This is a genomic window from Vagococcus elongatus, assembly GCF_003987645.1.
GTDB classification, from domain to species: Bacteria; Bacillota; Bacilli; order Lactobacillales; family Vagococcaceae; genus Vagococcus_A; species Vagococcus_A elongatus.
Window position 1 is genome coordinate 1 of record NZ_NGKA01000004.1, and the last position, 57,671, is coordinate 57,671.

At 39.0% G+C, this 57,671-nt stretch carries 41 protein-coding genes, 3 pseudogenes and 1 riboswitch (1 of these 45 running past the window's edge); of the genes and pseudogenes, 16 read left to right on the forward strand and 28 right to left on the reverse strand.

All coding sequences use genetic code 11. The features are described from left to right. Positions 1-154: 154 nt before the first annotated feature. Both CBF29_RS03610 and lepB read right to left on the reverse strand, forming a co-directional pair. Positions 155-2,896 carry a leucine-rich repeat domain-containing protein gene (locus CBF29_RS03610; RefSeq protein WP_126807437.1) on the reverse strand — a complete coding sequence of 914 codons (2,742 nt, stop codon included), beginning with the start codon at positions 2,894-2,896 and terminating at the stop codon, positions 155-157. Between the two features lie 33 nt (positions 2,897-2,929). Next, positions 2,930-3,481, reverse strand: coding sequence for a signal peptidase I (gene lepB, locus CBF29_RS03615; protein WP_126807439.1), 552 nt, complete (start codon positions 3,479-3,481; stop codon positions 2,930-2,932). Between the two features lie 480 nt (positions 3,482-3,961). Between lepB and CBF29_RS13850 the strand changes: the two genes are divergently transcribed. Next, entirely contained in the window at positions 3,962-4,900 is a 939-nt protein-coding gene (locus CBF29_RS13850; RefSeq protein WP_126807441.1) for a hypothetical protein, read from the forward strand. A 240-nt stretch (positions 4,901-5,140) separates the two neighbouring features. Here CBF29_RS13850 and CBF29_RS13940 read toward each other — a convergent pair. Beyond that, a pseudogene (locus tag CBF29_RS13940) lies at positions 5,141-5,284 on the reverse strand (ISL3 family transposase); the annotation flags it as partial. A 691-nt stretch (positions 5,285-5,975) separates the two neighbouring features. Between CBF29_RS13940 and CBF29_RS03630 the strand changes: the two are divergent. Both CBF29_RS03630 and CBF29_RS03635 read left to right on the forward strand, forming a co-directional pair. Next, entirely contained in the window at positions 5,976-6,965 is a 990-nt protein-coding gene (locus CBF29_RS03630) for a hypothetical protein (protein ID WP_126807445.1), read from the forward strand. 72 nt (positions 6,966-7,037) lie between these two features. Beyond that, entirely contained in the window at positions 7,038-7,256 is a 219-nt protein-coding gene (locus CBF29_RS03635) for a hypothetical protein (RefSeq protein WP_126807447.1), read from the forward strand. 352 nt (positions 7,257-7,608) lie between these two features. Here CBF29_RS03635 and CBF29_RS03640 read toward each other — a convergent pair whose 3' ends face one another. Continuing rightward, positions 7,609-8,733 carry a YcjF family protein gene (locus CBF29_RS03640; protein WP_126807450.1) on the reverse strand — a complete coding sequence of 375 codons (1,125 nt, stop codon included), beginning with the start codon at positions 8,731-8,733 and terminating at the stop codon, positions 7,609-7,611. A gap of 309 nt (positions 8,734-9,042) precedes the next feature. Then, on the reverse strand, positions 9,043-9,522 hold the full coding sequence (rlmH, locus tag CBF29_RS03645) for a 23S rRNA (pseudouridine(1915)-N(3))-methyltransferase RlmH (protein ID WP_170169983.1): 480 nt from the start codon (positions 9,520-9,522) through the stop codon (positions 9,043-9,045). 349 nt (positions 9,523-9,871) lie between these two features. Here rlmH and CBF29_RS03650 point away from each other — a divergent pair, with 349 nt between their 5' ends. Further along, complete coding sequence (locus tag CBF29_RS03650; RefSeq protein ID WP_126807454.1) at positions 9,872-11,131, forward strand: S1C family serine protease; 1,260 nt, start codon at positions 9,872-9,874, stop codon at positions 11,129-11,131. A 36-nt stretch (positions 11,132-11,167) separates the two neighbouring features. Here the strand turns inward: CBF29_RS03650 and CBF29_RS03655 are convergent, their stop codons facing one another. Continuing rightward, positions 11,168-12,016 (reverse strand): YitT family protein, encoded by an 849-nt coding sequence (locus CBF29_RS03655; RefSeq protein WP_245987251.1) that lies wholly within the window; start codon positions 12,014-12,016, stop codon positions 11,168-11,170. A gap of 510 nt (positions 12,017-12,526) precedes the next feature. Between CBF29_RS03655 and CBF29_RS03660 the strand changes: the two genes are divergently transcribed. Beyond that, on the forward strand, positions 12,527-12,715 hold the full coding sequence (locus CBF29_RS03660; RefSeq protein ID WP_126807457.1) for a hypothetical protein: 189 nt from the start codon (positions 12,527-12,529) through the stop codon (positions 12,713-12,715). Between the two features lie 189 nt (positions 12,716-12,904). Here the strand turns inward: CBF29_RS03660 and CBF29_RS03665 are convergent, their stop codons facing one another. From CBF29_RS03665 to CBF29_RS03695, 6 genes and pseudogenes are all read right to left on the reverse strand, one after another. Continuing rightward, positions 12,905-13,723 carry a ZIP family metal transporter gene (locus tag CBF29_RS03665; protein WP_126807459.1) on the reverse strand — a complete coding sequence of 273 codons (819 nt, stop codon included), beginning with the start codon at positions 13,721-13,723 and terminating at the stop codon, positions 12,905-12,907. 176 nt (positions 13,724-13,899) lie between these two features. After that, positions 13,900-14,490: an energy-coupled thiamine transporter ThiT gene (gene thiT / locus CBF29_RS03670; RefSeq protein WP_126807461.1), complete on the reverse strand. Its 591-nt coding sequence runs from the start codon at positions 14,488-14,490 to the stop codon at positions 13,900-13,902. A 72-nt stretch (positions 14,491-14,562) separates the two neighbouring features. Further along, a riboswitch (TPP riboswitch) is annotated at positions 14,563-14,653 on the reverse strand. A gap of 216 nt (positions 14,654-14,869) precedes the next feature. Next, the gene (holA, locus tag CBF29_RS03675; protein WP_126807464.1) at positions 14,870-15,895 is read right to left on the reverse strand and encodes a DNA polymerase III subunit delta; all 1,026 of its coding nucleotides are present in this window, start codon (positions 15,893-15,895) and stop codon (positions 14,870-14,872) included. Between the two features lie 91 nt (positions 15,896-15,986). Further along, a pseudogene (locus tag CBF29_RS14230) lies at positions 15,987-18,358 on the reverse strand (DNA internalization-related competence protein ComEC/Rec2). Continuing rightward, the gene (locus CBF29_RS03690) at positions 18,300-18,821 is read right to left on the reverse strand and encodes a ComE operon protein 2 (RefSeq protein WP_126807471.1); all 522 of its coding nucleotides are present in this window, start codon (positions 18,819-18,821) and stop codon (positions 18,300-18,302) included. Before CBF29_RS03690 ends, CBF29_RS14230 begins: the two are co-directional and overlap by 59 nt. Before the next feature lie 26 nt (positions 18,822-18,847). After that, positions 18,848-19,480, reverse strand: coding sequence for a helix-hairpin-helix domain-containing protein (locus CBF29_RS03695; RefSeq protein ID WP_245987253.1), 633 nt, complete (start codon positions 19,478-19,480; stop codon positions 18,848-18,850). Positions 19,481-19,592: 112 nt separating this feature from the next. Here CBF29_RS03695 and CBF29_RS03700 point away from each other — a divergent pair, with 112 nt between their 5' ends. Beyond that, the gene (locus CBF29_RS03700) at positions 19,593-20,291 is read left to right on the forward strand and encodes a beta/alpha barrel domain-containing protein (protein ID WP_126807475.1); all 699 of its coding nucleotides are present in this window, start codon (positions 19,593-19,595) and stop codon (positions 20,289-20,291) included. A 244-nt stretch (positions 20,292-20,535) separates the two neighbouring features. Here CBF29_RS03700 and CBF29_RS03705 read toward each other — a convergent pair whose 3' ends face one another. From CBF29_RS03705 to CBF29_RS03725, 5 genes are all read right to left on the reverse strand, one after another. Continuing rightward, the gene (locus CBF29_RS03705) at positions 20,536-27,501 is read right to left on the reverse strand and encodes a Cna B-type domain-containing protein (RefSeq protein WP_170169986.1); all 6,966 of its coding nucleotides are present in this window, start codon (positions 27,499-27,501) and stop codon (positions 20,536-20,538) included. A 591-nt stretch (positions 27,502-28,092) separates the two neighbouring features. Next, positions 28,093-29,607 carry a DUF1846 domain-containing protein gene (locus tag CBF29_RS03710; protein ID WP_126807480.1) on the reverse strand — a complete coding sequence of 505 codons (1,515 nt, stop codon included), beginning with the start codon at positions 29,605-29,607 and terminating at the stop codon, positions 28,093-28,095. 217 nt (positions 29,608-29,824) lie between these two features. Then, positions 29,825-30,817: a UDP-glucose 4-epimerase GalE gene (gene galE / locus CBF29_RS03715; protein ID WP_126807482.1), complete on the reverse strand. Its 993-nt coding sequence runs from the start codon at positions 30,815-30,817 to the stop codon at positions 29,825-29,827. 158 nt (positions 30,818-30,975) lie between these two features. Beyond that, on the reverse strand, positions 30,976-32,742 hold the full coding sequence (locus CBF29_RS03720; protein WP_211334246.1) for a glycoside hydrolase family 2 protein: 1,767 nt from the start codon (positions 32,740-32,742) through the stop codon (positions 30,976-30,978). Then, positions 32,739-34,031 (reverse strand): MFS transporter, encoded by a 1,293-nt coding sequence (locus CBF29_RS03725; RefSeq protein ID WP_126807484.1) that lies wholly within the window; start codon positions 34,029-34,031, stop codon positions 32,739-32,741. The genes CBF29_RS03720 and CBF29_RS03725 overlap by 4 nt, the downstream gene beginning before the upstream one ends. Positions 34,032-34,537: 506 nt before the next feature. Between CBF29_RS03725 and CBF29_RS03730 the strand changes: the two genes are divergently transcribed. The 7 genes from CBF29_RS03730 to CBF29_RS03760 are packed head-to-tail and all read left to right on the forward strand — an operon-like array spanning position 34,538 to position 41,145. Next, positions 34,538-36,535, forward strand: coding sequence for a BglG family transcription antiterminator (locus CBF29_RS03730; RefSeq protein WP_170169987.1), 1,998 nt, complete (start codon positions 34,538-34,540; stop codon positions 36,533-36,535). A gap of 10 nt (positions 36,536-36,545) precedes the next feature. After that, positions 36,546-37,130 (forward strand): D-sedoheptulose-7-phosphate isomerase, encoded by a 585-nt coding sequence (locus tag CBF29_RS03735; RefSeq protein ID WP_126807488.1) that lies wholly within the window; start codon positions 36,546-36,548, stop codon positions 37,128-37,130. 2 nt (positions 37,131-37,132) lie between these two features. After that, on the forward strand, positions 37,133-37,402 hold the full coding sequence (locus CBF29_RS03740; RefSeq protein WP_126807490.1) for a PTS sugar transporter subunit IIB: 270 nt from the start codon (positions 37,133-37,135) through the stop codon (positions 37,400-37,402). Between the two features lie 44 nt (positions 37,403-37,446). After that, positions 37,447-38,823, forward strand: a complete 1,377-nt coding sequence (locus tag CBF29_RS03745; protein ID WP_126807492.1) for a PTS ascorbate transporter subunit IIC — start codon at positions 37,447-37,449, stop codon at positions 38,821-38,823. After that, entirely contained in the window at positions 38,816-39,376 is a 561-nt protein-coding gene (locus CBF29_RS03750) for an SIS domain-containing protein (protein WP_126807495.1), read from the forward strand. The genes CBF29_RS03745 and CBF29_RS03750 overlap by 8 nt, the downstream gene beginning before the upstream one ends. Before the next feature lie 15 nt (positions 39,377-39,391). Next, a complete protein-coding gene (locus CBF29_RS03755; RefSeq protein WP_126807497.1) occupies positions 39,392-40,231 on the forward strand; it encodes a transketolase in 840 nt (279 codons plus the stop codon). Further along, entirely contained in the window at positions 40,228-41,145 is a 918-nt protein-coding gene (locus CBF29_RS03760) for a transketolase family protein (RefSeq protein WP_342775184.1), read from the forward strand. Before CBF29_RS03755 ends, CBF29_RS03760 begins: the two co-directional genes overlap by 4 nt. Before the next feature lie 131 nt (positions 41,146-41,276). On the opposite strand, the gene treC is transcribed toward CBF29_RS03760, so the two are convergent. From treC to CBF29_RS03780, 4 genes and pseudogenes are all read right to left on the reverse strand, one after another. Next, positions 41,277-42,941, reverse strand: a complete 1,665-nt coding sequence (gene treC, locus CBF29_RS03765) for an alpha,alpha-phosphotrehalase (protein ID WP_126807501.1) — start codon at positions 42,939-42,941, stop codon at positions 41,277-41,279. A 13-nt stretch (positions 42,942-42,954) separates the two neighbouring features. Further along, positions 42,955-44,389 (reverse strand): annotated as a pseudogene (treP, locus tag CBF29_RS03770) (PTS system trehalose-specific EIIBC component). Positions 44,390-44,715: 326 nt separating this feature from the next. Further along, complete coding sequence (locus CBF29_RS03775; RefSeq protein ID WP_126807503.1) at positions 44,716-44,925, reverse strand: hypothetical protein; 210 nt, start codon at positions 44,923-44,925, stop codon at positions 44,716-44,718. A 193-nt stretch (positions 44,926-45,118) separates the two neighbouring features. Next, positions 45,119-46,543 carry an AcpB/EbpR/MafR family transcriptional regulator gene (locus tag CBF29_RS03780; RefSeq protein WP_126807506.1) on the reverse strand — a complete coding sequence of 475 codons (1,425 nt, stop codon included), beginning with the start codon at positions 46,541-46,543 and terminating at the stop codon, positions 45,119-45,121. Between the two features lie 197 nt (positions 46,544-46,740). On the opposite strand from CBF29_RS03780, the gene CBF29_RS03785 reads away from it, so the two are divergent. The 3 genes from CBF29_RS03785 to CBF29_RS03795 are packed head-to-tail and all read left to right on the forward strand — an operon-like array spanning position 46,741 to position 49,936. Further along, positions 46,741-47,865, forward strand: coding sequence for a M20/M25/M40 family metallo-hydrolase (locus CBF29_RS03785; protein WP_126807508.1), 1,125 nt, complete (start codon positions 46,741-46,743; stop codon positions 47,863-47,865). A gap of 2 nt (positions 47,866-47,867) precedes the next feature. Further along, positions 47,868-48,716, forward strand: a complete 849-nt coding sequence (locus CBF29_RS03790; protein ID WP_126807510.1) for a YitT family protein — start codon at positions 47,868-47,870, stop codon at positions 48,714-48,716. 14 nt (positions 48,717-48,730) lie between these two features. Continuing rightward, the gene (locus CBF29_RS03795) at positions 48,731-49,936 is read left to right on the forward strand and encodes a hypothetical protein (protein WP_126807512.1); all 1,206 of its coding nucleotides are present in this window, start codon (positions 48,731-48,733) and stop codon (positions 49,934-49,936) included. 346 nt (positions 49,937-50,282) lie between these two features. Here CBF29_RS03795 and CBF29_RS03800 read toward each other — a convergent pair whose 3' ends face one another. The 7 genes from CBF29_RS03800 to CBF29_RS03830 all read right to left on the reverse strand — a co-directional run. Continuing rightward, positions 50,283-51,338 carry a Gfo/Idh/MocA family protein gene (locus CBF29_RS03800; RefSeq protein WP_126807514.1) on the reverse strand — a complete coding sequence of 352 codons (1,056 nt, stop codon included), beginning with the start codon at positions 51,336-51,338 and terminating at the stop codon, positions 50,283-50,285. Between the two features lie 19 nt (positions 51,339-51,357). Next, the gene (locus CBF29_RS03805; protein WP_126807516.1) at positions 51,358-52,326 is read right to left on the reverse strand and encodes a sugar phosphate isomerase/epimerase family protein; all 969 of its coding nucleotides are present in this window, start codon (positions 52,324-52,326) and stop codon (positions 51,358-51,360) included. An 81-nt stretch (positions 52,327-52,407) separates the two neighbouring features. Continuing rightward, entirely contained in the window at positions 52,408-53,484 is a 1,077-nt protein-coding gene (locus CBF29_RS03810; RefSeq protein WP_126807518.1) for a Gfo/Idh/MocA family protein, read from the reverse strand. Positions 53,485-53,570: 86 nt separating this feature from the next. Continuing rightward, positions 53,571-54,449 (reverse strand): AraC family transcriptional regulator, encoded by an 879-nt coding sequence (locus CBF29_RS03815; RefSeq protein ID WP_126807520.1) that lies wholly within the window; start codon positions 54,447-54,449, stop codon positions 53,571-53,573. A gap of 98 nt (positions 54,450-54,547) precedes the next feature. Beyond that, complete coding sequence (locus CBF29_RS03820; RefSeq protein WP_126807522.1) at positions 54,548-55,198, reverse strand: bifunctional 2-keto-4-hydroxyglutarate aldolase/2-keto-3-deoxy-6-phosphogluconate aldolase; 651 nt, start codon at positions 55,196-55,198, stop codon at positions 54,548-54,550. Between the two features lie 345 nt (positions 55,199-55,543). Continuing rightward, positions 55,544-56,725 (reverse strand): acetate/propionate family kinase, encoded by a 1,182-nt coding sequence (locus tag CBF29_RS03825; protein WP_126807524.1) that lies wholly within the window; start codon positions 56,723-56,725, stop codon positions 55,544-55,546. A gap of 12 nt (positions 56,726-56,737) precedes the next feature. Further along, on the reverse strand, positions 56,738-57,671 hold the 3' portion of the coding sequence (locus tag CBF29_RS03830) for a class I SAM-dependent methyltransferase (RefSeq protein WP_126807526.1). It continues 104 nt past the right edge of the window; only the last 934 of its 1,038 coding nucleotides appear in the window; its start codon lies beyond the right edge, outside the window; it ends in the stop codon at positions 56,738-56,740.

The window sequence follows — 57,671 nt, forward strand, 5'->3', positions numbered from 1 at the left end:
TTAGGCGCTTTAACCATAACAGATTGGGGCTCTTTTTGTACACCCAAAGGGTGTTAAAATAAAACAAGATAAACACCGTCACAAAAGTGTTTATCTTGTTTTTTCAAATAAGTATGAATTATCCAGGTTTATAGTGTTTAGACTATGTTTATTATTAATTGGCATGTTTTATTTGCCAGATTAAGCGAATGAAATAGGCTGCGATTGCGCAGATTAGTAAAATTACTGTTACTAAAGCCCCATGATGCTTTGATGAAACACCTGTTACAACAGGTTGATAATCAGAATTGTTGATAAAATCAACTTGATTCCCGCCCAAAGACATCGGGGTTGTCACTGTCAGCCCTTGGTCTTTTTCACCAGCAGAATTAGAGTCATTTCCAGCTGCTGTTGTTGTCTGGGATGTCACATATGTAGGCACACCAGATTGGGTAATCGTATAAGTAATATCCAATGGCAGTTCATCGAACACCAGCTCTTCATTATGATTTAGTGTAAAACTAGTTGCCCCATGTGTTGAAAAATCAATCGTTTCCAGCAACTGACCGTTTGCATATTTCTTAGCGGTGTAGCCGGCTGGAGTAGCTCCAAGTTCTTTTCCTTTTGCTAAGCTTAATTGATAGGAAAACACTTGATTCACATTCGGATATTTACTGGTGTCTTTATTGGTAATCTTTAATCTTTCAACTTTCGTATTTCGGAAAAGCACCTGATCCTCATCATTGATGGCTTCTCCCGTTACGATTAAGCTTTCAGAAATTTTTCCAATATGAACAGGTAATGTTACAGAATTTTCTGTGATTGTCGCTGAAGGCTCATACTTTGGAACAGCTGATTGAGTTATCTCATACTTAGTCCCAGAAGGCACCATTTTTTTCCAGACTTGCCCAGCTATTATAGATTGGTTTTTGAATGTCTCACCACTAGTTGTACCGTCTGGATAGGTGAACACCACATCATAAAAAACATTTCCACCAGTCAAATCTGGCTCGAATTCATTCTTAATCTGGAACGCGACTTTAGCCACGTTGGTAAATTCTAATAGGTTTGGATCATTGGTTAGCGTTAATGTGCCGGTCACTTTTCTATCGTCTGGAAGTTTTGCCATCTCTACTAGAGACGGATGATTCCTGCTATAGTAAGCCTCATACAAATCAGTATCAACTTTTTCCAGGACTTCGTAGGTTGTCCCCGGCAATGCCTTTACAGGAATATTACCGTCATTTGCTAGAGAAAAAGTGCCCACTCCTGTTGTTCCACTAGATGGCAAATCATTCTTCACTGGTTGGATAACTTGTCCATCCGCTGTTGTCAATTTCAATTCGTAGTGAATGACACCACCCGTTGGTTGCTTTCCAATGATTTTGTTAGATATGTTCATGTCAATCGTCTCTAGCTCAACAAGAGGCTGAGTAATTATTCCGGTGAATCGTGACTCCCCATTTGTCATTTTTGTCGCTGATTCCCATGTATAAGTGACCTCAGATATACCTGATTCTAAATTCCAAGTCACGTTGGGGTTAGCATACTTTCCGCTGTTAGAGATAGTCTTTGGCGGAACCAAAGCCCCCTTATGCTCCTTCACAACATTGGACATGGTAAATGGCAAGAGATACGTGTAGCTTTTTGCTGGCAATTTGACCGTCTGCTCGGTTGCAGTAAGTCCTGTCGTTAAGCCAGTGGCTCCGCTTAGTGGTGATAAATCATAAATTTCGTTAGTATCTAGTTGTACCGTTACTAACTGCTTCATCCCCCGAAGAGGCTCCACACTACTGATATGATTGTTATAAAAATAGACCACTTGCAAATTCTTGGAATCTTTTAAAGGTGAGATATCTTTAATCTTTTGGTTCATGACACTGAAGTGAGTGAGATCTGGTTTCCCGCTCATCCCCTCAATGTTTTCCAAGGCATTGTTTTCCACATATACTTCTCTTAGTTTCGATAATTTCTCCAGAGGTTCTAAACTTGCTATCTTATTATTTGCGCCGTAAAACTCCTCTAAACTAGTGAATCCCGCCATCGGATCCAAAGACGTCACTTGATTTCCTGAAGTGTTACTTCCATCTTCAATACTGAATTTTTTTAATGTTGTTAAATTTTGAATCCCGTCCAGACTAGTTACGTTGTTATAATCCAAATAAAGTTCTTCAAGAGCTGGCATTTTGGCCTGCCCTAAAGGAGTAAGATCTGAAATTTGATTATTTTTAAAGTACAGCTGCTTTAAATTGAGGAAATTTGCAACGGAAAACGGGCTTAAATCCGTAACATATTTTGCGTGCTGAAAGGATATCTCTTGCACATTACGTAAATATTGAATCCCCTCTATATTCCGCACATCAACCGGACCGTAAATTACTCCATTAACGTCTGTTTTATCTGTGGATAAAATTTCCAGTTTATCTAGATCCTTTTGTTCAACTTTCCTTGATGGCTTTGCACTAGCCCCGAAGAGGGTGCGTGCTACAACGAGTGCTAATTCTGCATCAGGGAAAATTTGATCAATCCGTTTACTCCCAACAAGTGGCGGAGAGGGACTGGTACTTTTTAGAGCTTGCGGCGCTGCTGATTGAAACCTTTGGACTGGAGAATCTTTTTCTGCTTCCTGATTTTCCTGCTCAACCGCAGTGATACTTTCTGCCCCATCTTCGGACTCTGGTAAAACCGGCTCCGCTGGTTCTTGACTTACAGCGACGTCCTCTTCTACCTCGTTGTTTTTTTCTATTGATTCTGATAACGAGGGGTTTTCAGCCGCATCTTCTGGGGACAGTGCCGTGACCTCATGAGGACTATCCTGAAGATTTTCTGCTAAACTTTGAATTGGGCTTATAAAACTAACAACAAACAATGCTAGTAAAATCAGCCATGTCAAAACTAAACGATATTTTTTTCTCATCGATTTATCTCCTCCTTTCCTGAACAATTCTATTTAAAAATTTCTTCTTCGAATCACGGCCATGAGTCCTCCTTGAATATCTGCCGCTTTCACCGGACCATAAATCCGACTATCCTCAGATTGTTCACGACTATCTCCTAAAACAAAAAACTCATCCTCTTTTAACGTCAATGGTAATGAAACACCATCTACAAATTGATTGGTTTGTTCTATAATGTACGATTTCTCCAAACCTATCTGTGGATGCCCATTAACTTCTAGCCCCATCTCAGTGATATCCACCTGATCAAAAGGCTTCGCCACAATTCGTCTGACTTGATTTTCCTCTTCACTCCTGAGTACAATCACATCCCCTATCGAAAATTCCCGCTCATGACGGTAAAAAAACACAATATCTCCCTCTCTGACAGAAGGGTGCATACTGGCATCAGCAACTCGAACAACCCCAAAAACAAAGGTAAAAAGCAACACAAATATTCCTAGAAGCAACCCCGCTTTAAACAATATAAACACTATTTCTTGTAAAATTGTCTTTTGCTTGTTATTATTCTTTTGAGGGATACTGGCTGCTGTTTTTGAACTCATCTTTTCATCCTTTTTCTGAACTCCATTATTAATCTTGTTTCATCAACTATATGATCTTGACTTAAAACAAACATTTTATAAAAAAACATCTGTTTCCATATGTATATTTGATTTAATCATCTTCTCCATCAGTTATTATAATAAAAGAACTGTTTATTAAAAACATAAACAAATACTATTTATTTTCTACTAAATTCAGTACAATAGCTCAGTAATGTTTTAATTAAAATTAAGACAAGCTGTCTAAAAAGAATACCTTTTGATGATTAATTTAGTTATATTTAGCAAAATAAAAGCAAATTATTCCTGCTGTGCAAATAACTGATTCTAATCAAATCTTTGTTTTTTTTTGAACGAAAAATTGCACTTATTTTCTTTTCAATCATTATTATTCTATTAAAACTACCTAATGTTAATTATATTACAACAATAGATAAAAAGATTAGATCACGACAACCTGTCTAAAAAGGGAGGGTTTTTATGCTTACTCAAAAAGGTTTAAACGAATACGATCAATTTGCTTTGTTTTTGGAAAAAATTCGCAAAGAGAAAAAAATACCATTTAGAATTTTTGATGAAAATGGCGTATCTAGCCGTACTTTCCAACGATTCATTCGTGGTGAAAGTGATATGAGAATCACTGATTTAGCCATCATTGTTGAAATTTTATCGTTATCGCCGTTTGAAATTACTGAAAAGCTTGTTTCCCTTTCAAAAACAGTTGCTTATAAGACGGATTGTTTAAACGCAATTAAAAATAATGACAGAAAAAATACTAATAAGCTTATTTTAGAATTTAAGAAATACTGCAGTAACACAAGTCGTACTCTTGGGAAACAAGAAGCCCTTTATAAAGTACTTTCGGCTGATTATTTTTTTAACCCATACACTTTGACGTCTAAGGAAGAAATCATGGAACTAGAAAAAAAAATCCATAATCGACTTCTTGATGCTTCAATTTATACTATTTATAATTTAGATTTTCTCGCTTATCAACAGATTAATGCTTTCCAAGAATTTCCTCCTAAACTTTTCTTCAAAGTTTTAAAAGAGATCAGCGAAAAAAATATTCTTAATACACATTCATTGGATATTATTGAGCGAGCATTGGTTAAAATGTTTATAACGTCCTTAAAATCGAGGGAAAAGAAGAACATTCAACATATTTCTGAGGTGTTCTCCACCTACATTATTTCTGAGCACAACTGGTATTTGTTCATGTGGAAAAAAATAACTTCTTTCGTTAATCAAAGTATCAAATATCAAGAGGTTAATAAAGATAGCTGGTTAAATTTTAAAAATAGTATTCTTTCCGCACTGACTATTTTTATTCCAACTTCACAAACCGATTATATTCAGACACAGCTTGATGAAATAGAAACTTATTACCTAATGTACACATCTAAGGAGCAATCCTAACATCAACAATTACGTCTTGTGGCTCAGAACTATATGATTGCGATAAACAATAACAAAGTCTCCATTAAAAAGACAAAATGTTGACAAGAGTAGTGACCGTTAGCATGATAGAAGCGACTAAAAATACACTGATTTCTGCACAAACTAAAAACCCGTAAAGAATATCTTTATCGGGTTTTTTTGTATCATTGCTAAACTACTCTGGTAACCTTGAATCCAAGCTATTTCAAAATGAGGGGCGTAGCTGGCATTCATATCCATCACTAAATATTTAACCTTTACGGGGACTTCTCGAGAGCAGCACGTAAAATGTTGAACCAAACGAAAAAGTCGACAATCTTCTAATATCTCAAAAAGTTGAGTGGTGGTCCCATCAACACAAAGGATTTCTGGCAGCTGTTCCCCATTGACGTGTGTAAACATTTACTAATTCTTCTTGGACACGTAAAATCGGGACACTTGAAACAAAGTAGCGATTGGCAATAGCTTTCGGAAAAAGCACTTGTTTTAATTCTAACGTGGTTTGGAGCATTAATTCTTTGGCTAAATGACATTTTTTACCATTAATGAACTTTGAGCGACAAGAGCTGCACTGCAATTACGACAAAAAAATAGAAATATTTAACTTCTCTCACAACATCATGGAGTACAAATCAGTTGACCCTTGATAATCGTTGCCTTACTCCTCTTTTCTCTTTCTTCTAACCAATCTTCCAAAAAAACGATATTTTTATCTGTTAATCCGAGGAATTTCTAATATGCTTACTCATGAGAGCCATCTTTTTGATGATGTGTGTGTTTGTCGACTTCACTGTATCAGTTTGGAGGCCTCTTTTGTGATAAAAAAATGACCAACAATGAGTTGAGTTTGTTTATTTTCTTGAGGAAAGCGAGTTTTTTTAGGAACAGACGTTAGGGGTTCAGTTGGAAAGAAGTTGGAAGACGATTAGCAGCTAAAAATACTGATTACACTAATTTAATTGCTTTTAAACTTCTGATTTTCTGACTATCTGATTTTTATGCTTTATATGGTAAAATAAAATCAATGTATAAAGTGACTGGAGGAGTATATACTGTGAAGAAGAATGAAATCATAAAAGCGGAAACTGCCTTAGAAATCAAAAAAAGCCCTCTTTTTAAAAAAAGAACTGCGACTAAAGGTGAACAAAGTATTAAGTTGTTAACAGACTTTGCCCTGATAGTTCCAGGTTTGGTTGAAAGTATTCCTTTTGAAACAAAATATGTGGTAGATATGCCTGCCGAAATCGCCAGTCAAATACAAAACGGCACCTTAACATTTTTGAAAAAGACAAACGGGGATATGATGGCCACCGTAAAAAATCCAGCAACACATAAAATTGTAAAAAATTTGCCCATTAGGTCCGAATTAGCAAGTCCAGCACTTGGTCCGGCTATGTTAGCAGCCGGACTATTCATCCAGATGAAAAAAATCGAAAAAGGCATTGACGAACTAAACGAAGGTATTGGAGAGATTCTTCAAAACTTCGAAAATGATCGCTATGCACGGGCTTTTGCTGCAAAAGAAAAATTTGAACAAGCCTTATTATTCACAGATGATAAAATGAAACAAAGTTTCTTGCTAAATATTCTTGCAGATGTGACGAATACCAAACATATGTTATATAAGCAATTAACGGACAAAGCGGAAAAATTAATCAATAGTAAAACACGATTTAACGATAAATCAAAATCTGAATTAGCAGATCAAGTTCTCCAAAATTTATATTTGTTCAACGAGTGTTTTAAAATTCAAATACAGTGCTACTCCGAACTTGAACAACATTATTCGCTAAGTCATGCTCTAGATATGTATGAGCATGAAATAAATACGGTATTGACCAAAGAAGTTCAATTGGCTGTTGACGGTTATTTTAAAGACCCAACCAACCCTTTCAGCCACACTATTACTGAAGTTATTACCAGTGTGTATCAGACAAATGATTTCCTCCTTGATAATGAAACAATAATCTTGGAGCAATCTGCCCAGCCTGCGAATCAATTCGCAATATTAAAAGAACAGGAGATGGGAATAACTTATGACTAAATGTAAAGAATGCGGCAGAGAAATCAATGAGGGGGAAAAAGATGCAGTTACTGCCATTCAAAAATCCTTCAGTTGACTGCCAAAAAAGTATTCAATAAAGCAAAAGAAACTTCTAGTAAAGCACTAGAAAAAACTATTGAAACTTCCTCCCGATTACACAGTCAAACCACAAAAGAAATTGAAAATTTGCAAAAAAAGCATCATGAAAAATCATTAGAAAACAAAAAGAAAAAAATCAAAAAATTACAACAACAAATTCAGAAAAAAGAACATGGACATCCCATTGATTAATCCCTTTGAAAAAATAAGTCTTAACTATTGAAACAAGGCTTAAAAATTGCTAAATCATCCCCATATTGAACCCAGCCTCAAAATTTAAGCTTTGGGGCTGGGTTTTTAAAAACAAAGAACATTGGCCAAAATAGTTAGAAAACTTCTGAATCATATAAACAAAACTACTATTCTCTTGCTTTACTTTCAGCAGTAAAAGTCCTATCCTAACTCCTGATTTCGATAAATGATTCTAGATAAAAAGAATACTATCTTTGCTTATTTGGGAAAACATTGAAAAAATACTGATGAGGTAATTATATTTTCACCAAAAGAGACTGACCCGTAAGTCTCTGAATTTGTAATTAAATATTTATTTAGGTAAATAATTAGGTAGTAATTCTAGCAAAAGGTCAGTTAAAGCAGCTGGTGTAATGGTACTTAAATCTACTTGCCCTGTTAATACTAACTCCATTAACTCAATGTAAGCGTAGCCTAGTGCTCCAGTAATAACCATACCTACACCACCAGAGATTAACCCTCCACCAACAGTTCCAATTCCCGGAACCATTTTAGCTATCCCACCTGCAATTGCTTTTCCAGAAATCATTGCCGTGTATACTCCTAACATCCCTGCTAGCGCTGTTTCAATTTTTTGTTTATCCACATCAATTCCATAGATAGATGTAATCTTAGTTACCATAGCTGTTTGTGATGCCACCATTACGGGTGCATCGGCACCTGGAACTGGGGTAAATCCAGTTACAAAGTTAGCTGCCATCGCAGCAGTTACAATTTTTACCGCTTCATTATACTTAACTTTTATTGAAGCTTCTTGTGAATGGATGAAAGACGCTTGTAAGACTTGTGGTAAGTCATCTAACGTTAACTGGATTAACTCCTCGATTCCAAATGATTTTTGAGTTTCCGTTTCTTTTACTAGGACTGTTATTATTTTCTTAGATACCGAAACAAGTTGTTCTATTTTGTCTTTAAGTAAGTTAGCTTCTATTAAATCGTAACTCTTTGTCAAAACAATAATAACTGGTATCTTTTGCTCAACCAGCCAATTTATAAATGATATTTCTGCGTTTTCTATTCGAGAGCCAGAGCCAGAAATCACATACCATGCTATATGTATATCATCATCGGGTGTCTCGGTTGCTTGTACTTTCTTTATTAATTGCTGAACTGGATTACGTTTAAGTGATTTTACAACATCTTTAATATCAAAGCCTAATGAGCCAATTTCAAAACCAACAGTATCATAAATTCGTACCGGAAAATCATCTTTTTCTATTAGGCTGATTTGGTCTGTTACTGGTTTTCCTACACCAGTTTGTACCATCTCTTCACCAAAAACAGTATTTATAAGAGTTGATTTACCTGTCCCGCTCTTACCAACCACCAACAAATTAACCTTCTGTAAATCCTGATTTTCTTTTTTCACTCCATTAAAAGTATCTTCAACAATTTTCTTATAGTCTTGTTTCTCCACATGCCTTACTTCCTTTTTATTATTAAAGTATTAACTCATATTGAAATTATACCATGTAATCTGTCTTTTTTCTTATAACTAAAGTGTCAATACAGTTCTTTCGTACCAAACCCCACACAAACTAAGGCATGATAGTTTGTGTGGGAATTAGTGAATAATACACTTAAAAAAAATCTATCTGATTTCCTATTAAAATAGATATCAGCTCTAGCTAGCGATGATAAATAGCTAGGGTAGCGTTATGTCAGATACACAATGCCTAGCGATTAAACAACCTAACCAAAGAATCAATAAGTCAAAAAAACCGCATCATTTATGATACGGTTCCCCCTTCATAATTCTAAACCCCCGGTACACTTGCTCACTTAACACTAAACGAATCAGCTGATGGGGCAAAGTGATGTTGCCAAAAGAAAGTTGTTCGTCACTGCGTCGAATCACTTTCTCTGATAACCCCAAAGAACCGCCTATAACAAACACCAAGCTGCTTTTACCGTGCAGCATTGCCTGTGACATGCTATGGGCAATCTCTTCCGACGAAACTTTTTTCCCCTGAATAACTAAACTATACACATAGTCCGTTTCTTTGATTTTATTTAAAATTCTGACACCCTCTTTTTCTTTCACAGCAATCATTTCATTGCTACTCAAATTTTCCGGCGCCTGTTCATCAGCTACCTCAACAATGTCAAAATTTGTATATTTCCCTAAACGCTTAGCATATTCTGCAATCCCTTGTTTTAGATATTTTTCTTTTAATTTTCCCACGGCAATAATAGTAATTTTCAATCTTAAAACCCTCTCACAAAATTTTACAAGGTTTAGTTTAACACAGCAGAAATAAGTTATCCACATTTATCCACAGCTTTATCCACATTTACATAAAAAACATCTTGTCACATAGTTGATTCTATCTTTTTTCAAAGGAAAAATTATCCACAATTCACAAAACAAGCGTTCTGTGGAAAACTTCTGTGGATACTGTGGATAAGCCGTTGATTGTTTTTCAATAGTTCGTGCCTATTTTATCTAAAGATATTCATAAAAAATTCAAACTATATGGTTAGACTTATATTTGTAAGGTAGTTATACTGAATACAACGAATGGTAAGGGAGGGTTGGTGTTTACACCACTAAAATGATAAAAGGAAAAAAGACGGGCCATACCCGTAGTTTTATGAAAAGATTCGGTACAGGTCTTGCCGGGGGTGTATTAGGAGGAATTTTAGCTTTTGGTGGCGCCTATGTCATCACGGATCAAAACACTCCTGATGCTGCTCCTTCCACGACAGACTCTGCGCCCAATACAACTAAAGTCAGTAATATCACTTATAACGTGAAAAGCGATACAACGAAGGCAGTAGAAAAAGCACAAGACGCTGTCGTATCAGTCATTAATCTGCAAAAGAAGCAAGAGCAAGTGAATCCTTTTGGCGGACTGTTTGGGACAAATGATTCTGAAGCCGACACATCTCAAGATGCTTCTGGAGAACTGGAAACCAATAGCGAAGGCAGCGGTGTGATTTACAAAAAAGAAGGCGGGGAAGCCTTTATCGTCACAAATAATCACGTGGTCTCCGGCTCTGATGCTTTAGAAGTTTTATTCAACGATGGCACCACAGTTGAAGCTGAACTTGTCGGAAGCGATACTTTCACCGACTTGGCAGTGCTTAAAATCAATAGTGAAAAAGTAACGACTGTTGCTGAATTTGGCGATTCAGATAAAATTAATGTGGGCGAACCTGCCATTGCCATAGGTTCACCTTTAGGAACAGAGTATGCCAGTTCTGTCACCCAAGGGATCATCTCCGCTAAAGACAGATCTATCACCAGCGAAAAAGATGGGGAGCTCATCAGTATTAACGCAATTCAGACTGATGCCGCCATTAATCCCGGCAACTCTGGCGGTGCGTTAGTGAATGCTGCAGGTCAAGTTATCGGCATCAACTCCATTAAGATCGCCTCTTCAAATAACGGGGTTTCTGCTGAAGGCATGGGTTTTGCAATTCCAAGCAACGATGTCGTGTCCATCATTAACCAACTTGAAAAAGATGGAAAAGTCATTCGTCCGGCACTGGGAGTCAGCATGTACGATTTGACGACTATCAGTTCCGACCAGCGAGAAAAAATTTTAAATCTGAAAAAAGACGTGACTAAAGGTGTTGTCGTCTTAGAAGTGACCCCTGCCACACCTGCTGAAAAGGCGGGATTGGAAAAATATGATGTTATCGTAGAAATGGACGGACAGCCTATCGAATCTTCCTCTGATCTTCAATCTGTTCTTTATAAAAAACAAGTTGGGGACAAAGTCGACCTCACTTTTTACAGAGGCAGTGATAAGAAAACTGTCGAAGTCGAATTGACGATTACCCAATCTGCTCTCAGAACCAATGAATAGTCTAAAGGAGTTTAGCTTAAGCTAAACTCCTTTTTTTCACATTTTGCTCAAGCTAAACCCTCTACCCATAACTTCACTTGCCGGCATAACCACAACAAACGCATGGGAATCGATCGCTAAAATTTCTTCTTTTAATGTATGAAACTCTTTTTCAGGCAACACACACATAAGCATGGTTTTCTTATTTTGGTCAAATCCTCCTTCTACATCAAACTTCGTCAATCCTCGATCCATTCTCTCCACAACCATCTCCGTGATTTCTTTAGGATACTGTGAGATGATCATCACATTTTTAGAACGGTTGAAACTCACTTGAACCAAATCCACCACTCGTCCAATAATAAATAATGTTATCAAAGAATACATCACTTGTTCCACATCAAAGGCCAGTAACGCCAAAACAATAACCACGCCATCTACAATAGACACGCTCAGTCCTAAAGGGATTTTAAAATATACATTCACGATTTGTGAGAGAATCGCAGTCCCACCTGTGGAAGCATTCCCTTTAAACACCAGTCCTAGACCCATACCGGTCATGACACCGCCAAAAATAGCCGCCAGCAATAAATTAGACGTCAATACCGGCACATCCTGAACTAGCCAGGCAAAAAACGGGAAAACAAGACTGCCGTAGATTGTTTTCATCCCTACTTCTTTTCCTAATAACCAAAAACACAGAATCAGTAGCGGCAAATTGATAGCATACAATACAATAAACGAAGGGATTTGAAATAAGTAACTCACGATGATACTAATCCCCGTAGCACCCCCCGCCACGATATTGTTCGGTTCCATGAATAAATGCATGGATAGTGCTAAAATAAGTGCGCCTAATGTCACAAACCCAAAAGATTTTATTTTTTCAAAATTTTCTCGTGTCACTCATTTATCCCCCTAGATATTAAATCTGCGTCCAAATAAAATTTCCTTTACGCATAATATTCAGTATAAATAATCTGTTCTATCACTGTCAACTGGATTAAACCATAAAAACTCTTGCTTTCCCTGAATATTTATGAGATTATTATTAATAAAATTAAATATGGATGAGTTTTTAGATTCTGTATTTTAATTTTATTTACAAAAGTTTTCCCCTATGTACGGAGCAGCGGAGTTTCATCGTCTCTGCTGCTCTTTTTTTTCACTAATAAAGCCAGCATAATATCCAGACGCTTTTCCAACTTCTTATCATCAACTTTCGATGAAATAATCCTTTTTTCCCATAATTTTTATTACCTTTCCGTAAATAACGACCTGCCAGTTTATCTTATGTGCAAACTTGATTTCTTTCCTACCAATTGATTAGAGAAAAATAGGGCTTTGGGACCACTACAAATTTATTTTCTTTTGTTAAACTTAACTTATAAAGAAAGTTAGATGGAGGTCTAAAAAATGAGAAATCAATCTTCTGTACATAATCTATTTGCCATTGTCGGGTTCATCGTTATCGCGGCCATCGGTTTATCCCTGCTAAGCGGAATCTTGGCTTTTGCCATCAAGATTTTGATTCCAATTGCAATCATTGTCTTTTTGGTACGTTTTATCTCTAATCCTTCTAAAAACAACCGTCACAGGTATTGATAAAAAAGAGTGTTGGCTGATTTTTCATTCGTTATTTATCAACATACTCGCCATTAAATAATCAGATGCTCGTAAACACTGGGAAGACGATAATCATTCCAGCGTTTTTGATACATCAACCCAAAACGTTACTTTTTGGAGCAACACAAAAAGCAGTTAAGCCCTATTAGCTTAACTGCTTTTTTACTTTTAGCCGAGGGCAACATCCAATACCATCATAATTATAAATCCTACCATCACACCAAAGACACCATAGTGGGCACCTTTTGTAGTGGTTTGCTGTGCTTCCGGGATCAATTCCTCAACTACTACATAAATCATAGCTCCTGCGGCAAAAGCTAAAGCATAAGGTAAAATAAACGTCATCCTAGTAACAAGGATAGCTCCCAAAACCCCTGCAATCGGTTCTACCAATCCTGAAGCTTGACCATAGACAAATGATTTCCAGCGGCTGAGGCCTTCCTGTCTCAAAGGAATCGAAACAGCGGCTCCTTCCGGGAAATTCTGGATCCCAATCCCAATCGCAACAGCCAAAGCACCCATCATCGCCTGCACAGGATTAGATGATTGTGTTGCTGCACCAAAGGCAACCCCCACTGCCAATCCTTCTGGAATATTATGCAACGTAATAGAAAAAACTAATAAGACCGTTCTCTTCAAATGACTTGGCATTCCTTCACGCTCATGATTAGGTCCAAAGTGCATATGAGGGATTAATTTGTCCGCAATATAGAGAAACAATCCCCCTGCCGCAAAACCGATACCTGCCACGAGCCAAGGAATATCACCGTTTTCTCTAGCCTGTTCGATTGCCGGATCTAGGAGTGACCAGAAGCTCGCAGCGATCATCACTCCTGAAGCAAAGCCCAACATCAGATTTAAAACATCTTTTTTGATATCTTTAAAGAAAAATACAAGGCCCGCTCCTAAAGCAGTCATGCTGTAGGTAAACAAGGTGCCCAGCAACGCCTGCTGCCAAGGCAACAGACCTATAAACCAATCTATCACTATATTAGCCTCCTGTCTAAATATTGTCTTCTCATCTAAATAGTAACACACGTTGGTGAATCAAACAATTTTTTTAGACATACCAAAATTTTTTTGGGATTTGTAAGAGGCTCTGATTTTAAAGCGTATTGGCACCTTTTCTTTCAATGAACAAATTAAATAAAAAGTCTTCTAAATTAAATACGGGAAGAAGTCGGTACAAATAGTTGAGGTCTAATGCCGTATAAGATAAGAAGAACACCGACGACATAAATTGCGTTTGCTACTCCGCTTGTGCCATTGATAATTAAAGAATACACGTAGGGACTCATGTTTTCTGGGGCGTAACTCCCCCAAACGGCAACCCCTGCCCAGAAATGCCAAAAGAATCTTGCCAGTGCAGCTAATGAACCGCCAAAGACGATCATTGTAATAACTGATTTGCTGTTATTGGAAACAATCCCTGCTTGTAATTTTTTTGCAACAATACCGCCAAATCCGCCAAAAGCGAAAGCAAACGGGTACTCAAAAATAATTTGAGGCACACTCAAGAAATATTTCATTGCTCCACCAGAAACAATTGCCAAAAGTCCCCAGATAAACCCTGAAACCATGCCGGGACCCAGTCCTCTGCGCAATGAATACAGTGCTAAGGGAACCAGCCCTAGAGAAAGATCAAAAAAACCGATATTCGCCGGAATCAATGTCAGCACCATTCCCATAGCAGCAACAATCGTTCCTTCCACCCAGACACTTAAATCCCTTTTCTTACTTCCTTGATTGATCATAAAAAAATCCTCCTTCATTTGTATAGAAATTAACCATACAACGAAAGGAGGAGCAGCAAGTCAATATGATGATTGCAACTCTATCACAATCCCTACGCAAGTTTTAACTTAGTCAGGTTAGAGGGTATAATCTCAGCTTTTTACGGCACCCCTTTGTGATGGCAAGTTCTATTTAATTTTCGTACAACCCCATTATATCATATTGACCGCTGACAGCCAAAGATATAATTTCTCTTGTACTGTTTCCCATGCACTTCTATCTAACCGACAGCTTTTCACTACTTTACCTGAATCCTTTTTTGTTAACTATAGAGGTTTGAACTCTGGCTCATAAGTCAAGTTGTTTTTTAAAAAAGACATCTAGACTGACTATCTTATGTTAAGACTTGGCACCATGTTTCAGCAAAAATAGTTCAAATAATAATTCTTTATCCATCTGTCCGGTTTTGAATTTCAAATCATTTTCAACCAATTCGTCAAAAATGCTCCCTAATTCTTTTAGTTGGTATCTGCGGACTTGCCCCATGGCTAACTTGATGCGGTAGGGATGGACTTTCAGCACGTCGACTATATTGCTTTGCTGGTAACCCATTTCAAGCATTATTTTTACTTGTATCAGCAATCTGAAGTGCTGCATCAAAATCGCATTCAGTTTGATACTGTCCTCCCCGGATAGCAGCAATTCCCGATGGAGGGTTAAAGCTTTATCCAATTTTCTGCCCATAACAAACTCAACTAATTCAAAAATATTTTGCTCCAAAGATTTTGGTACTAGACTTTCTACTATAGGTTTTGTAATTTTTTTAGTTTCTGACGTATAGAGGAACAACTTTTCCAGTTCACCCATGATTTTTGATAAGTCCATGTTGGATAATTGAAACAATGCTTCCAAGGCCTCTGGTGTGATGGCGTAGCCCATGTCACCAATAGCTTGCCGGACATATTGCCGTGTTTCTTTTTCCTTCATAGTGTTCGCTGATATCAAAACTGCTTTATTTTTCAACTCTTTTACAATTTTTTTCCTGTTATCCAGCTTGTCGTAAGGGGCATAAATCACCAAAACTGTTGTTTCTAAAGGGTCTTGCAAATAAGCAATCAATTCCTCCACATCGTGTACCACCCCGCCTTTGCCCCGTTCGCCGGTTAAAAAATAAGGATTATCAATCTGAACTAACCGTCTATCCCCAAAAAAAGGTAATGTACGTGCTTCATCCAAGGCGATGGCTATTGGTGTAGTCTCCATATCAAAGCGAATCGCATTCATTTCATCGTCTTGATCTTCCAATACCTGTTCCCTTAAAACCTTTTTAAACATATCACTAAGATATTGTTCTGTTCCTGTCACTAAATAAACGGGTGACACTTTCCCCTGACGAATTTTGGCTAATTCATTTTGTAAAGTCATGTAGATATCCTTCCATTCTGTTTTCTCTTTATCAATTTTAGCATTATTTTAAAGAAAAAGCTTAAAAAGGAGGAACTCTCAGCAATTTATCTTACAACTCACTTTTAGAATTAACTTTTTTGATTTTTGTTAATGAACCATCCCAAGGATACCACTGATAATACACCATCCCTGACTGATCTGTGCGAAATATATCAATTTCATTTTCCGCCAATGTCCCAACCACCTCTTCATGAGGGTGCCCAAAACGATTATCACGCCCGCAGGAAATAATGGCAGTTTGCGGATTTAAAGCAGCGATAAACTCTGGTGTAGAGGACGTTCGGCTACCATGGTGTGCGACTTTCAACACATCTGCTTGTAACTTAGGGAAATCTTCCATCAACTCCCGTTCCCCCTCTGCTTCCAAATCTCCGGTAAACAAGAAACTTCTATCCTTAATGACTGCCCGCATCACCAATGAATGGTTATTGCCTCCATCTCCCGACTCTTGAGGGTAAAGTAAATCGATAGCCACGTTACCAATGCTCAGTTGTTGAGGACCTAACGCAGGCACCAGTCGAGTGATTTTCTTTAACTCTTTCACTTCCAGCAAGAAACTGTCATTTTTTTCAAGTCCTTTGCCAAAAACGATGGTATGGATGGGTATTTCCTCTGCCAGTTCAGCCAAATCCCCGATGTGATCTTCATCTCCATGACTGGCAAAAAACACATCAATCTGACTGATTCCCCGGCTTTTTAAAAAAGGAATTAAAGTATACTCCGCTCCGGCATTATTTATCTCTTTTTCCTGCCATTTTTCAACTGAAAAATTCAACCTCCCACCCGTATCAATCACCACTGTTTTTCCATGAAAAGGTTCCTGTATGACGACACTGTCTCCTTGACCCACATCGACAAAAACAATGAGTCCATCAATCTTCATATATTTTTGCCCACCAAGCACGAACAGTAAAATTAGCACCAGGCGCCAACTTTTTTTACTGTTTTCTGGAAAATGATAAAGTGCCCCTCCTAGTAGAAATAATAAAATTCCCAGCAGAAGCAATGAGTAAGTCCCCGTTGTCATTTGGGTGAAACGCCAGTCCCCCATGAACAGAAGGAGCTGATGAAAAGTCTCCAGCAATTCTTCGAACCAGCGAACCAAAAATATATCGGGGAACAAGAAGCTTGAAAAAACACAAAGAATAAGGACAGGCAAAAGTCCCCATTGAAAGAGAGGTAAAAGCACAAAAGAAAACACCAAGCTTAAAATATTCCATTCATAAAAATGAAAACTTGTTAACGGTAAAGAACAGATGGTCAGCAACAATGAAAACATCAACTTCTGCTGCCATAAAACTGGAAATAGTTTAAGATAAGGCTGAATGTAAATAATACACAAAGACAAACCAAAGGAAAATTGTCCCCTATGCTAAAAACAGCTGAGGGTGAAAAGCATAAAGTCGCTAGCAACGTCAAACTCCAAACATCAAGGGCAGATAAGTGCCATCTAAAGCGCTGACTGCTTCTCTGAATAGCGATTGCCAAGACTGCTCTTAGAACACTGATAGACCTTCCGGCAAAAATATAAATAAAAAAGAGAAAAAGCAGTTCCAGCCAAAAAATAGTTTCTAAAGTCACGTCAAATCTTCTGAAAATATAACGAAAAACAGTAACAAACGAGAAAATATGCATACCTGAAATACTAAAAAAATATAACATCCCTAAATCTTCAAATACCACTTTTTCTTGCCGAAAGCCTGTATCCTTAATGCCAAGGAACAAACTTTTTATGTATAGTGATATGAATTTAGGAAACGTCTGGGTCGTATATAATGCAAACTTCCGGCGAAAAAACTCAAGCATTTTGACTGGATGTCTAGGGATAATTTCTTCAATGACTTTCATACTCTCCACTTTAACTATTTTATAGATGTTTTTTTCCGCTAAATACTTTCGCTGATCAAAACCATTCAAATTGCGTACCGTATCCGGCAGTTCTTCTGTACCAGTTACAGCTAAAATGACGTGCTTACTTTGAGACTGCCACCATTCTTTTTCCTCTTGGCTTTCCAGAAGGTAATCATAAAGCTTTAGCTCAGAAGTCTGGAGGTCTTGGCCGGTAAATCTAAGAAACTGACCGTTGATTTGACAAATATTAGGATTGACTTCTACCCTAGTCTCATGGACACTGTTTGCTTGCTGTATGGAAATAAGCAGGTCTTTCCCCTGCCAAACAAATAAAGCTGCCCCTAACAGAACAACAAAAAAAGAGTAACCAATGATTACTCTCTGTCTGGTAAAAATTACTCGCATGCACACAAACAACCCAAATAAGACACTCGGAAAATCACGATAGAAAAGGATAGCATACAGGCTTAAAAGACTAAGCGCTGGAAAAACCCAATAATTCCGAATGCTTTTAATTTGATGACTCTTCCGTAAATAACTCTCCGCCGGGTTCTTCTTGAGTTTCTTCATTCCCAAAATTTAGTTCGGCAAAATATTTCTTTGACAATTTGACCTGATGAATCGACACATTGGTTTGCTTTAACAATCCCATGACATAATCGTCATTACGATAGTTTGTCAAATAATGGATTTTGCGGATGCCCGCCTGTAAAATCATCTTCGTGCATTGAAGGCAAGGAAAGTGTGTCACATAAATTTCGGCACCTTCCGTCGGCACACCGAATTTGGCGCATTGTAAAATGGCATTCATCTCAGCGTGAATCGTTCGTACGCAATGACCGTCCACGACATAGCACCCTTCATCGATACAATGCACATCGCCGCTGACCGAGCCGTTATATCCTCCTGCTATGATACGTTTATCACGAACAATCGTTGCTCCAACGGCTAACCTGCTGCAAGTACTCCTCAAAGACAACAACACACTTTGAGCCATAAAATATTGGTCCCACGGGATTCTTTCAAAGCTCACTGTTTTCCCTCCTGATTAGTCATTCTCTAATCAATTGTAATCGATTCCCGCAAACTGTCAAAGGTTTTTTCACCGATTCCTTTCACTTTTTTCAAATCTTCCAAACTTTTAAACGAGCCCTGTTCTTCCCGATACTGAATGATGGCTTCTGCTTTTTTCTCTCCGATACCATTTAACGTCTGCAACTCAAGGGCATCGGAAGAGTTTATATTCACTTTGTCCTTCTTATCTGGATCTGCCGCTGTGATTACCGGCTGAGAGGCATCTGGCGCTTGTTTCTCCCCTTTCTCAGGAACATACACAACCATCTGATCTGTCAGCAGCTGTGCCAAGTTCACCTGATTTTGATCGGCAGTTTCAGTAAAACCGCCTGCCAATAAAATCCCATCTTGTACCCTCATATTAGAAGAAAATTCATACATCCCAGGTTGATGCACAGCCCCTTTGACATCAATGTAGCCAACTTCCTTCGACTGAGTAGTTTCAGTTTCTTCAAAAGGAGCAGGTCCTGTTGAAAAAAGTGTCTGATTCTCAAGTTCTATTTCCTTTTTATTGAAATTTAAACTTCTAAACAGAATGATTAACAGAAAAACACTTAAAAAAATCAACATAACGACTTTAAAGTTAAGATAATCCAGCCATCTTTTTCTTTTTTTCAACAAATCACCCCTCTTCATCTCTAAAATTCGCAAAAAAGAAAAAACTATTTTATTTTTCCCAGTTGGGGTATGATTGAGTCGAAAGAAAATTTTTATATTAGAGGTGATAGCTATGCGTGATTATCCAATTGAAATCCCAGAAATAATGACAGCTTTAAGACTTGACCTGATTAAAGTGCCCCCCGTTATCAGATATTGCAGTGGTATACGTATTTTTGGCAGACGAATTAAATCTATCGTTTATACGACAGATATTGCCATCATTCGTAATATTGATGCTGATGCAGCCATCGCTGTATATCCTTTCAGTCCCCACCCCACCATTACTAAAAGTATTACGGAAGCAGCAGATATTCCTGTGTTTTGCGGTGTGGGAGGCGGTACGACTCAAGGCAAGCGTTCCGTCCAGATGAGCATTTTTGCTGAAGCTCAGGGAGCAATCGGAGTAGTTGTCAATTCCCCGACACCTAAAGAAACTATCAATGACATTTATAAAACAGTGGATATCCCTATTGTGGCGACCGTCACTTCGGTCTATTCAAATGTGGCAGAAAAAATTGAAGCAGGTGCTAAAATTTTAAACGTCAGTGGCGGAAGAGATACAGTGGAAGTCGTTAGGAGTATCAGAAAAGAATTTCCAAAGTTTCCTATCATCGCCACCGGAGGTCCTACAGACGAATCAATCATAGAAACCATCCAAGCAGGTGCTAATGCTATCACTTATACTCCTCCAAGTAATGGCGAATTATTCAGCCGTAAAATGGATGTTTATCGAGAAAAAGAACGACAGCAGTCTTTAGAAAACGAATAAAAACCCACCCGTTTTTGTGCGTCCCCCAAAGTCAGACCAACAATCTAACATTGGGGAAACAGTACAATTTCCACGGGTGGATTTTTATTTTGAAATCATCTGAAAACATTTCCGCTGATTTTTCTTCGGCTGATGATCATCTCTCATCTCGGGTTTAAAGTTATTCATTCTTACATAGAAATATTCATTGAAATCTGCTCACGTATACTACAGCTGACAGCTTTCTAAGTCAACGATTACATTCTCACTTCTCTGCATTTTTTCTTCTGACGATATAAATCAACAAGCTTAAAGCGATGATTATGACCCCAGCCAATATTGCAAATCGTGCTTTTTCTTCTCCGGTTTTTGGCAATATCCAGTCTTTCTTGATCAATGGTTTGTCAACCTTGTAGGTGTTTGTCACTATGATATTTCCTGTGCCATCGTCCGTTATACTTTCTTTATACCCTTCTGGGACATCAACTTCAGCGATTGTGTATTTAATTTTCTCGCCTTTTTTATTTTTTGCCTCTAACTCTTGCCAAGTGTATTTCCAATCATTAGCTTCATTAAGGATGATTTCCTCACCGTATTTTTCCCCATCAGCCAATAGTTGGACCTTAACGCTCTTCGGGCGAAGACCAGCACTATTGTTTTGATCATCCCAGTATTTAGTTACCCGAACATTGGTTTTGTCTAGAATATAGCTGTTGATGATGGTGTTCCCTTCAATGTTTGTCGTATACTCTGGCACAACATCCTCTGTAATCCTGTATGCCACTTCAGCTCCCTGAATATACTTCGGCAAGTTAACAAATTGATACGCCCAACCAGTTTTCGCAGTAACTTCTTGACTAATAATTACTTTGTTATTCGCTAACAGATTAACAGTAATGCTTTCAGGCCGCTTCTTGGCTTGGTCATCATTATCTTCCCAAACTTTTTCTCCACGGATAGTTACCATTTCTGGCGTATAATGATTAGTTATAACCATACGCCCATCAATCATTTCACTGGTACTCTTGTAACCTTTCGGAATGCCCGTTTCTTTTACTTCATAGTTGATTGTTTTTCCTTTGGCTTTCTCCGGTAAATCTTTCCACGTGTAGTTCCAATTATTGGCGGTATTGAGAATAACTTCATCCCCCACCGCTTCACCGTCACCGTACAATTGAACGCGAATATTCTCTGGACGCAGGCCGTCCTGATTCTCTCCGTCCTCCCAAACTTTTTCTGTACGAATGGTTGTCACTGCCGGAGTATGACGGTTGGTCAACACGATGCGACCGTCGATCACTTCACTGGTGCTCTCGTAACCTTTCGGTACGCCAGTTTCTTTCACCGTATACTTGATCGTGTTTCCTTTGGCTTTTTCCGGTAAATCTTTCCACGTGTAGCTCCAATTGTTGCCGGCATTCAGCTCTATCTCGGTGCCGACGGCTTTATCATCGCCATACAATTGAACGCCAATCTTGGCTGGACGCAAGCCATCTTGGTCCTCACCGTCTTCCCAAACTTTTTCTGTACGAATGGTTGTCACTGCCGGAGTATGACGGTTGGTCAACACGATGCGACCGTCGATCACTTCACTGGTGCTCTCGTAACCTTTCGGTACGCCAGTTTCTTTCACCGTATACTTGATCGTGTGTCCTTTGGCTTTTTCCGGTAAATCTTTCCACGTGTAGCACCAGTTATTGGCAACATTGAGAATGACTTCATCCCCCACTGCTTCTCCGTCGCCATACAATTGAACACGGATATTCCCTGGACGCAGGCCATCTTGGTCCTCACCGTCTTCCCAAACTTTTTCTGTACGAATAGTTGTCACTGCCGGAGTATGACGGTTGGTCAACACAATGCGACCGTCGATCACTTCACTGGTACTCTTGTAACCTTTCGGTACACCGGTTTCTTTCACCGTATACTTGATCGTTTTTCCGTTGGCTTTTTCCGGTAAATCTTTCCACGTGTAGCTCCAATTGTTGCCGGCATTCAGCTCTATCTCGGTGCCGACGGCTTTATCATCACCATACAATTGAACGCCAATCTTCGCTGGACGCAGGCCGTCCTGATTTTCTCCGTCCTCCCAAACTTTTTCTGTACGAATGGTTGTCACTGCCGGAGTATGACGGTTGGTCAACACAATGCGACCGTCGATCACTTCACTGGTGCTCTCGTAACCTTTCGGTACACCGGTTTCTTTCACCGTATACTTGATCGTTTTTCCGTTGGCTTTTTCCGGTAAATCTTTCCACGTGTAGCTCCAATTGTTGTCGGCATTCAGCTCTATCTCGGTGCCGACGGCTTTATCATCGCCATACAATTGAACGCCAACCTTGGCTGGACGCAGGCCGTCCTGATTCTCTCCGTCCTCCCACACTTTCTGAGTGCTGATCTTGGTCACTCCTGGGGTATGACGGTTGGTCAACACAATGCGACCATCAATCACTTCACTCGTGCTCTCGTAACCTTTCGGTACGCCAGTTTCTTTCACCGTATACTTGATCGTGTTTCCGTTGGCTTTTTCCGGTAATTCTTTCCACGTGTAGCTCCAATTGTTGTCGGCATTCAGCTCTATCTCGGTGCCGACGGCTTTATCATCGCCATACAATTGAACGCCAATCTTGGCTGGACGCAGGCCGTCCTGATTCTCTCCGTCCTCCCAAACTTTTTCTGTACGAATGGTTGTCACTGCCGGAGTATGACGGTTGGTCAACACGATGCGACCGTCGATTACTTCACTGGTGCTCTCGTAACCTTTCCGTACGCCAGTTTCTTTCACCGTATACTTAATCGTTTTTCCGCTGGCTTTTTCCGGTAAATCTTTCCACGTGTAACTCCAATTGTTGCCGGCATTCAGCTCTATCTCAGCACCGACGGCTTTATCGTCGCCATACAATTGGACGCCGATCTTGGCTGGACGCAGGCCATCTTGATTTTCTCCGTCCTCCCACACTTTCTGAGTGCTAATCTTCGTCACTCCTGGGGTGTAACGGTTGGTCAACACAATGCGACCATCAATCACTTCACTGGTACTCTCGTAGCCTTTCGGAATGCCCGTTTCTTTCACCGTATACTTGATCGTGTTTCCGTTGGCTTTTTCCGGTAAATCTTTCCACGTGTAGCGCCAGTTATTGGCAACATTGAGAATGACTTCATCCCCCACTGCTTCTCCGTCGCCATACAATTGAACACGGATATTCCCTGGACGCAGGCCGTCTTGGTCCTCACCGTCCTCCCACACTTTCTGAGTGCTAATCTTAGTCACTCCTGGGGTATGACGGTTGGTCAACACGATGCGACCGTCAATCACTTCACTGGTGCTCTCGTAACCTTTCGGTACACCTATTTCTTTCACCGTATACTTGATCGTTTTTCCGTTGGCTTTTTCCGGTAAATCTTTCCACGTGTAGCTCCAATTGTTGCCGGCATTCAGCTCTATCTCGGCACCAACGGCTTTATCATCGCCATACAATTGAACGCCAATCTTGGCCGGACGCAGGCCGTCCTGATTCTCTCCGTCCTCCCAAACTTTCTGAGTGCTAATCTTGGTCACTCCTGGGGTGTGACGGTTGGTCAACACGATGCGACCATCGATCACTTCACTGGTGCTCTCGTAACCTTTCGGTACGCCCGTTTCTTTCACCGTATATTTGATCGTTTTTCCGTTGGCTTTTTCCGGTAAATCTTTCCACGTGTAGCTCCAATTGTTGCCGGCATTCAGCTCTATCGCGGTGCCGACGGCTTTATCGTCGCCATACAATTGGACGCTAATCTTGGCCGGACGCAGGCCGTCCTGATTCTCTCCGTCCTCCCAAACTTTCTGAGTGCTAATCCTGGTCACTCCTGGGGTGTGGCGGTTGGTCAACACGATGCGACCATCGATCACTTCACTGGTGCTCTCGTAACCTTTCGGTACGCCAGTTTCTTTCACAGTATATTTGATCGTTTTTCCGTTGGTTTTTTCCGGTAAATCTTTCCACGTGTAGCGCCAGTTATTGGCAACATTGAGAATGACTTCATCCCCCACTGCTTCTCCGTTGCCATACAATTGAACACGGATATTCCCTGGACGCAGGCCGTCTTGGTCCTCACCGTCCTCCCAAACTTTCTGAGTGCTAATCTTGGTCACTCCTGGGGTATGACGGTTGGTCAACACGATGCGACCGTCGATTACTTTACTGGTACTCTCGTAGCCTTTCGGTACGCCCGTTTCTTTCACCGTATACTTAATCGTTTTTCCGCTGGCTTTTTCCGGTAAATCTTTCCACGTGTAGCGCCAGTTATTGGCAACATTGAGAATGACTTCATCCCCCACTGCTTCTCCGTCGCCATACAATTGAACACGGATATTCCCTGGACGCAGGCCGTCTTGGTCCTCACCGTCCTCCCACACTTTCTGAGTGCTAATCTTAGTCACTCCTGGGGTATGACGGTTGGTCAACACGATGCGACCGTCAATCACTTCACTGGTGCTCTCGTAACCTTTCGGTACACCTATTTCTTTCACCGTATACTTGATCGTTTTTCCGTTGGCTTTTTCCGGTAAATCTTTCCACGTGTAGCTCCAATTGTTGCCGGCATTCAGCTCTATCTCGGCACCAACGGCTTTATCATCGCCATACAATTGAACGCCGATCTTCGCTGGACGCAGGCCGTCTTGATTTTCTCCGTCCTCCCAAACTTTTTCTGTACGAATAGTTGTCACTGCCGGAGTGTGACGGTTGGTCAACACGATGCGACCGTCGATTACTTCACTGGCGCTCTCGTAGCCTTTCGGTACGCCCGTTTCTTTCACCGTATACTTAATCGTTTTTCCGCTGGCTTTTTCCGGTAAATCTTTCCACGTGTAACTCCAATTGTTGCCGGCATTCAGCTCTATCTCAGCACCGACGGCTTTATCGTCGCCATACAATTGGACGCCGATCTTGGCTGGACGCAGGCCATCTTGATTTTCTCCGTCCTCCCACACTTTCTGAGTGCTAATCTTCGTCACTCCTGGGGTGTAACGGTTGGTCAACACAATGCGACCATCAATCACTTCACTGCTACTCTCGTAGCCTTTCGGAATGCCCGTTTCTTTCACCGTATACTTAATCGTGTGTCCGTTGGCTTTTTCCGGTAAATCTTTCCACGTGTAGCTCCAATTGTTGCCGGCATTCAGCTCTATCTCGGCACCAACGGCTTTATCATCGCCATACAATTGAACGCCGATCTTCGCTGGACGCAGGCCGTCTTGATTTTCTCCGTCCTCCCACACTTTCTGAGTGCTAATCTTGGTTACTCCTGGGGTGTAACGGTTGGTCAACACGATGCGACCGTCGATTACTTCACTGGCGCTCTCGTAGCCTTTCGGTACACCCGTTTCTTTCACCGTATACTTAATCGTTTTTCCGTTGGCTTTTTCCGGTAAATCTTTCCACGTGTAACTCCAATTGTTGCCGGCATTCAGCTCTATCTCAGCACCGACGGCTTTATCATCGCCATACAATTGGACGCCGATCTTGGCTGGACGCAGGCCGTCTTGGTTTTCTCCGTCCTCCCAAACTTTTTTCACCATTTTTTCTACCAAAGCCGGTTTGGCAAAATTTTCAACTTTAAATGTAAATCCTCTTTCATCTGATGAACTAATTTTGAATTCCCCGTTATCAGGAGTTATGACCACTTCATCTAAATACCCTTCAACCCCTTCAACCTCTTCAATTTTATAGCTTCCATCCTCTAACTTGGCGAAAGTTACTTTTCCATCCCCATCGGTCTTTCTCTGAACCTCTCCGCCATCCCTAGGAGTATATTGTTCATATTTCCCCTCAGAATCGTTCCATTTTAATAGTTGAAACACTACTCCAGGAATTCTGGCTCCTGTTTCTCCATCCACTTTATTTATCAAAACCGATCCAGCTTTAACAACATCTAAACCGCCTGTCACACGGGTAAACTTAACCTCAATTTCATCGGTTTCATCTCCATCTTCCATCCATTTCAGTGTTGCCTGATTTTTATAATCCCCTGTTTCACCTTCTACTACCACATCAAAACAAATACCAAAACCTACAATACTTCCTTGTGTGGGGCCCTCACTTCCGTAAATCATTTTCATTCTGTCAGCTTGTTCTTGGAGAATTTTATCTTTATGTACTAATTTGTCAATTTCTGATTCAAAAGATTCTTTCCCGCCAAATACATCATAGTAAGTAATTCCATTTCCAGGAACATCTCCTAAACTGACAAATAAAGTATTATCGTAAACCCCGTAAACCACAGCTCCGCTCTCTTGCATACGGTTAGAAAACTCTTCCTTGGTCTCCCCAATTTTCGGAATCATTTCTTCAGCCAATCCACTCTTAACCAGATCAACTACCGCCATCGTATTGTCTCCCAGCTTTCCCTCTTTGGTCGGGAAGTAAATAGGGACATTGATAGAAGGTTGATTTAACAAAAATGTTTGAGGTGCCAATTCATCAATAAACATCATTTTTCTCTTTTGAACAACATGGACGCCATTGAACATATTTCTAAGCTGGTCCAAATTGAATGATGTATTCCAGTGAATGATATTTTCCCCCGACCATTGATTCCCTTCCTTATAGAAATCATCAAATCTTTCCGGCAATTCTGGAATATCTTTATGGTCTCCTGGTTCTCCCGGCTCTTCTCCTGGATCAGGTTCTATATCAATGGTAATAGTCAAGTCCCCTTCTTGTTGAATTTCTATATTTTTTCCTTCTCTAATCAGTTTGCCTTCCACTTCAAAAAAACCATTTTCCGCCCAATCACTAGATGCGACCAAATCATTGACTGTTGCTAGAATTTGACCATCCTGAATTTTCCATACACCTAATGGCTCTCCGGTGCCGCTTTCAAGAGGTAAATCACTCAGAGAATCTGGGATATGGATATATTGTTGATCAGGTAAATCAATTTTGAAAGAATCACCCGCCTCCACATCTATCAAATTATCTATCCTGAAACGGTAAATAAATCTCACTCTATCTCCAACATTAAAAATCGGTACCGGATCCTGAACTACTCCGTCCTTTATGACCGGGATTTCCTGCCCTCCTCTAATGACGTGAAAATCATGCTTTTCTTTAACAATCAGATGGGATATATCCTTAGCAGCAATCACTGTCGACTCAGGAACCAGCACATTACTCAACACACTACCTACCAAGACAATACAAGCAATAACCTCAAATAATACCTTGAACGCTTTTCTCCCTTTCATTTTAATCTCTCCTTTGTTTCCCTTAGACATGAATGTCAATCTAAACCAACAACTTTTTCAGAACCATCTCTGTTAAAAATAGCATCTAAACATCAAATAATCTTAATTTTACAACAAATTACGTAAGCGCTCTCATTGCGGAGGTCAGTTGAACTAATAGTCTAGTAGGAAAAACACAGAATTTATGCAATTAGTTATAATTACAAGTGGCGGAGGGGAAAATTGGAAGAATGTATAGGTAATGAAGAATCTTTAAACTGAAAAGTTTTAATGTAAGGCCAACTCTTCTTTGGACTTTTGATAAATATAGTCTCACAAGTAACAAAATCAACCTTTTGTTTAACTTTATTATAGCACGATACGAAATTAAGTGTTATAGAAGTCATAAAATCGAGATATAATAAGCATTTTTAGTTTGCTTTTTTTAAAAAATCAATGTATTTCTTGTTCCAAGTCATCTTAAGCTTCCCAACATTAGTTGGCAGATATCCATTTAGCCAAACAAACTAAAAACCTTCCAGCCTCATTAAAAGAGACTGAAAAGTTTTTAGAATATTTTTTAAAAGAATATTATGATAGGAAATAAAACTATTATATATAAAACAAATTTTTCGAAGAAAATATCGGATCACACGTAAATTCAATGCCTAAGTTTCTCAACACTTGTTGATCATCCTTATTTAACATTACCGTTGAGTGCGCCTGAGTCCCTTTCAGATTTTTTAGCTTATCATAAGCAAGTTGTGCTGTTGGGTTCGTGACCGCACTGATCGACAGAGCAATCAAAATTTCCGCCGTATTCAAAGAAGTGATTCGTCCTGACAACTCATTAGCCTTCAGCTTTTGAATCGGCTCCAATATATTCGGTGACAACAGCAAAATTTCATCCCCGATGTTCGCCAAGACTTTAATAGCATTTAAAATAGCTGAAGCACTGGCATCCATCAATTCTGATCCTCTGCCTGAGACGATTTTTCCATCCATTAGCTCAATCGACATCACTGCAGGTGTAAACTCCTGATCCCAGTCATCCCGATGCTTTAAACGTTCTGAATACTCCCTTGCCGGAGAAACGCAAGGACGATTTTCTGGACGTAATTCCAATTCTTCCATCAAAATTTGAATTCGATTCAGTGTTTCCAAATCAAGCAATCCTTTTTTATAATCGCACTCTGTGGCAAAATAACGGCGGATAATTTCCTGTTTAGAGGCCTCCTGCACCACTTCATCATCGATGATACCAAATCCCACCCGGTTCACTCCCATATCCGTAGGAGAGTGAAACTCAGATTCCCGACCGGTAATCCTTTCAATGATTCTCTTGATAATCGGAAAAGTTTCAATGTCGCGATTGTAGTTCACTGCGATCTCACCGTAATAGTCAAAATGAAAAGAATCGATCATGTTCACATCTTTCAAATCTACGGTTGCCGCCTCGTAAGCAATATTGAGCGGATGTCTCAAAGGCACATTCCAAACTGGAAAAGTTTCAAATTTAGAGTAGCCCCCGGCATTTCCATGACGGCTTTCATGATACAGCTGATTCAAACATGTAGCCAATTTTCCGCTGCCGGCACCGGGCCCTGTCACCACCACAATCGGTTTTGTCGTCGGAATATAAGGATTTTTTCCAAATCCTTCTTCACTGACGATTTTATCCACATTCACTGGATAGCCATCAATTTCCTCGTGAGTATAAACTTTTATCCCCCGTTGTTTCAGCTTGTTAATGAAAATTTTAGTGGTAGGCTGTCCGCTGTATCGAGTAATGACTACACTATTGACTTCCAGTTCATAATCACTTAATTCGTCAATCAGACGCATGATATCCATATCATAGGTGATACCATAGTCCCCTCGGATTTTGTTGCGTTCAATGTCCCCGGCAAAAACACAAATAATAATTTCAATTTTTTCCTTCAGCTTATGCAAAAGCTTGATTTTAGCATCTTGATCAAAGCCCGGCAGTACCCGTTTGGCATGCATGTCCCCGATTAGCTTTCCGCCAAATTCAAGGTACAGCTTATCATAATGGTTCACACGTTCTAAAATATACTTTGATTGTTCCTCAATATACGTTTGCGGATCAAAACCGATTTTTTTCACAAGAAATTACCCCTTATTCATAAATTTGACTCTCAAACCATCTCTTCAATCATATATAAAAAAAAGCCCATAGACAAGAAAAACTTCTATCTCTTACCAAAAAGCTTAACATGTTTTGATATTCAGAACATTTATATGTATTATGTCTTTTATTTTCCGCCTCGCAAAAAAGCAACCCATGCTTTTAAACATACACAGGCTGCCTTTTCCTTTTATTCTACTTGCTGTCATACCCCTTTGGATGGGTGCTGTGCCATTTCCAAGCGGTCTCCATGATTGTCTTAACATTGGTATGTTGCGGCTGCCATCCCAGAACTTTTTGTGCTTTTTCTGAAGATGCGACCAGAACAGCTGGGTCACCGGCACGACGTTCCCCAATTTTTTCAGGGATTTCTTTTTCTGTGACTTGTCGGGCAACATCAATCATTTCTTTTACTGAAAAGCCTTCACTGCTGCCCAAATTGAAGACGTTGCTTTGGTTATGTGCTTTCAAATATTCCAAAGCAAGAATATGAGCATCACACAAATCTACAACGTGGACGTAATCGCGAATACAAGTCCCGTCAGGAGTGTCATAGTCATCACCAAAGACAGTGATTTCTTTTCTTTGTCCTAACGCTGTTTGTAAAATAATCGGCACTAAATGACTTTCAGGCGTATGATCTTCACCGATTTTTGCTTCCAGTTGTGCCCCTGCCACATTGAAATATCTCAAAGCAACAGACTTGATGCCATAAGCCACATCACACCAGTAAAGCATTTTCTCCATCATCAGTTTGCTTTCGCCATAAGGACTTTTAGGAAGTGTCTTAGCAGTTTCTAAAATCGGAATATCTTCCGGCTCCCCGTAAGTTGCCGCTGTTGATGAAAAGACAATATATTTCACATCAAATTCTTTCATCACTTCTAATGTGATCTGGGTCCCGTAAACATTGTTATTGAAATATTTTAGTGGCTGCTCCACTGATTCGCCCACTAAAGAACTTGCCGAAAAATGTACGACGCCTTCAATTTTTTCTTTTGAAAAAACCGACTGCATGAACACTTTGTCCCGGATATCCCCCTCATAAAAACGCGCCTTCTCATGAACAGCTTCTTTGTGTCCGGTCAATAAATTATCGATGACGACAACCTCATAGCCTTTTTTAATTAACTGATCCACCGCGTGGGAACCAATATAACCTGCACCGCCAAGTACTGCAATTATCATAGATAAACCTCCTACTATATTCTAAAGGATCATTTCTTCCTTTATCATAAAACACTTTTAAGCAGATAACAAGAGATTTAATAAAAATTTACTTTTAATTTAGTAAATGTATTACTAAAAACTTTAAATGTTTTATTTATTGCATGATAAACGGTCTGCTAGCCATCTGAATTCCGTTTAAATTCATCAAAAATTTTCTGATTCAGCGTGCGGACTGTTCCCTCAATTACTTTGACTACGTGGCGATCATAAGTCACTAAGCCGTTGATTTCTTCTTCCACATCGCTAAGTTGTGTGTACACAGTGCCAGCCAATCCCTTAGAAATCGCTGGGAAAATTTCTTCCTCAAATAACTTCACATAAGCAGTCGTCAATTTTTCTTTCGTTTCATACATCTTATAGCCAAACAAGCGCTCTGAACCCATATGCCCCTCTGTCGGACAACTGTATCCCCCGAATTCGCTTAAAATCTGGATTCGATCACGAGAATCAGCTTTCAGGCGATACTTTTTATAGTAAATGTGGGGACTTTTAAAATCTCCCCCTCCTTGATCATGATAACCACTGACATAATCCACTAGACGTGTTTTATCTAATTCACGCACCTTATCTCCGATTCGTGTGCTGTCAAATTGTCCCCAGCCTTCATTAAAAGGCACCCAAGCAGCTAGAGAAACTATATTTTTTAACAAATCGATTGTGTCTGTCATTTCTATTTCAAACTGGTTGCGGCTCGTTTCTGACTCACGCCCAAACCATTGGTAATGGTGATCCTTCACATGAATATTGACAAAGGGCAGATACTTGACGAGAAAGTTGCTGTATTCCGGTCCGCCGCCGCTGACAAAATCCTGCCATACTAACATTCCCAACTTATCACAATGATAATACCAGCGCAGAGGCTCGATTTTAATATGCTTGCGCAACATATTAAAGCCCAAATCTTTCATTTTTTGAATGTCCCAAATCATCGCCTCGTCGCTAGGTGGCGTGTATAAGCCGTCACTCCAGTATCCTTGATCCAATAATCCGTTGAAAAAAATCGGCTCGTCATTCAACATAGGAACGGTTTGCCCTTTTTTATTTTTCCCCACAGAAAACTTGCGCATGCCAAAATAACTTTTGACTGCATCTTCATCAACTGTTATTTCTAACTCATACAAATGAGGCATATCTGGTGTCCAGGGAATAAAATCCGGCAAATAAATCCAGTTTTCCTCTTTTGAAATAGTTCCCTCATAGACTATTTCTGAATCTGATTTGATGATTAAGTGACCTGTCTGAAAGGGTTGACTGGTGTTGATTGTTATGCCAACTTGTGACCCATCAAAATTAGGTGTCAACACTAAATCTTTTATGTAAGTTTCTGGCACTACTTCCAGCCAAACTGTTTGCCAAATACCACTTTGAGGTGTATACCATATTTCACCATGTTCTTGTTTCTGTTTCCCAAAAGCATAAATCGGGTTGTCGCTCAAATCAACCACTTTTACGAGCAGCTCATTTTCTTCTTCAAGCGCCTCCGTAATATCATATGAGAACGGCCAGTACCCTCCTTCATGTCGTCCCACTAGCTGATGATTAACAAATACTTCACACAGCTGGTCTACCGCACCAAAATGCAGTATAACTTTTTCATTTGAATTTTTCTCAACTGTAAACGTGCGGCGGTACCAGAGGATATCTTCTGGTGTTACCGACCGCTGCACTCCTGATAACAAGGATTCTGGAGAAAAAGGAACTAAAATATCCCCGTCAAATGTATCGGGTTGCCCTTCTGATTGCGTGAGGCTGTATTCCCAAGTACCATTCAAATTTTGCCAATGCTCCCTGACGAGTTGAGGCCGGGGATATTCATTCAGTGGCAGCTCTTCATTTTTTGTTTTCTTCCCCCATGGGGTATACAAGTCTATTAATTCTGTCATCTAATTTTCTCTTCCTTCCATAAACTATTCATCAGCCAGCGAGCAGCAAAAAGAAAAATCAGAACGATAGCTGACGCAAAAAAGATTGACGGTGCAGGCACTTCTTTGATTTCCCCCAGCTCTTGATAAGTTTCACCGCTGCCTTTAATAACAAATGAACCGATATAAGGTCCAAAAGCCATGGGAATCAGTACGTTAAAAAACATCCGTACCCCTTGAAAATGTCCTGAACGATCCTTCGGTGTGAAATCACGGACGATGCCGTTGATACAAGCTGTGGCAATCATATTGCCCCCGACTGTCAACACACCCACAAAAATAATCGGGAAAACATTGCGGGAAATATATAATCCCAACAAACCGATAATCTCGATCAACAAAGCAAAAGATAAAAATTTCAACTTGCCAATACGATCAAGCCATTTCCCACTCAAAACACTCACGATACTGCTCAAAATTAAAATCACACCTAGAGGCAAAGCATAATTATCCCAGCCTAAATATTTTTGCATATAAATAATCAAAAAGGGCATAAAAATCTGGGTGCTGATGCCTAAAATAGCTAACATGCTTAGGGCTGCATACAAAATACGATTCTCTTTTACCACTTGCCACTTGAAGCCATAGATGATATTGCCTAGATAAGTCGTGTCTGAGCTGACTTTGGGCGGACGTTCGTCTATGACAAACATGCCGACGACACCTCCAACGATAATCATCAGTCCGAAAATCAAGAAAAATAATTGCCACTCCCCTGCCTGCGTCAGCCAGTCAAAACCACCGAAGATGATTAACATGGCTACTAAAGGCATCACTGCCAACACAGTTTCCACCCGTCCTCTTTGTTTGGCAGGTGTAATATCATTAATCCAAGCATTAAATGCGGCATCATTAGCTGTACTTCCAAAAAAAGTCATGACACAATCCATCACAATCACTAAAACTGCTGCCAGTGTGACTGCGTTAACGGTCGGAAAAAAAGCCGCTACATTGTCTACTGAAATAAAAGCAAATGAGAGGGTGGAAAGTCCCCATAATATGTATCCTAAGACAATAAACCCTTTCCGGCGGCCCAGCTTATCTGTTAAAACTCCCATTAACAACGTGGTGACAGTCGCTACCACTGCACTGGCAAAAATCATGTTTGCCAACATTTGACTGTCAGTTGTGATGGTATTATACATAAATACATTGAAATACATATTCTCAATCGTCCAAGCAAATTGACCAAATAGACCAAATATCAAAATAGCCAGCCAATGACGCTTGGTTAATAATCTTTCTGTCATTCAACAACCTCTTTCTCAAAATTCTTATTCTTCAATAGATGAACAGCTTCATTTCCACTGTCAGTTCCTTATATTTTATCATACTCAACGAAAGGAACTGAAAATTTTTGAATAAATCAATAAGTCATATGGTTTACTCCTAAACAAGTTTTTCTCAATAATCCACTTTGAAGATTAATTCCGTCAAAACAACTTTACTTGCCAAAAAATTAACACAAAAATTAGCGGTGTAATGATATATGCTATTTCTATTTTGACAATATCAAATTAAAAAGGTACACTCCTAGTCACTTTAAAAGTATTAATAATTTCACCTAATAAGTTTGGCTTTAAAATTTTTTATTACTACTCGTCTCAGAAATAAAATCACAATTTAAGTTCTGTGACTCCTACCTGAAAACGACTGAGAGTACAATTAAACAGAAAGCGTTTCCTGTTTTTTGGATTCTATTATGATTGAATTAAAACCAGTTACTTATTATGCTGGATATAGGAGGTTGAAAGAAGTGTTAGATAAGGAATTTATTAACCTGTTCACCGAGAAGACAGTAACACATTTATTAAACGAAAAAGATTTAAACTTATTAACAGGTTTAGGGAAAAAAAGACTTTCTAATAATATCAAACTGTTAAATTCAAGCTATCTATTAAATCAAGATAAACCACTGTCAACTGAAAAGTTTGATCTGAGCAACATCAATACCGAGCAAGTCCTAATAGACTATTGTCAAAGCTTCGTTTTGCCTGATGATTTCAGAAAAATGTTGTTATACCTGATCATCTTCATTCAAGCTAACTCATACTCAATTTTGGAGCTACAAGAACACTTGGATGTAAGTCGCAATACTATTATTGCTGATTTAAAAAAACTTAATGATGATTTGTTTAATGTTCGAGTCATTTATGATAGAAAAGAAGGCTATACCATAAAAGGGGAAGAGTTAGACATCCGTAAATATGCTCTTTATTACATTTTTATTCTATATAAAGAGTTAGAGGTAAAAGAAATTTTAATCAGAAGCTGTGGTATCCCTGAGAAAGAATTTAATTATTGGTTGAATAAAACTTATGAAAACATTAAAGAAGAAGAATTGAATATAATAACAGGACAGATTTCTGAAATCGTTATTTTCATTTTAAGTATCGCCAAAAGAACAAAAAACACTCAAGTCCCTTCGCCTGTAATTGAATTTCGCTACTTTCCAAATTCAAAATATTTAAATTTTGCCAAACAAAGTTTCGAAAAACTATTTATAGAGAAATTAGAATTAAATTACCTATCATTAATTTTTTCAGCGGTTTCTCAAGAAAAAATTGTAAGTAGTGAAAATGTTTTTTCAAAACTACTGATTGAGTTTTTAACAATGTTTAATGTTATTTCAGGAATTGATGTATTAAATGATCAAGAATTAGTAGAAAAATTAAAACAACATTCTATTCCTATGATGTATCGACAAAAATTTTTTTATTTTCTTGAAAATAATCTGATTGAAGATATTGCGGATTCTAATGCCTCCTTATGTAGTGTTCTAAAGGAAGCGCTAGTTCCAATTGAACTGGAAATAGGAAAACCAATCAATAAAACTGAAGTCGGGTACCTTGTAGCAATCATAGAGTCTCACTTACAAAGCAAAAGCGAGGAGTTCACTCCTTTACATGGCATTATTTTGTGTCCTAATGGTACTACATCCTCAGTATTACTCAAAAATGAATTAGAAAAACTTTTTCCGGCAATTCAGTTTACCAAAGCTAGTTCACTTAGTAACTTTAAAAAAATCAATCCAAACGAATACGATATTATATTTTCTACGATAGAGTTGAAAACTCAAAAACCAGTGTATATTATTTCCAACTTTTTATCTAACTTCGAAAAACAAAAATTAAAAAAAGAAATTAATGGAAAATTTAATTTACCAAGTCTAAAAATTCCATCATATGAAGAATTCGAAAAATTAGTCAGCCAATATAATTCCAAAAAACAAACCAAAAAAAAATTTTATAATGAATTAGTAAAAATCATTACCAGAGATACTAAAAGCCAAAAGGAGTGGAATCCAGTGTTAAAAGAACTGTTGACCGAAGAGACAATCAAATTAAATGTAAATGCGGTGGATTGGGAGGATGCTGTTAGAAAAGGAGGCCAGATTTTAGTTGAGTCAGGAGCCATCCAAAAAAGTTACATTGAAGCTATGGTTACTTCACTTAAAACATATGGATCCTATATTGTCATTACTCCTCACGTTGCATTAGCACACGCGAGTTCGAATGATGGTGTTAAAAAAATTGGCTTTAGTTTGCTTACACTAAAAAATGAAATAGAATTTTATCACGAAGAAAATGACCCCGTGAAAGTGGTGATGACTATAGCTGCAACAGATCAATCAACACATTTAAAAGCTTTATCGGAATTGATGGCATTATTAGGCAATCAAGATTTCCTAAAGCTTGCATATGATTCGAATACTAAAAAACAGGATATTTTAGATTTAATACAAACTATATAGGAGGACGACAATGATTTTAGAAATAAAAAAAAGAATGGATTTGCTGCAATCGGTAAGTGAGGAAACATATGGTAAAATGCACGAAATTGTAGATATATTGACCACATCAATAAAAAATGGCGGGAAAATATTATCCGCTGGTAACGGTGGTAGTGCAGCCAATGCACAACACATTACCGGAGACATTGTAGGCCGCTATAAAATGGAACGTAGGGCGTACGCAGCAATAACTTTATCAGTGGACCCATCTGTAATGACCGCTACGGGAAATGATTATGGGTATGAAGAAGTTTTTGCTCGTCAAGTAGAAGGTTTGGGAAACAAAGGCGATGTTCTGATAGTTTTAAGTTCAAGCGCCCACTCACCCAATTTATTGAAAGCCGCAAAAAAAGCTAAGGAACAAGGTTTAATCACAATCGGCTTTCTCGGAAACAATGGTGGTAGTTTAAAAAAACATTGTGATTATAGTATTTGTATTACTCCAAAGGATTCTGATTTGTCAGAAGAGTACGCAATGACTATGAATCATATAATTTTAGCTGAATTTGAAAAACAGCTGGTTAATCAAGAAATAATTAAAGGAAAAGAGGACTAATTATGAAAATTCTTACAGTTTGTGGTATGGGCTCAGGTTCAAGTTTAATTTTAAAAATGAATGTAGATAGTATTTTAAATGATTTAGACATAACAGCAGATGTTGAAGTTTGTGATTTAGGATCAGCAAAAGGAACTCAGGCAGATTTAATTATTTCAACGACTGGTTTAAAAAATCAATTAGAAGATATTCCAACAGAGAAAATATTTATTACAAATGTGATTAACAAAGAAGAATTGAAAGATGCTTTAACAAATTATCTTAATAAATAACATTTTATTAATCTATATATAATAAAGAAGAGGAGTTTTTAACAATGAATTTTATTTATAGCTTTTTTAATCAACCCGCTGTCATTATCGGTTTAATAGCCTTAATTGGACTCGTAGCTTTGAAAAAACCGTTCTCTAAAATCTTAACAGGAACTCTGAAAACGATTATTGGTTTCTTGATTTTATCTGAAGGTGGGGGGATTATTTCATCGGCATTAGACACACTAGGACCAGCTTTTGAAAACGCATTTAATATTCAAGGTGTCATTCCAGCAAATGAAGCCGTTATAGGTGTTGCTGAAAATATGTTGGGCAAAGAGATGGCATTAATCATGGCTTTTGGTTTTGTTTTTAACATCATTATTGCTCGATTTACGAAATTAAAATACATCTTTTTATCTGGGCATCATGTTTTATTTATGTCAGCTCTTCTAGCAGCAGTTTTGGGCACAATTGGGTTTAGTGGAGTCGAATTAGTAATAGTTGGCTCAATTTTCTTGGGAGCTGTAATGGCTATTTCACCTGCTATCGTTCAACCTTTTTATCGAAAAGTAACAGGCAATGATGATATTGCCATGGGACACTTTAACGCCATTACTTACAGCTTATCAGCTATAATCAGCAAAATTGTTGGTAACAAAAATAAATCCACAGAGGATATTAAAGTCCCAGAACAGCTCAGTTTTTTCCGTGATAATACAATCTCTACTGCCATCGTTATGATGATAATCTACGTAATTACTTTTCTGTTCGCCGATGCCAGTGTGATCAATGAGATGTCTGGCGGAGACAACATAATTATTTTCGCTTTAATGCAATCACTTAAATTTACAGCAGGTTTTGTTATTGTTCTCCAAGGTGTGCGTATGATGCTAGCTGAAATTGTACCAGCCTTCAAAGGAATCTCCGATAAATTGGTGCCAAATGCTACCCCCGCACTTGACGTGCCGGTTATTTTCCCATTTGCACCAAACGCTGTTCTAATTGGCTTTCTATCTTCTGTCGTAGGTGCAGTCATTGCTTTTCTAATACTTCCATTTACAAATTTACCTGTAATTATTCCTGGTCTCATTCCTTTATTCTTTGTTGGGGCAGGTGTGGGCGTCTTATCTAATGCAACAGGTGGGCTCCGAGGAACCATTATAGGTGGTCTTTTCAATGGAATAATGCTGATTTTTCTACCAGCCTTCCTTTTGCCTTTAATGGGGGACCTAGGGTTTGCTAACTCTACTTTCGGAGATGCAGATTTCGCAGGAGTCGGTATAATTATCGGCTATTTAGGAAAATTATTGGGAAAAACAGGGATTTATACTTTATTAGGAATACTGATAATATATTTGTTAATTTCCGCTTTCCGTCTTGCAACAAGCAATAAGGATGCCCAAGCTACACTGCAAACTAGAGGAGAAGATAATGTTTAAAAATTTCATTTCACTTTATGAGAAAGAATATATCTCAGCTTTGGAAAACTTGGAAAAGCACCCCTTAGAAGAATTGTTAAAAATTATTGAAGAGGCTATATCTCAAGAAAAAAATATCTTTGTCTTAGGTAATGGCGGTAGCTCTGCTTCTGCTTCTCATTGGGTTTGCGATTTTAATAAAGGAGTCAGTTTCAACAAGCGAGAATTAAAAACACGTTTTTTTTCATTGACAGACAATATCCCAATAATAACTGCTTATGGCAATGATGTTTCATATGATGAAATTTTTGTAGAACAGTTAAAAAACTTGATTAATAAAGGTGATGTTTTAATTTCATTGTCTGTTTCTGGTAATTCAAAAAACTTAGTACGAGCGCAAGACTATGTGCAATCGCAGGGATTAAAAACAGTTTGCATCACAAATAACAAACCGAATTTATTAAAAAGAAATGCAAACTTAACCATTTCGATTCCCTCTGAAAACTACGGTATCGTTGAAGATTGTCATATGTACATTTGTCATGTTCTTTCCCAATATATTTCTCAAAGATAAAGCGAGGTATTTCAATTGGACTTAAAAAAATTTGCAGATGAAATTAGATTATATACAATGAAAGAATTAAATAATAGAGGGTTCGGCCATTACGGAGGGAGTTTGTCAATTATCGAAACCCTTGCAGTCCTCTATGGTAAAGAAATGAATATCGATGCTGCTCATCCAGACAATGAGAATCGTGATTATTTTGTCTTATCAAAAGGACATGCTGGACCAAGTTTATATGCAACTTTGTTTTTAAAAGGCTATATTTCAGAGGAAACGCTAATGTCTTTAAATAATAATGGAACAAATTTACCTTCCCATCCTGATAAAAATCTAACAAAAGGTATTGATGTAACTACAGGTTCTTTAGGACAAGGATTGTCAGTCGCCACTGGTGTTGCTTATGGGAATAAGCTGAAAGGTTTAAATAATTATACTTATTGCATCGTTGGCGATGGAGAATTAAATGAAGGGCAGTGCTGGGAGGCAATTCAATTTGCCAATCATCATAAACTACATAATCTTATACTTTTCGTTGATGATAATAAAAAGCAATTAGACGGTTACACCAAAGACATTAATAATCCTATGGACTTTGTCACAAAAATGCAAGCTTTCGGTTTAAACTCTTTCAGAATTAATGGAAATAATATTAGTGAGGTAGAAGAAGCGATTACTAAAGCAAAAGAAAACGAAGCCTCAACAACAGCAATTATTATGGACACTATCAAAGGATATGGTGTAACAGCGGTAGAAAAAATTATGAACAATCATCATCTACGCCCTGATTGTTCTCTCCAATTTGAACTAGAAAGAGCTGTTCTAGAATTAGAGAATAAAGCGAAAGGACAGGTACCATATCGATGAGTGAATTACGACAAATTTACGCTGAAACAATTGCGGAATTAGCAAAGAAAGATGATAGAGTAGTTGTATTGGAGGCTGATTTATCTAGTTCGATGGCCACAGCAAATTTAAAAGAAACTATGGGGGAACGATATATCAATGTAGGTATTATGGAAGCCCATGAGGTTAGCATGGCGGCTGGGCTTTCGGTAACAGGACACATTCCTTTTGTCCATAGTTTTGCTCCATTTATTAGCCGAAGGGCTTTTGATCAAGTCTTCATTTCCCTTGCTTATTCTAAAAACCATGCTATTTTAGTAGGGTCAGATGTTGGTATTACCGCAGAAATGAACGGTGGAACCCACATGTCTTTTGAAGATTTAGCTTTAATGAGAGTAATCCCAAACATCACAATTTATGAAGTATCCGATCCACAACAATTCAAAGATATTTTATACCATTGTTATTCTCATAGCGGGCTATATTACATCCGTACCATGCGGAAAAAAGCGCCCAGACTTACGGATCAAATATGCGACTTAAAATCAGGATATCGTGAAATTATAAAAGGCAGTAGCGGTACAATTTTTAGCACGGGGTTTTTATTACCTGAGTGTATGAAAGCAGCCGAAAATTTAGCAAAAAAAAATATCCATGTCAGTGTTATTGAGACGTTTAGAATAAAACCATTGAACAAAGAGATGCTCATAGAAGCTGCTAAAAAAGGGCCAATAGTTACTGTCGATAATCATAGTATCACAGGTGGTATTGGCTCAGCAATTGCTGAAGTTTTATCAGAAGAATATCCTTCCAAAATAAAACGATTAGGAGTTGACGAAAAATTTGGACAAGTGGGCAGTACAAATTTTTTGAAAACACAATATGGTTTAACTGCAAAAGACATTGTACTAGCTATGGAAAAATTAGTTAATTAAAAAATACAATTTAAAATTAAAAAATCTAATCAGAAAGCACATGAATTATTAGAACATATGCTTTTGGGATAATTAATTGAAAATTATTTTCACCACTCAAATTCGATAAAAACCTAGAGAACGTAGCTTCTCTAGGTTTTTTGTCTTAAAATAGCTATACTTTCGAAAGGAGACAGTCGATATTTTTTGGTAATTTTGGTGTTTTCTTCGTTACTGATAAGGATGGAACTTTTTTCATTCACAAATTCATCTGGTAATTCTATAAGGACCTCCTCCTCGTAAAAATTATTCAGCACTAATAATTCATGGATTTCATCTTCACGTTTATAAGCAAAAACCCATGGGTGCTCAACTAGAAAGGGTTGATAATCTCCTATTGAGATAATCTGACACTCTTTACGCAAGCGTATCAATTGCTGATAAAATTGAAAAACACTGTCTTTTTTGCTCATCTCTGATTCTGCATTGATTTCTTTGTATTGTTCACTCACATTGATCCAAGGCGTTCCCTTAGTAAAACCTGCATGTGTACTGTTTTGCCATTGCATAGGCGAACGAGCATTGTCCCTTGATTTTTCTTGAAGTATTTCCAACGCCTGAGTCTTCGTCAGCCCTTTCTTCAACATTTCTTCGTAGGCATTGTAGGACTCCACGTCCCTATAGTCTTTCAAGCGGGTATAATCAGGGTTGACCATGCCTATTTCTTCCCCTTGATAAATATAGGGTGTCCCACGGAGCAAATGTATGGCAGCAGCTAACATTTTTGCCGACTTTTCACGGTAAATTCCTGTGTGTCCAAAACGATTTAGCGCCCTTGGCTGATCGTGATTGTTCCAAAACAAAGCACTCCAACCGTTGCCTTCATTCATTCCTACTTGCCATTCGTTGATAATTTTTTTTAGTTCGATAAAATCATAGGGCATACGTGTCCACTTTTGCCCGTCTTTGTAATCTACTTTTAGATGATGAAAATTAAACACCATGTCCAGCTCACGATTTTGAGGATTTGAATAACTCTTCCCTTGTTCCACCGTTGTAGAAGATAATTCTCCCACAGTGACCACATTGGACAACCGACCAAAAGATTTTTCATTCATCTCTTTCAAAAAATCATGCACGATAGGACGATCAGTATACAATGATTTATCTTCTTCGTCTGGTTTTGCATCCACCAACTGGACATCTTTTCCAATCAAATTGATTACATCAAAGCGGAAGCCCTTGACACCCTTGGACAACCAAAAAGATAAAACCTGTCGAAGTTCTTGCCGAACTTGAGAATTTCGCCAATTTAAATCCGCTTGGCTGACATCAAATAAATGCAAATAGTAATAATCTGTGTTGCCAAATTTTGCCCAAGTAGGACCGGAAAATTTTGATTGCCAATTAGTCGGTAATGAACCATCTTCCTGCGACTGGCGTAACAAATAATAATCTCGATATTTTCCCTCATCGCTCAGTGCTTGCTGAAACCAAGGATGTTCGGTGGATGTGTGATTAAAAACCATATCCAACATGACACCTATTCCCTCTTTTTCCAACAATGAAACTAATAATTCAAATTCTTCCATTGTGCCATAGAGGGGATCAATTTCCTGATAATTTGAAACATCATACCCATTATCTTTTTGAGGTGATGGAAATATGGGATTTAACCAAACCATATCCACCCCCAATTCTTTAATGTAAGGTATTTTTTCTATAATCCCTTGCAAATCTCCCACGCCGTCTCCATTACTATCATAAAATGACTTGGGATAAATTTGATAAACAGTCATTTCCTTAAAAGTAGTCATTTTTTCTTCCTTTTCAATTTTCTAACAACGTTTCTGCTTTATTGAATATATTATTTTTTTGGAACAAGATAGTCAAAAAAACAGGAACAACTATGGCAATTCCCATACAAAGTAAGAACCACAACCACGATTGGCTCTGAATCACTAATATTCCCGGAATCCCACCTACACCAATAGAATACGCGGTCACTTCAGATAACATAGCAACAGTTCCTGCAAGCGCAGAACCAATCAACGCTGCGATAAACGGATACAAATATTTTAAATTAATACCAAACATCGCTGGCTCAGTCACTCCCAAATAGCAAGATATCATGGCTGGAATGGAAACTTGTTCCTCTTCTTTATTCCCACGGTGCAAAAAAATCACTCCTAAAACTGCCGAACCTTGAGCAATATTAGACAGGGCAATCATCGGCCATAAATTAGTGCCGCCAAATTCATTGATCAACTGTAAATCTATGGCATTGCTCATATGGTGCAGTCCAGTAACTACGAGCGGAGCATATAAAAAGCCAAACAATGAACCGAACAACCAGTTGAAACTACTAGTCAATCCGGCATTCACGATTGTGGAAATGAAACTGCCGATTTTCCAACCGATTGGTCCCAAAATAATATGAGCTGCTAAAATTGTAGGCAATAATGAAAAAAATGGCACAAAAATCATTGAAATAGCATTTGGAATCACTTTACGCAGTCCAATTTCCAAATAAGCCAGTAAAAAGCCTGCAAGCATTGCGGGAACCACTTGAGCTTGATAGCCAATCATGTCTATTTGAAAAAAGCCAAAGTCCCATTGAGGTATTTCTGCTGCCCCGCCGACAGCAAAAGCGTTCAGCAATTGCGGGGAAACTAACGTAATCCCCAGTACGATTCCTAGGATTTGTGTTGTTCCCATTTTACGGGAAATACTCCACGTGATACCTACTGGCAGAAAATGAAAAATTGCTTCTCCGGGAAGCCATAATAGTGCATTAATTCCTGACCAAAATTGGGACACGTCAACAATTGTCTGATCGCCAAGAGCCTCGAAAGGAATCCCTTCCAAAATGTTCCGGAAACCTAAAATCAATCCCCCAACAACTAACGCTGGAATCAAAGGAGTGAAAATCTCCGCCAAAGCTGCCATAACCCGTTGAACCAAAGTCATATTTTTTTTGGCTGCCGATTTTGCATCGTCTTTTGAGACCCCTTCTTTGCCGGAAATCGTCCGAAAATCATTGTAAAATTCTGCCACATCATTACCAATAATGACTTGAAATTGTCCTGATTGAGTAAAGGTTCCTTTAACTGATGGTATTTTTTCAATTTCTGCCACATTCGCCTTTTTTGGGCTTTTCTAAAACAAAACGCATCCGAGTGACACAATGAGAAACAGCTGAAATATTTTCTGAGCCTCCGATTGCCTTCAACAACTTTCCCGCATCTTCCATAAATTTCCCCAAACTTTTTCCCTCCTCGAAAAAAATATTTACGTTTGCGCTTTCATTGTAGTTTTTTTGCTTTAAAAAAACAAATATAATATCTCAGAGAGAGTTACTTATTTCCCAACGCTCATGATAAAACCCTTTTTAGTCAATGAAAATTTAGGTAACAAGTGATAATAATACTTGTTACAAAGAATAATAAATAACAAATAAACCAAATGTCAGTTTGACGATTTTAAAGATAAATACAGCTTTGTATACACCCATAAGGATATAGGTACCACACTTAACATAGTCTCATAGCACAAAAAAATCTGATAATGATTATCAGATTTTTTCTTTTCCTAAATAAAATTTCTTCCTTTCAATAAGAGAATCAAATCGATCAATACAATAATGACGTAACCCAAGGTGGTCAAACTTAGCGTCCCAATGAAGAACTGCCATAAAGATAGGCCTTGACGTTCACGAGATTTTTTTAAAACATGGAGCAAGGTGGTAATAATGAGACCAAAACCAAAAGACAGTCCCAGAGTTTGAATGATAGCTATCAAAATGTGACACCTCCAACTTTATCATAAAATTTCTGTGGTTTTCTTTGTAGCTTCATAGCGTATTTCTTATGGTTATACAGATAATAATTTTAATCATCGGCATAATTTTTTATTTAAATTTCACTCACAATGATACCATTTATTAAACATTTTTTCGACTTAAACTCCGTCACCATGAAAAGGAAAACAAACATCACTGGGAAGACAACTCCCCTGCTGATTCTGAAATATACTTTTCAACTGCTGCTGTAATAAAATCGATATCCTGAGGGGCTAAGGTACTGTCAATAAAATGATATTCTTTATATTTTAAAGAAAATGTACTCTGCCCAATGGAGATGTTGCTGAGAATCAAATCGAAATAGTCTCCTGACGCAGGGATAGAAAAAATGTCTAAGGGATTAATGATCTTGATGAAAATTTCATAAGGTAAAAACTTTTCTATTTGGTACTTCAGATATTCCGTATGTTCCGAATTGGTATCAAAAAACAAGCCCAACTGAAACACTTTTTGCTTATAAGAGATTTTTTCTTCATAGTTTGGGAAAAAATTACTGAAAAGATAGCAAATATGTTCTATATTTTCCTGATGTTTATCTCCCAACGTTGATTTCTTAAAAGCAATTTCGATAGTCTTGTATATTTTTTTGGTCATTATCCGCCGTTGGAGCATCACAAACCGATGCAAATAATTATTCAAGATACAATAGGGCACTTGAAGGTTGACGCCGATCAAATATTGGAAAAGTATTTTAGGAAATAACGATTCGAAGTCTTCCGGCTCATAGCCATAAGCATCAAAGACCGCTGTAAAAATCCCCCTTAGGTTTTGCCCGATTTCCTCTTTGCTTTCCCCGTCATTAAAGACATGATGGGTCAAATAATACTCAAATCGCCCCAGTGACAAGCGGCTCTTTCCTTCTTTGCTCAAAATATCAATAAGGGGATATTCTTCTTTGTCCATGACCAAAAAATTGCCGTTTTTTTCTCTAATCATATGGACATAAATCATGATGATCAGCTTTTGAGTATCAGAAAAATACGGAGCGACGGGAAAATGCCGTTGCAATTCTAAAGCCACCAACTTTAATTCCTGTTCTAAATTTTGATTTTCCGGGAACTGTTTGTTTTGATATTTTTCAACAAAAAGAATAGAAAAAAATTGGGACACCGCCACTTCATTGCCCGCAATCCTGAGTGGTTTCTTGGCAATATAAAAATCATATTTTTTGATTTCAGCATTGATTTGCTGAATCAAGCGGATAACTGAGGATTTGCTCAGATTCAATTCGACTCCTAAAAGTTCATAACTGCCATAATCTGAATAAAAAAGTGTTTCTAACAGCTGAAAGGCAGGGGCACGTGCTAGAAAGTGGCTGTAAAGTTCATCGATGGCATAAGAGGGGGCCAGTGTTAGGGAAATATTGGGGCCAGTGTAATAATCTATCAGCAAAAAATTCGCTTCTACCATTAATTCGCTTAAATATTTTTCAACTAGAGACTGATTGATCCCTAATTTGTCAGCAACGTTACGACTGTCTAAATCTTTTCTGTGGAGCAACAGTTCAATCATACTTAATTTTTTTTGTTCCGATTTCGAAAGCAGATTTAAAAACATAAAAACACCTCCCTCGAAGCTTTCTTTTCACCTGTATTATGGTTCTTTTAACACTTTTTTTCAACTATAAATATAACAAGTAGTCAAAAAAAGATAAAAAAAAAGATTAATTGGCTATTTACTCCCCCTCATCTTCCTTCAAAATAAAACGTAGTCGATTGTAGCTCACGTCTAGCAATATAATTAGGAGGAAAAACATGGAAACAAAAAACAGATTAGTTCAAACGTTCATCGATTTAGTCTCAATTGATTCTGAATCAAAAGATGAAAAGCAAGTCCACGAGTATCTAAAGAATGTCTTCACTTCTTTGAATCTAGAAATCGTTGAAGATGACAGCATGGCAAAAACAGGTCTTGGGGCAAATAACTTGATTGCCAAGCTGAGAGGAAGTAAAAACACTGAACCTCTTTTCTTTTCTTCTCACACAGACACTGTCTCACCCGGAAAAGGCATTGAGGTCATTGAAAAAGACGGTATTTTATATTCCAAAGGGGACACGATTTTGGCAGCGGATAACAAAGCCGGCATTGCCATCATGATTGAAGCTATCCGCCGTATTCAGGAAGAAAAAATTCCTACCGGTTTATTGGAATTTGTCTTATCTCCCGGCGAGGAAATCGGTCTAATCGGTGCGGCTGCTTTAGACATGAGTTTACTCACATCAACTTATGGTTTCGTTCTTGACAGCGATGGGCCGGTCGGTCATGTGACCATAGCCAGTCCGTTCCTGCACATGTATGACGTAAAAATCATAGGTCGGGCTGCTCATGCCGGAATGGAACCTGAGAAAGGAATTTCTGCTGTGTCGATTTTAGCAGAGGCCCTCTCACATATCGAAACTGGCAGACTGGATGCAGAAACCACAGCGAATATTGGCTTCATCCAAGGAGGGGAAGCATCCAATATCGTTATGGACGAGTTGCTGCTTAAAGGGGAAGTACGAGCTATCTCTGAAAAAAGAGCGCAACAATTAGTACAGCAGATGGAAACATCTTTTAAGCAGGCTGCCGATAAATTTGGCGGAAAAGTAGAAATTTCTGCCAACCAGATGGCCACAGGTTTCCGAATCACAGACGATGAGCCTGTCATGGAATTGCTGAAAGAATCTACGACTCATCTAGGATTTGATTTAGTCTCTGAAATCAGCGGAGGCGGAAGTGACGCGAATATATTTAATGCTCAAGGAAAAAGTACTCCAAACCTCTCCATCGGATATGCAAATATGCATACCACTCAAGAAAGTGTCAGTATCGCAGAGATGGAAAAAGCAGTAACCTTAGTGATTGAATTAGCTAAAAGAACTCCCGCCAAAAGGAGGTAAGAATGAGCAAACTCAAAGAACAAAGTTTACAACTAATCAAAATAGCCTTCGCTGTTTTGATTTTGGGGGTCAGTATCAACATGTTTCTTGGCCCCCATCATATCGCAGCAGGTGGGGTGAGCGGTCTAGGCATTTTGCTGGAAATCGTATTAAATATCGACCGGGCAGTCGTTGTTTTCGCTCTTAACGTTGTCATGTTGATCCTTGCTGCAATTTTTCTAGGACGAAAAGTTTTTATGAATATTCTGTACGGCAGCCTTATGTTCCCTGTGGCACTGGGAATCGTCCCGGAAATCATGGTAGCACAAGACCGAATGTTATCCATGATCTTTGGCAGCATCATTTTCGGTATCGGGGTAGCTATCCTGTATAAAATCCAAGCATCCAGCGGCGGGACGACCATTCCACCATTGATTTTTGAAAAATATTTTCATTTGAACACTTCTTTGGGTTTGCTCTTTTCAGATGCTCTGATTGTTTGCTTCAGTCTATATGTTTTTGGTATGGAAGAATTTCTTTTCGCTATCATGTCGATCGCTATCACCTCTATTGTCATGATGTACATAGAAACAGGAACCAATCGAAAGAAAGCTGTCATGTTTGTCAGTGATGTTGCTACGGAAAAATTCAGAGGGAAATTGCAGACGGTACTCCCGGCGGACTTGACTCTTTTTGATGTCCGTTCATGTGAAACGCCTACAAATCAAGAGATGATTTTGCTGGTAGTTTCCGATAAAAATTACCCCAAGACAAAAGAAATCATTCAAACAATCGACCCCAAAGCTTTTATCATCACTTACAATGTTGCTGAAGTAAGTGGATTAGGCTTTACTTATCATCCAATTCAATAGAAGGAGAAAAAGAAATGGAACCAATTTTAGCTTTTAGTGTTGTTATGTTAATTTGGACAATCGGAGAATTTATTTCAAAAAAGACCAAAGCACTCGTCTCTATGATGCTTGTCGCATCTATGATATTTCTAGTTGGATTTGCTGCGGACCTCTTGCCTTACGATCTCATTGAGAAATCAGGATTGTTGGGCATCGGAAATGCTGTCATCGGCGTCATTATTGTTCATTTAGGCACAACCATGAGTCTCAAAGACTTGAAAGAACAATGGCGGACTTTCGTGATTGGCTCACTAACAGTCGTCATCATGACCATTGCCCTGTTTTTTGTAGGCAATCTGATTTTCGACCGAAACATCGCCGTTGCAGGAACAGCTGCTATCACTGGAGGAACAGTCAACGTCTTGATGGTACAAGATAAAGCTGCCGACATTATGAAAGCCGGTGGAGATCTCGGTGCTTTGTCAGGATACTTGTTAGCCGTTTTCCCGTTGCTGATTTTAAACTTGAAAAACCTTGTCGGCTTTCTGGTCACTGCTAACATTTTGAAAAAGGAGGCACTCCAAGTTAAACAGGATTACCGTGATGGTAAATTGGAGTATGTCGAAGAAGCAGCTGTCGCAGACCCTACTGACAATAGCACCAGCATCTTGCCGGATTTCTTGCTGACACCTTATGCCAAACTATTTTTACTAGGGGCAACTGTCTATATTTCCAGCTTTTTAAGTCAGTTAACCGGCGGAACAATCAATACATTTGTCATTGCTTTGTTGATGGGGATTATTTTACGCCACTTCAAAATTTTGAAACCTAGTGCACTATCCTCCACTGACTCCTTTGGCTTATTGATGATTTCGATTATGGTCATCGCCTTTGCACCATTAGCAGACGTGGTGCCGTCAGATTTATTATCATTGGTCTGGCCAATTATTTTCTATTTGATTACAGGTGTTCTGATGGTTTTCGTTGCTGCCTACTTTATCGGGCGAAAGGTCGGCTACTCTGGACCACTTTCTATCGCTGTGGGCATGACCACTTTCTTCGGCTTCCCGGGAACGATGGTATTGTCGAAAGAGGCCGCATCAGTCATAGGTGAAACCAAAGAAGAAATTGCTGTTATCGAACAAAATATTTTGCCGATTATGGTCACAGCCGGATTTTCCACGATTACGATTACTTCCGTTATCACTGGCGGATTGATCGTGGGATTGATTATCGGTTAACATAGTCCCAAAGAGACTACACATTCTTTATCAAAAAAACAGGTGTTGCAAGAGAACGTTAATGTTCCTTTGAAACACCTGTTTTTGCTATCTACACAATCCATTTTTAGCCTTGACATGAAGTGCACTCCATAGAGTAGAATCATAGTGAAGTGATATTTGATGAAATAGGATGATGAGATTTTACACCACAAATTAATAATCTGATGGGCATAAGTCTTTTGCCAATCGCTTATTACGTGAGCGATTATTTTTGTACTTCTTCGTCATAGGCAAAAAATGCCCTACCTAGACATAACGCTAGGCGGGACATTTTTATGCAAAGAAAAACTTATAGCAGTGACATTTATTTTTCCAAGTGGCACACTTGATTCTTTTCTGCCGATTCAAATATCTTTTCGATAAGCACCAGCACGTCACGCACTTCTTCATTTTTCACTACGGGTTCTTGCTCCCCGGCAACCACATGATAAAAGTTTTCGTAAAACTCCGAAAAGTCGGCTTTTCCTGCCGGCAGTGTGTCCCTTACAATCATCTCTTCAGATGGAGGAGCCATCGTTTTAGTCAACCCTTGTCCAGCCCGGATAGGCGTAGGTGCCACCTTTTCAGTGGTTTCTTTTTGCATCACCAGATTGCCTGATAAATCCCAATCATGGACGATGCCTGTTCCTTTAAGACCTTTGACGTACCAGCGTGGAAGTTTGATGAAGTTGCTGGTTCCCACTTCAACTTGTGCCTTCACTCCGTTTTCAAAGGTTAGATGAGCGATAAATCCGTCGTCAACCTCATCTCCAAGCACGTAGCTTAAATCTGCATAAACCGAAACTAGTGGACTGTCCACCATAAACAACATCTGATCCAGCAGATGGACACCCCAATCCAGTACCATGCCCCCGCCATGTTTTTTCAAATGACGCCAATCCCCTGGTATACCGTTGGCTCCGTGGACACGGGACTCAATTTGGAACAAATCGCCAATTTGTTTTTGACGGTACAATTCACGAATAATCAAAAAGTCTTCGTCCCAACGACGGTTCTGATGAACCATGAAGACTTTTCCTGTTTCTTCCACGACCTCCATGATGGCGTCAAATTCTGCCACATCCATGGTGACAGGCTTTTCACAAACCACATGCTTTCCAGATTTTAGAGCCTGTATTGCCAAATCTTTATGGCTGTCATTAGGTGTCGCAATCAGTACTGCATCCACCGCTTTATCCCTTAAAACATCTTCATAACTTTGATAAGTTGTAAACTGTTCTTCTGTGGCAGTCTGCTGTTTGTCCTCTGCAATATCATAAACACCATACGTTGTCACAAATTCATTTTTTCCAATCAAGTCTCGTGCATGGTAGCTTCCCATGCCGCCGAAACCAATGACGACAAAGTTTAATTTCTTCATTGACTCTATTCTCCTAACGCTATGCCCACCATATATCCACTGGTTGGTCATTAATCATGATAGACTGCAAGTTTGTTACTGCACGATTGAAACCTTCATCAATTGACATCAAAGGATCTTCATGCTCGATACTCAGCACATAATCATAGCCGTAAATTCTCAGCGCACTGATGATATCAGACCATTCGCCCATGCTATGACCGCACCCTACCGAACGGAAGGTCCAAGCACGTGTTTGAATATTGCCGTATGGCTGCATATCTGTCAGTCCATACATATTGATATTATCCTGGTCTAAATATGTGTCCTTCGCATGGAAATGATGAATCGCCCCAGCCTTGCCTAATATCTTGATAGCCCCGACCGGATCGATACCTTGCCACCACAAGTGACTTGGATCAAGGTTACAGCCAATCGCTGGCCCTGTCGCTTCCCTCAACTTCAACATCGTGTACGGTGTATGGCATAAAAATCCTCCATGAAGCTCAATACCTATCTTCACTCCGGCATCGGTTGCCACCTGATTGATTTCTTTCCAGTACGGAATCAGTTTTTTCTCCCACTGATAATTATAGTTTTCGCTATATTCCGTTGGCCAAGGAAGTACCGGCCAGTTCACTTGTGTGTCCGTCTCATTTCCCCCGGACACCCCAGAAAACGTGTTAACAACCGGCACATTCATTAAGGAAGCTAATTTAATAGCGTTTCGCAAGGTTTTGTCTGCTTCGGCTGCTTCTACTGGATCTGGTGATATAGGATTATTGTGACAGCTGAAAGCACTGATAGATAACCCCTTCTCAGATAGTTTAGCCAGATAGTCTTGGCGTGCCTCTTCACTGTTCAGCAATTTTTCTACATCACAATGGGCATTGCCGGGATTTCCTCCCACACCGATTTCCACCGTCTGCAATCCTGCTGCTGACACGACAGCAATCATTTCTTCAAAAGATAACTTATTAAATACTGGCGTAAAAACACCTAATTTCATATTAATTCCTACTTTCTATACTTTTTTCAAAAACTGATACGACTTATATTTTATAAAACGTCTCCTGGGTTTCTTGACTCCTTAGTCGAAGAAGACAGGCTGGCCAGTTTCAGAGGATTGGTATATCGCTTCTAAAATTTCTGTCACCACTAGTGCTTCCTCAGGCTTGACTACCGGTTCGGTATCATTTTTTACTGCGTCGATCCAAGATTGTGCCTCCAATAATTCTGGAGCAGAATCTGCACCGTCGTAAAAATCTACACCGCCTGTTTCCAGCTCAACTTTTCTATCATATAATAGTCCCCGGTCTTCCCCGTTGACGTATAAGCCATCGTCCATGTCTGCACCGCCCTTGGTCCCGCATAAAGTTGTTTGGGCTTCTCCAGCTTTTCTCATGTTGATTGCCCAGCTTGATTCCAAGATGATTGTGGCACCATTTTCCATGGTGATAAAACCAAACGCCGAGTCTTCAACAGTAAATTTTTCTGGATCCCAAGGCCCCCATGCATTAGCCGCATTTTTTGTTTGAGACAATTTATGATAAGCATTTCCTACAGCATATTTAGGCTTATAATTGTCCATCATCCACAACGTCAAATCCAACGCATGTGTACCGATGTCAATCAAAGGACCTCCCCCTTGGGCTTCCTCGTCTAAGAAAACACCCCAAGTCGGTACGGCACGTCTTCTGATAGCTTTGGCTTTACCTAAATAAATTTCCCCTAGCTCTCCATCTGCACAAATCTCATGCAAGTATTTTGAATCTGTCCGGAATCTATTTTGATAACCGATCGTCAATTTCATCCCTGTTTTTTTCGAAGCTTCCAACATGGCACGACCTTCTGCTGCCGTTTTTGCCATCGGTTTTTCACACATCACATGTTTGCCGGCTTCCATGGCGGCAATAGATATTTCTGCATGGGAACTATTTGGCGTACACACATGGATGATTTCAATGGAATCATCTGCCAATAATTCCTGATAATTTTCATAAACTTTTGCTTCCCCATCACCATATTCTTTTTTAGCCTTTTCTGCTCGTTCCAGCACTATATCACAAAAAGCAACCATTTCAACATCAGCCACCTGAGCCAAACTAGGGAGATGCTTTCCATTTGCAATGCCTCCGCATCCAATGATGCCAACTTTTATCGTCATAAAAAAAATCCTCCACTCTTTCGTATGTGTTTTACTATCTCCACTATACAAAAAAATGAAAAGGATTTCTTCCCAAAGATTAGGCACTAATTCCCGGATATTGACTTTTGATATTTTTTAGGCGACAAACCTACATATTCTTTAAACACATGATGAAAGGTCTTCACACTATTGAAGCCGGATTTTTCCGCCACCTCAATCATCGGTAAGTCTTCCGAGCTTAAAATTGATTTTGCCATATTGATACGGTACTCAGTCAAAAACGCCATAAACGTGATGCCTGTATTTTTCTTGAAGAAACGGGAAAAATATTGTGGATTAAAACCAACTTCCTGAGCCACACTTTCTAAAGTGATTTTCTCTTGATAATTTGTTTCCAGATAAGAAAAAATCACATCCATCTTTTGAATGACTTCTTGGCTTCTCAAAGATTCGTTAGAAACAACTTGTTTAGTCTCCTTGCTTTTCTTCGGGAGCTCCCCGTAAAAATAAAACAGGAGTTGATGAAGATAGAAATAAAATAAATACAAGCCGCCCTCATCCAATAATTGAGACTGATCATAAAGTTGCTGCAACACTGTCTGCATCTTGTTTTGCATTTCCTGAGACCAATTTCTACTCCAGTTTTCTCGCTTAGAAAAAACTTCCTGCACCGTTTCCCCATATTTTGCATCTAAAAAAATCTTGCTGAACAAACTTAAATCAAACTGATAAACTAGCCGTCTACTTTCAGGGGAGACAAGAAAGTAATGGGGAACCCCACTGTCAAAGTAATAAATTTCTCCCTCTTTTACTTCAACCAATTCATCTGCCACACCGATTTTTATCAGTCCCTCAACAACATAAATGATTTCGATTTCTTTGTGCCAATGAGGGTAAACAAACCCCTGCCCCAGATCCGAAAAACACCTAAAAGGAAATCTGGCATCCAGCTTGGGGATTTCTAAAAATCGACTTCTACTCAACAGTATTCCCCCTTTCAGATGTCTTTCTTTCTAAATTCTAACATCTATCTCTTTCAAGGACAATTTCCAAGCAAGAAACATCACACGTACTTTAATCTTTAGTTTTTCTGCTTTAACTCTTTGACTTTTTCACTGAATGCAGCCGCTTTTTTGGTCACACTGTCAAAACCAAGTTGCTCTAAATCTGCTGTTAAAGCACTGCCAACCCCCACAGCCCATGCCCCAGCTTTCATCCACTGATCTAAGTTATCCAAAGAAACTCCTCCTGAAGGCATCATTTCTGCATAAGGCAGCGGACCATGAACATCCTTAATAAAGCTTGCACCTAACAATCCCCCTGGGAATAATTTAACAACGTCAACGCCTGTTTCCATCGCAGAAATAATTTCTGTCACCGAACCGCAGCCGGGCAGATAAGGGATAGCATAACGATGACAGACTTTAGCAATACTGCTGTCAAAATGGGGACTGACCACAAATTTTGCACCAGAAAGTATTGCCTCATTGGCTGTCGCCGGATCTAATACCGTTCCTGCTCCGATAACCGCAGTCTTATCATCAACTGTCTCTGACAGCTTTTGGATAACACTACCTGCTCCGGGAGTCGTATAAGTGACTTCGATATTTTTTATTCCGCCAGCAATACAACTTTCTGAAATCTTGTATCCCTCTTCAGCTGTTTTCCCTCTAACTACGGCAAATAAATAGTTCTCTCTCAATTGTCCTAAAATTTTCGCTTTCTGTGACATGATTACCACTCCTTATTTTTATCAATATATTATTAATTATAGTCCCACACGCTAAATCTATCCTATATAAAACCGCCTCACTCAGAATATTCAGAAAAGCAATCGCAGCTGCTTTATTTCGAATAAAATCATGAATCAGTTGTATAACAGTCCTTATTCCACAACATGAAAATAAGGACTATGTCTATAATAACTATCTTTGCAATAATTGACCAGTCCCTCATAAAAATATTAGTCTAAGTAAATTTTTTATGGAAGAAATATCCAGCAAAAAAGTCCCGCAGCTAACCCAAATTTCTATTGTCAAAAAAACCGGAAGAATCCTTCCGGTTTTTAACGTTCATTCTATTTTAATGCTTCTACGTCTCTAGCAATCATAACCTCTTCGTCTGTTGGGATCAAAAAGACTTTGATTTTAGAATCATCGGTAGATATTTCACGCTCAACACCTTTGACATTGTTTTTCTCATCGTCAATTTCACAGCCGAACCAAGAAATACCGTTGATGATATTGCGACGGGTCACAGGCGCATTTTCGCCAATACCAGCAGTAAAGACAATCGCATCGACACCATTCATCAGGGCGACATAGCTGCCGATATATTTTTGCACACGATTATCGAAAATTTTCAATGCAATTTCAGAATTCTCAGTGCCTGCTGCCTCTACTTCCCGCATATCACTTGAAACACCTGACAAGCCCAACAGTCCTGATTTTTTATTCAAAATATCAACCATGTCTTTGATGTCAGTCAAACCTTCTTTTTCCATGATATACGGCAATAACGACGCATCGATATCACCGGAACGAGTCCCCATAGTTACACCTGCAAGGGGTGTAAAGCCCATAGACGTATCGATAGATTTTCCGCCCTCTATCGCAGTGACAGAAGCACCATTTCCTAAATGACATGAAATGATTTTTAGGTCTTCGATCGGCTTGCCCATCAATTGAGCTGCACGTTCGGCAACATAACGGTGGCTTGTCCCATGAGCACCATATTTACGTGCTTTATATTTTTCATAATAAGCCATAGGGATACTATACAAATAATTTTCCTTAGGCATGGTGGTATGGAATGATGTATCAAAAACAGCTACATTGAGCGCATGAGGCAATACCTTCTGGAAAACGCGAATCACTGTTGCTTCGGCAGGATTATGCAATGGTGCAAATTCTGCCAATTTGTCGATCATTTCGATTGCTTCATCATCGATAACTGCAGACTCTTTAAAAAACTCTCCTCCAGCAACCACACGGTGTCCGACACCAGTGATTTCATCAAACGATTGAATGATTGCCAACTCTGTTAATTTATCCAAAAGCATGTTGACAGCGAACTCATGGTCGTTGATATCCAAGATATCGTTGAATTTTTCTCCTTCGCCGTACTTAACAGTAAAGATAGAATCTTTCAAACCAATTCTTTCCACTACCCCTTTTGCGATGACTGTTTCTTCAGGCATCTCGAATAACTGCCATTTCAGACTGGAACTCCCCGCATTAATTGCAATTGTTTTTGACATAATAAACTCCTTCTATATATTATTTACCTGCCACCCTTTAAATTTTTCAAAGAAACTCTGGATAGCTTGAGGATCTTTCATTGACGGAATATTGGCAAGTAGTACTTCCTTTGCTTGTTGACTATTGTCTCCACGATTTTGAACAATGATGATCACCTTGCGGGAACTTTCTGACTGAAAAAGTGTTTTTGGCAATTCCAACACAGCTTGCAAGTAAACTTTTTCATGAAACCATTTTTTCAGCGCCGAACCTTGCTCAGAGCTTAAAAAATTCTCCGGGACAAGGAAAATACCAAACCCGTCAGAAGTCACATAGTTCATAGCTTGCTCCATCAATAAATGATGGGCATAAGTATGCTCCTCTTTGACTCCCACAAGAAAATCCGCAGCCCGTACATCATCGGGATAAAACCCCACCGGTAAATCACCAATCGTTAAATTTGCAGGCTGCAGCAGTAAATTTTGAAGACTATCCTGCAAATAAAACCCAACCTCTTGTTTCAACAACCCGCTATTGACAGAAGCAATTGACAACAGTAAATCATCTACCTCTACACCTGTACTGCGGATATCGAAATTTTCCTGTTTCAAATACAAAAGAACTGTAAACAACAGGTTCCCCGTTCCCACTGTTAAATCGTGGAAAGTCAGAGGCTCATTCTTTCTGGCTGCCAGCAACTGACCAGCCAAATAACCAATCAGAAATCCCAGAGAATCTGGTGTCAACTGATGATTAGGCTGAACCGGTTCTTTTTTAAACCCGCTTAAAAGAACTAATTGAATCACTCGCCGCATATCATCAGGCGATAACTCAAGCTCTGAGAAAAGCTGGTATTTGGTCTCCAACTCCGAGGCGACCTCTGCTTTAGGAAGACCGTCTACAATCCGCACCTTATTCCCTTCAAGAATATTTTCGCCTGTCTCAATGTAAGCTTCAAAAAAAGAA

Excerpts from the sequence above, each read along its gene's own strand:
- CBF29_RS03610 (WP_126807437.1), bottom strand. The coding sequence starts at position 2,896 with ATGAGAAAAAAATATCGTTTAGTTTTGACATGGCTGATTTTACTAGCA.
- lepB (WP_126807439.1), bottom strand. The coding sequence starts at position 3,481 with ATGAGTTCAAAAACAGCAGCCAGTATCCCTCAAAAGAATAATAACAAG.
- CBF29_RS13850 (WP_126807441.1), top strand. The coding sequence starts at position 3,962 with ATGCTTACTCAAAAAGGTTTAAACGAATACGATCAATTTGCTTTGTTT.
- CBF29_RS03650 (WP_126807454.1), top strand. The coding sequence starts at position 9,872 with ATGATAAAAGGAAAAAAGACGGGCCATACCCGTAGTTTTATGAAAAGA.
- CBF29_RS03660 (WP_126807457.1), top strand. The coding sequence starts at position 12,527 with ATGAGAAATCAATCTTCTGTACATAATCTATTTGCCATTGTCGGGTTC.
- thiT (WP_126807461.1), bottom strand. The coding sequence starts at position 14,490 with ATGATCAATCAAGGAAGTAAGAAAAGGGATTTAAGTGTCTGGGTGGAA.
- holA (WP_126807464.1), bottom strand. The coding sequence starts at position 15,895 with ATGACTTTACAAAATGAATTAGCCAAAATTCGTCAGGGGAAAGTGTCA.
- CBF29_RS03700 (WP_126807475.1), top strand. The coding sequence starts at position 19,593 with ATGCGTGATTATCCAATTGAAATCCCAGAAATAATGACAGCTTTAAGA.
- CBF29_RS03705 (WP_170169986.1), bottom strand. The coding sequence starts at position 27,501 with ATGAAAGGGAGAAAAGCGTTCAAGGTATTATTTGAGGTTATTGCTTGT.
- galE (WP_126807482.1), bottom strand. The coding sequence starts at position 30,817 with ATGATAATTGCAGTACTTGGCGGTGCAGGTTATATTGGTTCCCACGCG.
- CBF29_RS03720 (WP_211334246.1), bottom strand. The coding sequence starts at position 32,742 with ATGACAGAATTAATAGACTTGTATACCCCATGGGGGAAGAAAACAAAA.
- CBF29_RS03725 (WP_126807484.1), bottom strand. The coding sequence starts at position 34,031 with ATGACAGAAAGATTATTAACCAAGCGTCATTGGCTGGCTATTTTGATA.
- CBF29_RS03735 (WP_126807488.1), top strand. The coding sequence starts at position 36,546 with ATGATTTTAGAAATAAAAAAAAGAATGGATTTGCTGCAATCGGTAAGT.
- CBF29_RS03740 (WP_126807490.1), top strand. The coding sequence starts at position 37,133 with ATGAAAATTCTTACAGTTTGTGGTATGGGCTCAGGTTCAAGTTTAATT.
- CBF29_RS03745 (WP_126807492.1), top strand. The coding sequence starts at position 37,447 with ATGAATTTTATTTATAGCTTTTTTAATCAACCCGCTGTCATTATCGGT.
- CBF29_RS03750 (WP_126807495.1), top strand. The coding sequence starts at position 38,816 with ATGTTTAAAAATTTCATTTCACTTTATGAGAAAGAATATATCTCAGCT.
- CBF29_RS03760 (WP_342775184.1), top strand. The coding sequence starts at position 40,228 with ATGAGTGAATTACGACAAATTTACGCTGAAACAATTGCGGAATTAGCA.
- treC (WP_126807501.1), bottom strand. The coding sequence starts at position 42,941 with ATGACTACTTTTAAGGAAATGACTGTTTATCAAATTTATCCCAAGTCA.
- CBF29_RS03780 (WP_126807506.1), bottom strand. The coding sequence starts at position 46,543 with ATGTTTTTAAATCTGCTTTCGAAATCGGAACAAAAAAAATTAAGTATG.
- CBF29_RS03785 (WP_126807508.1), top strand. The coding sequence starts at position 46,741 with ATGGAAACAAAAAACAGATTAGTTCAAACGTTCATCGATTTAGTCTCA.
- CBF29_RS03790 (WP_126807510.1), top strand. The coding sequence starts at position 47,868 with ATGAGCAAACTCAAAGAACAAAGTTTACAACTAATCAAAATAGCCTTC.
- CBF29_RS03795 (WP_126807512.1), top strand. The coding sequence starts at position 48,731 with ATGGAACCAATTTTAGCTTTTAGTGTTGTTATGTTAATTTGGACAATC.
- CBF29_RS03800 (WP_126807514.1), bottom strand. The coding sequence starts at position 51,338 with ATGAAGAAATTAAACTTTGTCGTCATTGGTTTCGGCGGCATGGGAAGC.
- CBF29_RS03805 (WP_126807516.1), bottom strand. The coding sequence starts at position 52,326 with ATGAAATTAGGTGTTTTTACGCCAGTATTTAATAAGTTATCTTTTGAA.
- CBF29_RS03810 (WP_126807518.1), bottom strand. The coding sequence starts at position 53,484 with ATGACGATAAAAGTTGGCATCATTGGATGCGGAGGCATTGCAAATGGA.
- CBF29_RS03820 (WP_126807522.1), bottom strand. The coding sequence starts at position 55,198 with ATGTCACAGAAAGCGAAAATTTTAGGACAATTGAGAGAGAACTATTTA.
- CBF29_RS03825 (WP_126807524.1), bottom strand. The coding sequence starts at position 56,725 with ATGTCAAAAACAATTGCAATTAATGCGGGGAGTTCCAGTCTGAAATGG.